General features: G+C 54.4%; 46 protein-coding genes (1 of these 46 running past the window's edge). 35 read left to right on the top strand and 11 right to left on the bottom strand.

The genetic code is table 11. From position 1 onward, the window contains the following. Nucleotides 1–264 precede the first annotated feature (264 nt). The 4 genes from metA to aceK all read left to right on the top strand — a co-directional run bounded on the left by metA (nucleotide 265) and on the right by aceK (nucleotide 6196). Entirely contained in the window at nucleotides 265–1194 is a 930-nt protein-coding gene (gene metA / locus RT120_RS09410; RefSeq protein ID WP_312982078.1) for a homoserine O-succinyltransferase, read from the top strand. A 249-nt stretch (nucleotides 1195–1443) separates the two neighbouring features. After that, nucleotides 1444–3042 (top strand): malate synthase A, encoded by a 1599-nt coding sequence (gene aceB / locus RT120_RS09415; RefSeq protein WP_312982080.1) that lies wholly within the window; start codon nucleotides 1444–1446, stop codon nucleotides 3040–3042. Between the two features lie 24 nt (nucleotides 3043–3066). Further along, nucleotides 3067–4389, top strand: coding sequence for an isocitrate lyase (gene aceA, locus RT120_RS09420; protein WP_312982081.1), 1323 nt, complete (start codon nucleotides 3067–3069; stop codon nucleotides 4387–4389). Between the two features lie 55 nt (nucleotides 4390–4444). After that, nucleotides 4445–6196: a bifunctional isocitrate dehydrogenase kinase/phosphatase gene (gene aceK, locus RT120_RS09425; RefSeq protein ID WP_312982083.1), complete on the top strand. Its 1752-nt coding sequence runs from the start codon at nucleotides 4445–4447 to the stop codon at nucleotides 6194–6196. Nucleotides 6197–6215: 19 nt separating this feature from the next. Here aceK and iclR read toward each other — a convergent pair whose 3' ends face one another. Beyond that, on the bottom strand, nucleotides 6216–7052 hold the full coding sequence (gene iclR / locus RT120_RS09430; protein WP_312982085.1) for a glyoxylate bypass operon transcriptional repressor IclR: 837 nt from the start codon (nucleotides 7050–7052) through the stop codon (nucleotides 6216–6218). A gap of 242 nt (nucleotides 7053–7294) precedes the next feature. Here iclR and metH point away from each other — a divergent pair, with 242 nt between their 5' ends. The 5 genes from metH to rluF all read left to right on the top strand — a co-directional run bounded on the left by metH (nucleotide 7295) and on the right by rluF (nucleotide 14676). Further along, complete coding sequence (metH, locus tag RT120_RS09435; RefSeq protein WP_312982086.1) at nucleotides 7295–10978, top strand: methionine synthase; 3684 nt, start codon at nucleotides 7295–7297, stop codon at nucleotides 10976–10978. A 335-nt stretch (nucleotides 10979–11313) separates the two neighbouring features. After that, nucleotides 11314–12942 carry a Na/Pi cotransporter family protein gene (locus RT120_RS09440; RefSeq protein WP_312982087.1) on the top strand — a complete coding sequence of 543 codons (1629 nt, stop codon included), beginning with the start codon at nucleotides 11314–11316 and terminating at the stop codon, nucleotides 12940–12942. 181 nt (nucleotides 12943–13123) lie between these two features. Next, the gene (locus tag RT120_RS09445) at nucleotides 13124–13384 is read left to right on the top strand and encodes a type II toxin-antitoxin system CcdA family antitoxin (protein WP_312982089.1); all 261 of its coding nucleotides are present in this window, start codon (nucleotides 13124–13126) and stop codon (nucleotides 13382–13384) included. After that, nucleotides 13384–13701 carry a CcdB family protein gene (locus RT120_RS09450; RefSeq protein ID WP_312982090.1) on the top strand — a complete coding sequence of 106 codons (318 nt, stop codon included), beginning with the start codon at nucleotides 13384–13386 and terminating at the stop codon, nucleotides 13699–13701. The genes RT120_RS09445 and RT120_RS09450 overlap by 1 nt, the downstream gene beginning before the upstream one ends. 99 nt (nucleotides 13702–13800) lie before the next feature. Continuing rightward, a complete protein-coding gene (gene rluF / locus RT120_RS09455) occupies nucleotides 13801–14676 on the top strand; it encodes a 23S rRNA pseudouridine(2604) synthase RluF (protein WP_312982092.1) in 876 nt (291 codons plus the stop codon). Nucleotide 14677: 1 nt separating this feature from the next. Here rluF and RT120_RS09460 read toward each other — a convergent pair whose 3' ends face one another. The 3 genes from RT120_RS09460 to lysC all read right to left on the bottom strand — a co-directional run bounded on the left by RT120_RS09460 (nucleotide 14678) and on the right by lysC (nucleotide 17553). Then, nucleotides 14678–14950 (bottom strand): DUF3811 domain-containing protein, encoded by a 273-nt coding sequence (locus tag RT120_RS09460; RefSeq protein ID WP_125294774.1) that lies wholly within the window; start codon nucleotides 14948–14950, stop codon nucleotides 14678–14680. Between the two features lie 104 nt (nucleotides 14951–15054). Next, nucleotides 15055–16002, bottom strand: coding sequence for a ketopantoate/pantoate/pantothenate transporter PanS (gene panS / locus RT120_RS09465; protein ID WP_312982094.1), 948 nt, complete (start codon nucleotides 16000–16002; stop codon nucleotides 15055–15057). A 189-nt stretch (nucleotides 16003–16191) separates the two neighbouring features. Beyond that, nucleotides 16192–17553 (bottom strand): lysine-sensitive aspartokinase 3, encoded by a 1362-nt coding sequence (gene lysC / locus RT120_RS09470; RefSeq protein ID WP_312982096.1) that lies wholly within the window; start codon nucleotides 17551–17553, stop codon nucleotides 16192–16194. Between the two features lie 338 nt (nucleotides 17554–17891). Between lysC and pgi the strand changes: the two genes are divergently transcribed. The 6 genes from pgi to psiE all read left to right on the top strand — a co-directional run bounded on the left by pgi (nucleotide 17892) and on the right by psiE (nucleotide 24234). Then, entirely contained in the window at nucleotides 17892–19541 is a 1650-nt protein-coding gene (pgi, locus tag RT120_RS09475) for a glucose-6-phosphate isomerase (protein ID WP_312982097.1), read from the top strand. 362 nt (nucleotides 19542–19903) lie between these two features. After that, nucleotides 19904–20149, top strand: coding sequence for an exopolysaccharide production protein YjbE (yjbE, locus tag RT120_RS09480; RefSeq protein ID WP_144131041.1), 246 nt, complete (start codon nucleotides 19904–19906; stop codon nucleotides 20147–20149). 62 nt (nucleotides 20150–20211) lie between these two features. Continuing rightward, nucleotides 20212–20850 carry a YjbF family lipoprotein gene (locus RT120_RS09485; RefSeq protein WP_312982098.1) on the top strand — a complete coding sequence of 213 codons (639 nt, stop codon included), beginning with the start codon at nucleotides 20212–20214 and terminating at the stop codon, nucleotides 20848–20850. Beyond that, nucleotides 20847–21584 (top strand): capsule biosynthesis GfcC family protein, encoded by a 738-nt coding sequence (locus RT120_RS09490; RefSeq protein WP_312982099.1) that lies wholly within the window; start codon nucleotides 20847–20849, stop codon nucleotides 21582–21584. The genes RT120_RS09485 and RT120_RS09490 overlap by 4 nt, the downstream gene beginning before the upstream one ends. Next, nucleotides 21584–23680 carry a YjbH domain-containing protein gene (locus RT120_RS09495; RefSeq protein WP_312982303.1) on the top strand — a complete coding sequence of 699 codons (2097 nt, stop codon included), beginning with the start codon at nucleotides 21584–21586 and terminating at the stop codon, nucleotides 23678–23680. Before RT120_RS09490 ends, RT120_RS09495 begins: the two co-directional genes overlap by 1 nt. Nucleotides 23681–23814: 134 nt before the next feature. Next, the gene (gene psiE / locus RT120_RS09500) at nucleotides 23815–24234 is read left to right on the top strand and encodes a phosphate-starvation-inducible protein PsiE (RefSeq protein WP_183169921.1); all 420 of its coding nucleotides are present in this window, start codon (nucleotides 23815–23817) and stop codon (nucleotides 24232–24234) included. A gap of 93 nt (nucleotides 24235–24327) precedes the next feature. Here the strand turns inward: psiE and malG are convergent, their stop codons facing one another. The 3 genes from malG to malE all read right to left on the bottom strand — a co-directional run bounded on the left by malG (nucleotide 24328) and on the right by malE (nucleotide 28036). Further along, the gene (gene malG / locus RT120_RS09505; protein ID WP_312982100.1) at nucleotides 24328–25218 is read right to left on the bottom strand and encodes a maltose ABC transporter permease MalG; all 891 of its coding nucleotides are present in this window, start codon (nucleotides 25216–25218) and stop codon (nucleotides 24328–24330) included. An 11-nt stretch (nucleotides 25219–25229) separates the two neighbouring features. Further along, complete coding sequence (gene malF, locus RT120_RS09510; protein WP_312982101.1) at nucleotides 25230–26774, bottom strand: maltose ABC transporter permease MalF; 1545 nt, start codon at nucleotides 26772–26774, stop codon at nucleotides 25230–25232. A gap of 71 nt (nucleotides 26775–26845) precedes the next feature. Then, complete coding sequence (gene malE / locus RT120_RS09515) at nucleotides 26846–28036, bottom strand: maltose/maltodextrin ABC transporter substrate-binding protein MalE (protein ID WP_312982103.1); 1191 nt, start codon at nucleotides 28034–28036, stop codon at nucleotides 26846–26848. A gap of 369 nt (nucleotides 28037–28405) precedes the next feature. Between malE and malK the strand changes: the two genes are divergently transcribed. From malK to ubiA, 5 genes are all read left to right on the top strand, one after another. Beyond that, nucleotides 28406–29515, top strand: coding sequence for a maltose/maltodextrin ABC transporter ATP-binding protein MalK (gene malK / locus RT120_RS09520; RefSeq protein WP_312982104.1), 1110 nt, complete (start codon nucleotides 28406–28408; stop codon nucleotides 29513–29515). A 71-nt stretch (nucleotides 29516–29586) separates the two neighbouring features. Continuing rightward, nucleotides 29587–30897 (top strand): maltoporin, encoded by a 1311-nt coding sequence (locus RT120_RS09525; RefSeq protein WP_312982305.1) that lies wholly within the window; start codon nucleotides 29587–29589, stop codon nucleotides 30895–30897. A gap of 119 nt (nucleotides 30898–31016) precedes the next feature. Continuing rightward, the gene (malM, locus tag RT120_RS09530; RefSeq protein WP_312982105.1) at nucleotides 31017–31988 is read left to right on the top strand and encodes a maltose operon protein MalM; all 972 of its coding nucleotides are present in this window, start codon (nucleotides 31017–31019) and stop codon (nucleotides 31986–31988) included. 176 nt (nucleotides 31989–32164) lie between these two features. Then, nucleotides 32165–32674: a chorismate lyase gene (gene ubiC / locus RT120_RS09535; protein ID WP_312982106.1), complete on the top strand. Its 510-nt coding sequence runs from the start codon at nucleotides 32165–32167 to the stop codon at nucleotides 32672–32674. Next, nucleotides 32674–33546, top strand: a complete 873-nt coding sequence (gene ubiA / locus RT120_RS09540; protein ID WP_312982108.1) for a 4-hydroxybenzoate octaprenyltransferase — start codon at nucleotides 32674–32676, stop codon at nucleotides 33544–33546. The genes ubiC and ubiA overlap by 1 nt, the downstream gene beginning before the upstream one ends. Nucleotides 33547–33580: 34 nt before the next feature. Here the strand turns inward: ubiA and plsB are convergent, their stop codons facing one another. Continuing rightward, nucleotides 33581–36010 carry a glycerol-3-phosphate 1-O-acyltransferase PlsB gene (gene plsB, locus RT120_RS09545; protein WP_312982110.1) on the bottom strand — a complete coding sequence of 810 codons (2430 nt, stop codon included), beginning with the start codon at nucleotides 36008–36010 and terminating at the stop codon, nucleotides 33581–33583. 132 nt (nucleotides 36011–36142) lie between these two features. Here plsB and RT120_RS09550 point away from each other — a divergent pair, with 132 nt between their 5' ends. From RT120_RS09550 to RT120_RS09565, 4 genes are all read left to right on the top strand, one after another. Next, entirely contained in the window at nucleotides 36143–36511 is a 369-nt protein-coding gene (locus tag RT120_RS09550) for a diacylglycerol kinase (RefSeq protein ID WP_312982112.1), read from the top strand. A 108-nt stretch (nucleotides 36512–36619) separates the two neighbouring features. Continuing rightward, complete coding sequence (gene lexA / locus RT120_RS09555) at nucleotides 36620–37228, top strand: transcriptional repressor LexA (RefSeq protein WP_125294750.1); 609 nt, start codon at nucleotides 36620–36622, stop codon at nucleotides 37226–37228. A 73-nt stretch (nucleotides 37229–37301) separates the two neighbouring features. Continuing rightward, nucleotides 37302–38636 carry an MATE family efflux transporter DinF gene (dinF, locus tag RT120_RS09560; protein WP_312982114.1) on the top strand — a complete coding sequence of 445 codons (1335 nt, stop codon included), beginning with the start codon at nucleotides 37302–37304 and terminating at the stop codon, nucleotides 38634–38636. A 223-nt stretch (nucleotides 38637–38859) separates the two neighbouring features. Then, nucleotides 38860–39069: a CsbD family protein gene (locus tag RT120_RS09565; RefSeq protein WP_002438376.1), complete on the top strand. Its 210-nt coding sequence runs from the start codon at nucleotides 38860–38862 to the stop codon at nucleotides 39067–39069. A 72-nt stretch (nucleotides 39070–39141) separates the two neighbouring features. Here RT120_RS09565 and zur read toward each other — a convergent pair whose 3' ends face one another. Beyond that, nucleotides 39142–39657, bottom strand: coding sequence for a zinc uptake transcriptional repressor Zur (gene zur / locus RT120_RS09570; protein WP_312982115.1), 516 nt, complete (start codon nucleotides 39655–39657; stop codon nucleotides 39142–39144). 281 nt (nucleotides 39658–39938) lie between these two features. Between zur and RT120_RS09575 the strand changes: the two genes are divergently transcribed. From RT120_RS09575 to pspG, 3 genes are all read left to right on the top strand, one after another. Beyond that, nucleotides 39939–41231 (top strand): conjugal transfer protein TraF, encoded by a 1293-nt coding sequence (locus tag RT120_RS09575; protein ID WP_312982116.1) that lies wholly within the window; start codon nucleotides 39939–39941, stop codon nucleotides 41229–41231. 92 nt (nucleotides 41232–41323) lie between these two features. Further along, entirely contained in the window at nucleotides 41324–42322 is a 999-nt protein-coding gene (dusA, locus tag RT120_RS09580; RefSeq protein WP_312982117.1) for a tRNA dihydrouridine(20/20a) synthase DusA, read from the top strand. Nucleotides 42323–42461: 139 nt separating this feature from the next. After that, nucleotides 42462–42704: an envelope stress response protein PspG gene (gene pspG, locus RT120_RS09585; RefSeq protein ID WP_312982307.1), complete on the top strand. Its 243-nt coding sequence runs from the start codon at nucleotides 42462–42464 to the stop codon at nucleotides 42702–42704. 177 nt (nucleotides 42705–42881) lie between these two features. Here pspG and RT120_RS09590 read toward each other — a convergent pair whose 3' ends face one another. Further along, complete coding sequence (locus RT120_RS09590) at nucleotides 42882–43865, bottom strand: quinone oxidoreductase (RefSeq protein WP_312982118.1); 984 nt, start codon at nucleotides 43863–43865, stop codon at nucleotides 42882–42884. A gap of 139 nt (nucleotides 43866–44004) precedes the next feature. Between RT120_RS09590 and dnaB the strand changes: the two genes are divergently transcribed. The 8 genes from dnaB (at nucleotide 44005) to RT120_RS09630 (ending at nucleotide 56525) form a co-directional block, all read left to right on the top strand. After that, nucleotides 44005–45411 (top strand): replicative DNA helicase, encoded by a 1407-nt coding sequence (dnaB, locus tag RT120_RS09595; RefSeq protein WP_125294743.1) that lies wholly within the window; start codon nucleotides 44005–44007, stop codon nucleotides 45409–45411. Between the two features lie 159 nt (nucleotides 45412–45570). Then, nucleotides 45571–46650 carry an alanine racemase gene (gene alr, locus RT120_RS09600; protein ID WP_312982120.1) on the top strand — a complete coding sequence of 360 codons (1080 nt, stop codon included), beginning with the start codon at nucleotides 45571–45573 and terminating at the stop codon, nucleotides 46648–46650. Between the two features lie 113 nt (nucleotides 46651–46763). Beyond that, nucleotides 46764–47957 carry an aromatic amino acid transaminase gene (gene tyrB, locus RT120_RS09605; RefSeq protein WP_312982122.1) on the top strand — a complete coding sequence of 398 codons (1194 nt, stop codon included), beginning with the start codon at nucleotides 46764–46766 and terminating at the stop codon, nucleotides 47955–47957. A gap of 455 nt (nucleotides 47958–48412) precedes the next feature. Continuing rightward, a complete protein-coding gene (locus RT120_RS09610) occupies nucleotides 48413–51148 on the top strand; it encodes a filamentous hemagglutinin N-terminal domain-containing protein (RefSeq protein ID WP_312982123.1) in 2736 nt (911 codons plus the stop codon). A 152-nt stretch (nucleotides 51149–51300) separates the two neighbouring features. Further along, nucleotides 51301–52989: a ShlB/FhaC/HecB family hemolysin secretion/activation protein gene (locus RT120_RS09615; RefSeq protein ID WP_409515037.1), complete on the top strand. Its 1689-nt coding sequence runs from the start codon at nucleotides 51301–51303 to the stop codon at nucleotides 52987–52989. Nucleotides 52990–53116: 127 nt separating this feature from the next. Then, nucleotides 53117–53533: a secondary thiamine-phosphate synthase enzyme YjbQ gene (locus RT120_RS09620; RefSeq protein WP_312982126.1), complete on the top strand. Its 417-nt coding sequence runs from the start codon at nucleotides 53117–53119 to the stop codon at nucleotides 53531–53533. Between the two features lie 2 nt (nucleotides 53534–53535). Next, nucleotides 53536–53889 (top strand): MmcQ/YjbR family DNA-binding protein, encoded by a 354-nt coding sequence (locus tag RT120_RS09625; RefSeq protein WP_312982309.1) that lies wholly within the window; start codon nucleotides 53536–53538, stop codon nucleotides 53887–53889. A gap of 446 nt (nucleotides 53890–54335) precedes the next feature. Then, nucleotides 54336–56525, top strand: a complete 2190-nt coding sequence (locus RT120_RS09630; RefSeq protein WP_312982128.1) for a filamentous hemagglutinin N-terminal domain-containing protein — start codon at nucleotides 54336–54338, stop codon at nucleotides 56523–56525. A gap of 44 nt (nucleotides 56526–56569) precedes the next feature. On the opposite strand, the gene uvrA is transcribed toward RT120_RS09630, so the two are convergent. Then, on the bottom strand, nucleotides 56570–57671 hold the 3' end of the coding sequence (gene uvrA / locus RT120_RS09635; protein WP_312982130.1) for an excinuclease ABC subunit UvrA. The gene runs 1724 nt beyond the window's last position; 1102 of the gene's 2826 nt are visible here — the last part of the coding sequence; its start codon lies beyond the right edge, outside the window — the gene reads right to left on this strand; its stop codon occupies nucleotides 56570–56572.

The following is a 57671-nucleotide window of genomic DNA, read 5'->3' on the forward strand; positions in this document are numbered from 1 at the left end:
TGTGGGGTCTCCCCATGCGAGAGTAGGGAACTGCCAGGCATCAAACAAGCAGAAGGCCCAGTCGAAAGACTGGGCCTTTTGTCGTTTGATATTTATGCCCCTCTATATCTCCTGCTGCGTCTTATTGCGTTTTTGTTCTAAGCTTTCCCGTTCGTGAAACTTTTTCACCTTTCACATGCAGGCTCGACATTTTGCTTAATCCTGGTTATTGTCAGGCATCTGGATGTCTAAACGTTTAAACGTATGCAGTGAGGATATAAGGTTATGCCAATTCGGGTACCTGATGAGTTGCCAGCAGTGAATTTTTTGCGCGCGGAGAACGTCTTCGTGATGACCACGTCGCGCGCCAGTGTTCAGGAGATTCGTCCACTTAAGGTATTGATTCTCAACTTAATGCCGAAAAAGATTGAGACCGAAAATCAGTTCTTAAGATTGCTGTCGAATTCCCCGCTGCAACTCGATATCCAGCTATTACGCATTGATTCACGTGAGTCACGCAACACGCCGGCAGAGCATCTCAATAATTTCTACTGTAATTTCGAAGATATCTGTCATGAGAACTTTGATGGATTGATCGTGACGGGCGCGCCATTGGGTCTGGTGGAATTTAACGATGTCGCCTACTGGCCGCAGATCAAACAGGTTCTGGAGTGGGCGAAAGAGCACGTCACGTCTACGCTATTTGTCTGTTGGGCGGTACAGGCTGCTTTAAATATCCTGTACGGTATCCCCAAGCAAACGCGTCAGGAGAAGCTTTCTGGCGTCTATGAGCATTACATCACGCAACCCCATGCGTTGCTCACCAAAGGTTTTGACGATACTTTCCTCGCGCCACATTCCCGCTATGCCGATTTCCCGGCAGCGTTGATTCGCGACTACACCGATTTAGAGATCCTGGCGGAAACGGAGGGCGGGGATGCCTACCTGTTTGGCAGTAAAGATAAACGTATCGCGTTTGTCACTGGCCATCCTGAATATGATGCCGGAACGTTGGCGGGTGAGTACTTCCGTGATGTTGAGGCCGGGCTGACGCCTGAGGTGCCTTACAACTACTTCCCGAGCAACGATCCGCAGAACAAACCACGCGCAACCTGGCGCAGCCACGGCAATTTACTGTTCACCAACTGGCTCAACTATTACGTCTACCAGATCACGCCATACGATCTTCGCCATATGAATCCCACGCTCGATTAAGCGTTTCAGCACCTTACAGCAGGCACCTTCGGGTGCCTTTTTTGTTTCTGAAAACAGCTTCTTTGTATTATTTAACTTTTTTTAATTATAAAACATATACTTAAGATATTTATTTATTGAAAATGGAAATTGTTTTTGATTTTGGAAAATGTTTGAGTAGTCTTAATTGTGCTGAACGAAAAATACCCATGTGGGATCGCGTTCGCAATGCGCAGTTTCTGGACTGGATCAACATTGAGGATCAAGAGCATGACACAACAGGCAACGATGACCGAACTGACCTTCGAACAGCCTTTTGGCGAGCAGGAGCGGGAAATTCTGACACCAGACGCGGTGGAGTTTCTTTCTGAACTGGTAAGCCGCTTTACTGCCAAACGCAACCAACTGCTGGCTGAACGCGTAAAAGTACAGGCAGAAATCGATGGCGGTAAGTTGCCAGATTTTATTTCGGAAACAGCTTCCATTCGAAATTCGGATTGGACGATCCGTGGTATTCCTGATGATTTGCAGGATCGTCGCGTTGAAATCACCGGCCCGGTTGAACGCAAGATGGTTATCAACGCCCTGAATGCTAACGTCAAAGTGTTCATGGCCGATTTCGAAGATTCGCTGGCCCCGAGCTGGAGCAAAGTGATCGACGGTCAAATCAACCTGCGCGACGCTATTCGCGGCACCATCTCCTGGACCAATGAAGCCGGCAAAATTTACCAGCTCAAGCCCGATCCGGCGGTGCTGATTTGCCGTGTACGCGGTTTGCACCTGCCTGAAAAACACGTTACCTGGCAGGGTGAAGCCATCCCCGGCAGCCTGTTTGATTTCGCACTCTACTTCTTTCACAACGTGGATGCCCTGCTGGCCAAAGGCAGTGGCCCTTACTTTTATCTGCCGAAGACTCAGTCATGGCAGGAAGCCGCCTGGTGGAGCGACGTATTTAGCTTTGCGGAAGATCGTTTTGAACTGCCGCGCGGCACCATCAAAGCCACGTTGCTGATTGAAACCCTGCCTGCGGTGTTCCAGATGGACGAAATTCTTCACGCCCTGCGTGACCATATTGTTGGGCTGAACTGTGGCCGTTGGGACTATATCTTCAGCTACATCAAGACGTTGAAAAACCATCCTGACCGCGTATTACCGGATCGCCAGAGCGTAACGATGGAAAAACCCTTCCTCAACGCCTATTCGCGCCTGCTGATCAGAACCTGCCATCGCCGTGGCGCTTTCGCCATGGGCGGCATGGCGGCATTTATCCCCAGCAAAGACGCGGAGCGTAATAACTGGGTGCTGAATAAAGTCAAAGCTGACAAAGAGCTGGAAGCCCGCAACGGCCACGATGGCACCTGGATTGCCCATCCGGGCCTGGGTGATACCGTCATGGAGGTGTTCAATAAGGCGCTCGGCAGCCATAAAAACCAGCTCGACGTCACCCGTGAAGAAGATGCCCCGATTACCGCCGCTGATCTGCTGGAGCCTTGCCCCGGCGAACGCACCGAAGAAGGCATGCGCGCCAATATTCGCGTCGCGGTGCAGTACATCGAAGCCTGGATCTCCGGCAACGGTTGCGTACCCATTTACGGCCTGATGGAAGACGCCGCGACCGCTGAAATTTCCCGTACCTCTATCTGGCAATGGATCCACCACCAGAAAACGCTCAGCAACGGCAAACCCGTCACCAAAGCGCTGTTCCGCCAGATGCTGGCCGAAGAGATGCAGGTGATTCAGGAAGAGCTCGGCGAACATCGCTTCAGCCAGGGGCGCTTTGACGACGCGGCGCGCCTGATGGAGCAGATCACTATCTCTGACGAACTGGTCGATTTCCTGACCCTGCCGGGCTACCGCTTGCTGGCGTAATCAACCCTTAATAGCAACTACCCTATGGAGCATCTGCACATGACGACAACTCGTACCCAACAAATTGAAAAATTAGAACAAGAGTGGAAACAGGCGCGTTGGGAAGGGATCACGCGCCCGTACAGCGCGGAAGAGGTGGTGAAGCTGCGCGGTTCGGTTAACCCGGAATGCACCCTGGCGCAGCTGGGCGCGGCCAAAATGTGGCGTCTGCTGCATGGCGAATCGAAAAAAGGCTACGTGAACAGCCTCGGCGCGCTGACTGGCGGCCAGGCGCTGCAACAGGCGAAGGCGGGCATCGAGGCGGTTTATCTCTCCGGCTGGCAGGTGGCCGCAGACGCCAACCTGGCCTCCAGCATGTACCCGGATCAATCGCTGTATCCGGCTAACTCGGTCCCGGCAGTGGTGGAGCGGATCAACAACACGTTCCGCCGCGCGGATCAGATCCAGTGGGCATCCAATATCGAGCCGGGCGATCCGCGCTATGTGGATTACTTCCTGCCGATCGTCGCGGATGCCGAAGCCGGCTTTGGCGGCGTGCTAAACGCGTTTGAGCTGATGAAATCGATGATTGAAGCCGGTGCAGCGGCTGTTCACTTCGAAGATCAGCTCGCGTCGGTGAAGAAATGCGGACACATGGGCGGTAAAGTGCTGGTGCCCACTCAGGAAGCCATCCAGAAATTGGTTGCCGCACGTCTGGCTGCCGACGTGATGGGCGTACCGACATTGTTGATTGCGCGTACCGATGCCGATGCCGCTGACTTGATCACTTCCGACTGTGACGAGTACGACCGCGAATTTATCTCTGGCGAGCGCACCTCGGAAGGCTTCTTCCGCACCCATGCGGGCATTGAGCAGGCGATTAGCCGTGGCCTGGCCTATGCGCCGTATGCCGATCTGGTGTGGTGTGAAACCTCAAAGCCGGACCTGGAGCAGGCACGCCGCTTTGCGGACGCCATCCATGCCAAATTCCCCGGCAAACTGCTGGCCTACAACTGTTCGCCGTCGTTTAACTGGAAGAAAAACCTCGATGACAACACCATCGCCAGCTTCCAACAAGAACTGTCGGACATGGGCTACAAGTACCAGTTCATCACCCTCGCGGGCATCCACAGCATGTGGTTCAACATGTTCAACCTGGCGCATGCCTATGCGCAGGGCGAAGGCATGAAGCACTATGTTGAACGCGTTCAGGAGCCGGAATTCGCCGCCGCGAAAGAGGGCTACACCTTCGTTTCCCATCAGCAGGAAGTGGGCACCGGCTATTTCGATAAAGTCACCACCATCATTCAGGGCGGAGCCTCATCCGTCACGGCGTTGACCGGTTCGACGGAAGAGTCGCAATTCTGATAAGCCTGACGCCCTCTTCCTGACGGGAGAGGGCATCCACCTGATGGAGAATGCTATGCCGCGTGGGTTGGAATTGTTGATCGCGCAAACCATCCTGCAAGGGTTTGACGCGCAGTATGGCCGTTTTCTGGAAGTGACCTCCGGAGCGCAGCAGCGCTTCGAGCAGGCGGACTGGCAGGCTGTTCAGCAGGCCATGAAAAAGCGTATCCATCTGTATGACCATCACGTCGGCCTGGTGGTCGAGCAGTTGCGCTGTATCACCAATGGCAAAAGCACCGACGCCGACTTTTTATTGCAGGTCAAAAAGCACTATACCGAGCTGCTGCCCGACTATCCCCGTTTTGAAATTGCCGAGAGCTTCTTTAACTCCGTTTACTGCCGGCTGTTCGATCACCAGTCCCTGACGCCAGAGCGGCTGTTTATTTTCAGCTCGCAGCCGGAACGGCGGTTTCGCACCATTCCCCGTCCGCTGGCGAAAGACTTTTACCCAAAACAGGGCTGGCCCGCGCTGCTCACCCGGTTATTAAAAGATTTGCCGCTGCGTCTGCCCTGGCAGGATCTGGCCCGCGATGTGGGGTACATCATCAATCACCTCACCGAAACGCTGGGCGAGGAGATGCTGGATAAAGTGCATTTACAGGTCGCCAACGAGCTGTTTTACCGCAACAAAGCGGCCTGGCTGGTGGCAAAGCTAGTGTTGCCGTCCGGCACGCTGCCGTTCCTGTTACCCATCCACCGCAGCAATGAAGGCGAGCTGTTTATCGATACCTGCTTAACCCGCTCGGCGGAAGCCAGCATCGTGTTTGGCTTTGCGCGCTCTTATTTTATGGTGTACGCACCGCTGCCCGCTGCGCTGGTGGAGTGGCTGCGCGAGATCTTGCCCGGCAAAACTACCGCCGAACTGTATATGGCGATTGGCTGCCAGAAGCACGGCAAAACCGAAAGCTATCGCGAATACCTGAACTACCTGGCCCAGAGCAACGAGCGGTTTATCGAAGCGCCGGGTATTCGCGGCATGGTGATGCTGGTGTTCACGCTGCCTGGCTTCGACCGGGTGTTCAAAGTCATCAAAGATAAATTCGCCCCGCAAAAAGAGATGGACGAAGCCCACGTGCGCGCCTGCTACCAGCTGGTGAAGGAGCACGACCGCGTTGGGCGCATGGCGGATACCCAGGAGTTTGAAAATTTCGTGCTGGAAAAGCGCCAGATCGACCCGGCGCTGATGGCGCTGCTGTTGCAGGAAGCGCCACAGAAAATTACTGACCTGGGCGATAAGATAGCCATTCGCCATCTGTATATCGAACGGCGTATGGTGCCGCTGAATATCTGGCTGGAACAGGTGCAGGGCCAACAGCTGCGCGACGCCATCGAAGAGTACGGCAACGCCATTCGCCAACTGGCTGCCGCTAATATTTTCCCCGGCGATATGCTGTTTAAAAACTTCGGCGTTACCCGTCATGGCCGGGTGGTGTTTTATGATTACGACGAAATTTGCTACATGACCGAGGTGAATTTCCGCGATATTCCGCCGCCGCGTTACCCGGAAGATGAAATGGCGTCGGAGCCGTGGTACAGCGTCGCGCCGGGGGATGTCTTTCCGGAGGAGTTCCGGCACTGGCTTTGCGCCGATCCGCGCATCAAACCGCTGTTCGAGGAGATGCACGCCGAGCTGTTCCAGGCGGAGTACTGGCGCGCCTTACAGGAACGTATTCGTCACGGTCACGTGGAGGATGTGTATGCCTATCGACGGCGGCAGCGCTTTTGCCAGCGCTATGCGCGCCAGTCTGCCGATATTGCCGCCTCCTGAACAGGAGGCGGTATCGCTTTTAACGCACGCCGCCGTAAGCCAGCGTCACGTCTTTCGCCGCTTTGATCGCCATAGCGCCCAGCTCGGTTACCCGGTCATCGGTGATACGGGAAACCGGGCCGGAAATGGAGATCGCCGCAAACGGCTGGTGGTGCTCGTCATAAATGCACGACGCCACGCAGCGTAAACCCAGCGCATGCTCTTCATCATCGAACGAATAACCGCGCTTGCGGGTCTGCGCCAGGTCCTCTTTCAGATGGGCCGGGGAAACCAGCGTAGCGTGGGTGTAGGCGTGCAGCCCTTTGCGGTGCAGCAGCGCGGTAACGTCATCTTCAGGAAGCTGGGCCAGAAACGCTTTGCCCGCGCCGGACGCGTGCATCGGCAGCTTACCGCCAATAGGGGCGGACATACGCATCAACTGGGTGCACTGCACCTGGTCGATAATAATCGCCTGATGATCGCTCTGGTCCAGCACCGCCAGGTTAACGGTTTCGCCGGAGGCTTCCATCAGTTTACGCAGCATCGGGTGCACGATCGCCAGCAAGTTGCGGCTTTGCAAGAAGCTGCTGCCGACAATAAACGCATGGGCGCCAATTGACCAGTGGCCTAAATCGCCGACCTGACGAACAAACCCAAGCTGTTGCATGGTGGTAAGCAGGCGGTGGGTCGTAGAGTTTGGCAGCCCGGCCTGCTGAGCAAGCTCGGTCAGCGCCACGCTGCCGTGAGATTCGGAAATCCATTCAAGGAGCTTAAGCCCGCGCGTCAGCGATTGCACCTGGCCGGTAGCCTGGGGCGCAGGCGCCGCAGCGGCGGTGCGAGGTTTTTTTCCACGTTTAACGGGAACGGCGGCAACCATGGGTATCTCCTTTTTCTGTATCGTGGAAATAGTTTTCGTTTTATTTGAGTATAATGCAACCCTGGAGGAACTGATCGGATGAGTGCTGCGGCTGAACGGCAATTTTCATGAAATCCGCGCATGTGGCGCGTTTTATGAATGAACATCTCTCATGTTGCCGTCCTGTGACTTTTCGCCTGGGGCCGAGTGTGCCAGTATGAGCGCATGGCCTGACAGGGCTGAATATTGATCCGGGAGTAAGCGTGACTAACAACAGAGAAAAACTGCTTCAGCAGTTGAATGAACGTATTCTGGTGCTGGATGGCGGTATGGGGACCATGATCCAGAGCTATCGTCTGGAAGAAGCGGACTATCGCGGCGAGCGCTTCGCCGACTGGCCGTCCGATTTAAAAGGCAACAACGACCTGCTGGTCCTCACGAAACCGGAAACCATCGCCGCCATCCACTACGCCTATTTCGACGCTGGCGCAGATATTGTTGAAACCAACACCTTCAACGCCACCACTATCGCCATGGCCGATTACCAGATGGAATCGCTGTCGGCGGAAATAAACTACGAGGCCGCGAAGCTGGCGCGCGCCTGCGCCGATGAGTGGACGGCACGCACGCCGGAAAAACCGCGCTATGTCGCCGGGGTACTTGGCCCAACCAACCGTACCGCGTCGATTTCCCCGGACGTTAATGATCCGGCGTACCGCAACGTCAGCTTTAACCAACTGGTGGAAGCCTATCGCGAATCGACCCGGGCGCTGGTAGAAGGCGGCTCGGACCTGATCCTGATTGAAACCGTGTTCGACACCCTTAATGCCAAAGCCGCGATTTTTGCGGTCAAAACCGAATTCGAAGCGCTGGGCGTCGATTTGCCGATCATGATTTCCGGCACCATCACCGACGCGTCAGGCCGAACCCTTTCCGGGCAAACCACCGAAGCGTTCTATAACTCCCTGCGTCATGCCGATGCGCTGTCGTTTGGCCTGAACTGCGCGCTGGGTCCGGATGAGCTGCGCCAGTACGTGGCGGAACTGTCGCGCGTGGCTGAATGCTACGTCACCGCGCACCCCAACGCTGGTCTGCCGAATGCCTTCGGCGAATACGATTTAGATGCCGACGTGATGGCGGCGCAAATCGGCGAATGGGCGCAGGCGGGCTTCTTAAACATCGTCGGCGGCTGTTGCGGCACTACGCCAGCGCACATTGCCGCCATGAGCAAAGCCGTGGAAGGCGTCGCGCCGCGTAAACTGCCGGACATCCCGGTGGCCTGCCGTCTTGCCGGCCTGGAGCCGCTCAACATCGGTGCCGACAGCCTGTTCGTCAACGTGGGCGAACGCACCAACGTCACCGGCTCCGCCAAATTCAAACGCCTGATCAAAGAAGAAAAATACAGCGAAGCGCTGGAAGTGGCGTTGCAGCAGGTGGAAAGCGGCGCGCAAATCATCGATATCAACATGGATGAAGGGATGCTCGACGCTGAAGCGGCGATGGTGCGTTTCCTGAATCTGATTGCCGGTGAGCCGGATATCGCCCGCGTGCCGATCATGATCGACTCCTCAAAATGGGATGTCATTGAAAAGGGCCTGCAATGCATTCAGGGTAAAGGCATCGTTAACTCTATCTCTATGAAAGAGGGGGTTGAGACTTTTATTCATCATGCGAAGTTGGTACGCCGTTATGGCGCAGCCATGGTGGTGATGGCATTTGACGAAGTCGGCCAGGCCGACACCCGCGAGCGCAAAATCGAGATCTGCCGCCGGGCCTACAAGATCCTCACTGAAGAAGTAGGCTTCCCGCCGGAAGACATTATTTTCGACCCCAATATCTTCGCTGTGGCGACGGGGATTGACGAGCACAATAATTACGCCCAGGACTTTATCGGCGCGTGTGAAGACATCAAGCGCGAACTGCCGCATGCCATGATTTCCGGCGGCGTGTCGAACGTGTCGTTCTCCTTCCGCGGTAATGACCCGGTGCGCGAAGCCATTCACGCCGTGTTCCTTTACTACGCCATTCGCAACGGCATGGACATGGGGATCGTCAACGCCGGGCAACTGGCGATTTATGACGATCTGCCAGCGGAACTGCGCGACGCGGTGGAAGATGTGATCCTCAACCGCCGCGAAGACGGCACCGAGCGTTTGCTGGAGCTGGCGGAAAAATTCCGTGGCAGCAAAGGTGACGATGCTGCTAATGCCCAGCAGGCCGAGTGGCGCAGTTGGGATGTGGCGAAACGCCTCGAATACTCGCTGGTGAAAGGCATCACCGAATTTATCGAAGACGATACCGAGCAGGCGCGCCAGCAGGCAGCGCGCCCAATTGAGGTGATTGAAGGGCCGCTGATGGCGGGTATGAACGTGGTGGGCGATCTGTTCGGCGAAGGGAAAATGTTCCTGCCGCAGGTGGTAAAATCCGCGCGCGTAATGAAGCAGGCGGTGGCCTACCTCGAGCCCTTTATCAACGCCAGCAAAGAGCAGGGCAGAAGCAATGGAAAAATCGTACTGGCGACGGTGAAAGGCGACGTTCACGACATCGGTAAAAACATCGTCGGGGTGGTATTGCAGTGTAATAACTACGAAATCATCGATCTTGGCGTGATGGTGCCGACGGAAAAAATCCTCAAAACCGCGCGCGAAGTGAATGCCGATATTATCGGCCTCTCCGGGCTTATTACCCCGTCGCTGGATGAAATGGTCAACGTTGCTAAAGAGATGGAGCGCCAGGGCTTTACGCTGCCGCTGCTGATCGGCGGCGCGACCACGTCTAAAGCGCATACCGCGGTGAAGATTGAACAGAACTACAGCGGCCCGACGGTTTACGTGCAGAACGCCTCCCGTACCGTGGGCGTGGTATCGTCGCTGCTGTCCGATACGCTGCGCGATGATTTTGTGGCGCGGACGCGTAAAGAGTACGACACCGTGCGAATTCAGCATGGCCGTAAAAAACCCCGCACGCCGCCGGTTAGCTTGCAGGTGGCGCGCGATAATGATCTGGCATTCGACTGGGAGAGCTACACCCCGCCGGTGGCCCATCGACTGGGCGTGCAGGAAGTCACGGCGAGCATCGAAACTCTGCGTAACTATATCGACTGGACCCCGTTCTTTATGACCTGGTCGCTGGCCGGTAAATACCCGCGCATTATGGAAGATGACGTCGTCGGCGAAGAGGCCAAGCGCCTGTTTAAAGACGCTAACGATTTACTCGACCAGCTCAGCGCCGAAAAAACGCTGAATCCGCGCGGCGTGGTGGGGCTGTTCCCGGCTAACCGCGTGGGCGACGATGTTGAGGTGTATCGTGACGAAACGCGCACGCATGTGCTGGCGGTCAGCCGCCATCTGCGCCAGCAAACTGAAAAAGTCGGCTTCGCCAACTACTGCCTGGCGGATTTCGTCGCCCCCAAACTGAGCGGCAAAGCGGATTACCTGGGTGCCTTTGCGGTGACCGGGGGGCTGGAGGAAGACGCGCTCGCCGAGGCGTTCGAAGCGCAGCACGATGATTACAACAAAATCATGGTCAAAGCGGTGGCCGACCGTCTGGCTGAAGCGTTTGCTGAATATCTGCACGAGCGGGTGCGTAAAGTCTACTGGGGCTACGCCGCTAATGAAAACCTCAGCAACGAGGAGCTGATCCGCGAGAACTACCAGGGCATCCGTCCTGCGCCAGGCTATCCGGCCTGCCCGGAGCATACCGAAAAGGCCACCATCTGGCAGTTACTGGATGTGGAAACCCGCATCGGCATGAAGCTCACCGAATCATACGCCATGTGGCCAGGGGCGTCGGTTTCCGGCTGGTACTTCAGTCATCCTGACAGTAAGTACTTCGCGGTGGCCCAGTTGCAAAAGGATCAGATTGAGGATTATGCGCAGCGTAAAGGGATGAGCGTGAGTGAGGTAGAACGGTGGTTGGCGCCGAACCTCGGCTACGACGCCGACTGACATGGCTGGCCTGGCTTACTTGCCATTTTGAACCTGGGCAGTGCTCGTGACAGTCACGTACTGCGTGTACGCTCCTGTCACTGCGCGCTGTCCGTGTTCAAACTGGCTGCGCCGCCGACGGCCAGCCACTCGGCTGGTTGAAATAAAATCTCTCGCTGTCATCAAAATGTCATTTTTATTTACAACATACAGGGCGCCATCACGGCGCCTTGTCTCTTTCTTACGTTTATCCCCTTATACTGAGTTAGGGGTTAGCCCTTTTGTGATGCCCATTCGCAGGCAGTACGGCAGGCAAATGGGTTGGCCCCAGGGAACCATAACGAGAAGGAGAAACTGTGTTAACTCTTTTGCACCTGCTTTCGGCAGTGGCGCTGCTGGTGTGGGGCACGCATATCGTGCGCACCGGCGTAATGCGCGTGTACGGTGCGCGGCTTCGTAGCGTACTCAGCCGGAGTGTCGAGAAAAAACCGCTCGCCTTCTGTGCGGGCATTGGCGTAACCGCGCTGGTTCAGAGCAGTAATGCCACCACCATGCTGGTGACCTCGTTCGTCGCCCAGGATCTGGTGGCATTAGCGCCCGCGCTGGTGATTGTGCTGGGGGCCGATGTGGGGACCGCCATCATGGCGCGTGTCCTGACCTTCGACCTGTCATGGGTTTCGCCGCTGCTGATTTTTCTCGGGGTGGTGTTCTTCTTAAGCCGCAAACAGAGCCGCGTCGGGCAACTGGGGCGGGTCTCTATCGGGCTTGGCCTGATTCTGCTGGCGCTGGAACTGATCGTCCAGGCCATGACGCCGATTACCGAAGCGTCCGGCGTTAAAGTTATCTTCGCCTCGCTGACCGGCGACATCCTGCTGGATGCCCTGATTGGCGCGATGTTTGCGGTAGTGAGTTACTCCAGCCTTGCTGCCGTCCTGCTCACCGCGACGTTCGCCGCTACTGGTGTGATCTCCTTCGATGTGGCGCTGTGCCTGGTCATCGGTGCCAACCTCGGCTCCGGCATCCTGGCGATGCTCAACAACGGCACCGCGACGCCCAATGCTCGCCGCGTGGCGCTGGGGAGCCTGCTGTTCAAGTTGGTAGGCAGTCTGCTGGTGCTGCCGTTCGTCCACGTACTGGCGGACGCGATGCAAAAACTGCCGCTGCCCGATTCGGAACTGGTGATCTATTTCCACGTCTTCTACAACCTGATTCGCTGCATTGTGATGGTGCCCTTTACCGGGCCGATGGCGCGCTTCTGCCGACGGGTTATCGCCGACGCGCCGGAACTGGATATGCGCCTGAAGCCGAAACACCTTGATCGCACCGCGCTGGATACCCCGGCGCTGGGCCTGGCCAATGCCGCGCGCGAAACGCTGCGTATGGGCGATGCCCTTGAGCAGATGCTGGAGCTGTGGAGCAAGGTGATGCACGGCGAGCCGCGTCAGGAAAAAGAGCTGCGCAAACTGGCGGACGATGTAGAAGTGCTGCATATCGCCATCAAGCTTTATCTGGCGCAGATGCCGAAAGAGGATCTGGCTGAGGAAGAGTCGAAGCGCTGGGCGGAAATCATTGAAATGTCGCTTAACCTCCAGCAAGCCGCCGAGATCCTTGAGCGTATGGGCAGTGAAGTGGCGGATAAATCCCTGGCGGCACGACGGGCCTTTTCCCCTGCGGGCCTGGAGGAACTGGACCACCTGCTGGGGCAACTGAGTAACAATCTGAAACTGGCGCTGTCGGTATTTTTCTCGGGCGACGTCGCCAGCGCTCGGCGTCTACGCCGCAACAAACACCGCTTCCGGATCATGAACCGTCGCTACGCCCATGCGCACGTTAATCGTCTGCATCAGCAGAACGTGCAAAGCATCGAAACCAGTTCGTTGCACCTCGGTCTGCTGGGGGATATGAAGCGTCTGAACTCGCTGTTTTGCTCGGTGGCTTATAGCGTACTGGAACAGCCAGATGACGACGACGAACGCGACGAGTAGCGTTTGCGAGACAGATTCAACTACCCCGCGTAATACGGGGTGGTTGTTTAAATACTTTGGAATACAGCGCGTAAGAATAAAATCCTCTGGATGAAATACCCGTCTATCCACGTTACCGTCTGGCGAAACACAACGACGAGGCTAGAACATGACCGGTTATTCTCATACAATGAGGCTCTTCATGCGCATTCCAATGGGGGTAATCATGCGCACCTCTGTGACCACGAAAAAATCAGTGAACGTTTCATTGGCACCCGAACTGCTTGAAGAAGCCAGAAAGCAAAACATTAATCTTTCCGCCTTGCTGACGGAGGCGTTGGTCGAGACGTTCCGAGAAAATCAACGTAGCGAATGGTTAAAAGAGAATCAAAACGCCATCGCCGCGCTTAATCAGATGGTGGAAGAAAACGGTTCATTCAGTGACTTTCAACGGACATTCTGATGCAGCAATACGTCGCTTATGAAAACCAGGGAACAGGGAAAGCGGTTTATCCCTTCCTCATTGCTATGCAGCACCCCGTAGCCAATGTGCTGAAGCATGTGCTGGTTATACCTGCTATAGAACTTGCCCGGTTCAACGGATCTTCGCCGCCTGCTAAGATTTGCCCGGTCGTTACGATCGCGGGTCAACAATATATTGCGATGACGCACATGATGGCGGGGCTACCGGCGAAAGAGCTGGGTGAAGCGGTTGCCGATCTTAGCCTTTATCGACCTGTACTTCGTGATGCCGTCGAATTTCTGCTAAACGGCTATTAAGCCAGCCTCGCCGGGTGAAAACAACGAATCCTGAGATGTGATTCTCGCTGTACGAAACCAGCGTCAGGTAAGGTATAGTCCGCTTTTTACGGAGGAACCATGCTGCCAAACTCATCAACACGTCTTAATAAATACATCAGCGAGAGCGGTATTTGCTCCCGTCGTGAAGCCGATCGCTATATCGAACAAGGGAACGTTTTTATCAACGGTAAGCGCGCCGGGATTGGCGATCAGGTGGTTGCCGGAGACGTGGTGAAAGTGAACGGCCAGCTGATCGAACCCCGTAATGAAGAAGATTTGGTGTTTATCGCGCTCAACAAACCGGTCGGCGTGGTCAGCACTACCGAGGACGGCGAGAAAGACAATATCGTCGATTTCGTTAACCACAGCACCCGTATTTTTCCGATTGGCCGCCTGGATAAAGATTCCCAGGGGCTGATTTTCCTGACTAACCATGGCGACCTGGTGAATAAGATCCTGCGCGCCGGCAACGACCACGAAAAAGAGTATCTGGTGACGGTGAATAAACCGGTGACCGATGAGTTTATTCGCGGTATGGGCGCGGGCGTACCGATGCTGGGCACAGTAACCAAAAAGTGCAAAGTGAAGCGCGAAGCGCCGTTTGTGTTTCGCATCACCCTGATTCAGGGACTCAACCGCCAAATCCGCCGGATGTGCGAGCACTTTGGGTTTGAAGTCACGAAGCTTGAGCGCGTACGCATCATGAACGTGAGCCTGAAAGGGCTACCGCTGGGGGAATGGCGTGATTTAACCGATGACGAGTTAATCGAGCTGTTTAAGCTGATTGAAAACTCTTCCTCTGAAGCCAAACCCGCGAAGAAAGCAAAACCGAAATCCGCGCCTGTTAAAAGCCCGGCTGCAAAACCCGCCAATAAAAGCGGCGCAAAAACCCCGGCAGAGCTTGGGCAGCGCAAGCGCTTTACGCAGCCCGGTCGCAAGAAGAAAGGCCGCTAGTTTAGCGTTTACCGCGGGTATGGGTGCTGGCGCTCCAGGAAAAGGTGCTGGTGGTATCGGGTTTTAGCGCCTGCTTTTTCTTAACGGCGCGTGCCTGTTTAGCCGCTTTTTCGCGTTCGGCCATCAGTTTGTCGATGTACTCCTTTTTGACGTGGTTGGCTTCTGAGTTGGTCAGCGGTCTGCCGTGGGCGATTCTGGCGCGGTCGAGCAGGGTTTTGAGTTCGCGCTGCTCGCTTTCGGTCATCTCTTTTTGGGTCAGTCGGGGCGTTGCCATGGTAAACCTCTCAAGTCGGGGGCTGTCTGTAGACTACTGCCCTGGCGTGTTTACCACAATCGCATTACCGATAAAAAAACAGCCCGGCGAGCGGGCTGAGTTTTCTAGGCTTTGCGCTTTTTCAGGCGCTTAGCGGGTGAGCCATCGACCGGTTTGCCTGACCAGTAGCCTGCAAGCAGCGAACCCGACAGGTTGTGCCATACCGAGAACAGCGCGCCAGGCAGCGCCGCAAGCGGGGAGAAGTAGATTTTACCCAGCGCGGCGGCAAGGCCGGAGTTCTGCATCCCCACTTCAATCGCCAGGGTGCGGCAGGTGGATTCGTCGAAGCCAAACAGCCGTCCGCCCCAGTAACCACCCAGCAAACCGATAGTGTTATGCAGGATCACCGCCACAATCACCACCAGGCCTACCGAGGCGATATGCGCGGCGGAACCCGCCACCACGGCGCTGATAATCGCCAGAATACACACCATCGAAAATGCGGGCAGGTAAGGCTCCACGGCTTTTACCAGCCGGGGAAACAGATGGTGGACAATCAGGCCCATGCCGATTGGGATCACCACAATTTGTAAAATGCTCAACAGCATACCCATTACGTCGACCTGAATATGCGCATCCACATACAGACGGGTCAGCAGCGGCGTCGCCACCACACCCACCAGGGTGGAGACGGAAGAGATGGTCACGGATAGCGCCACATCGCCTTTCGCCAGATAAATCATCACGTTTGACGCGGTGCCGCTGGCCACGCTGCCTACCAGCACCATCCCGGCGGAAAGATCGGGCGGCATCTTAAACAGCATTGCCAGCAGCCACGCCGCGAGCGGCATCACCAGATAATGCAGGAAAATCCCGGCGGCCACCGGCGCGGGGCGCGACAGCACCCGTTTAAAATCATCGAGCTTCAGGTGCACGCCCATGCCGAACATAATCAGCATCAGCAAGGTGGCGACCCAGGGACCGATTGGCGTGAAGGTGGACGGCGTGTAATACGCGATAACCGAGAGCAGCAGTGCCCAGAGCGGGAACAGCCGCGTCAGTAATGCCAGCATGTTGTTTTCCTTTAAGTGTGTTGGTGTGTTCCCCTGCCGCTGTGATCGCGGCGGTGCGTTATCGCTGTAGGGGAAAAGGCCCGAACGAGAGCCATAAGTATTGTGTATCGTGTGGGGAAGTTTTATTCAATTGAATTATGGTCATCTACCCCTTCTGAGGCCGCAACGCCCCAGAAGGGAAATCCTGACTCACTCGAATAAGTTGTGATGCAGTTTCTGAACCACTTGTTCCGCGTCGCTGCCCGGCACAAGGAAGCACAGGTTATAGCTGGATGCGCCGTAGCAAATCATACGGATGTTGAACGGCTCCAGTACGCCGAAGACCTCTTTGCCCACGCCGCAGGCTTTCGACAGGTTGTTGCCAATCAGCGCCACCAGCGCCAGGTCCTGCTCGACTTCCACGCGGCACAGGGAAGAAAGCTCGGTCAACAGCGCCTGGGTCAGCAGGGTATCGCCGGTTGACGTAGAGCCCGTGGTATCGAGGGTCAACGCCACGCTTACTTCAGAGGTGGTGATCAGGTCGACCGAGATATTATGGCGCGCCAGGATGCTGAACACTTCGGCAAGGAAGCCGCGCGAGTGCAGCATATTCAGGCTGTGCAGCGTCAGCAGCGTTTGCTTGCGGCGCAGCGCCAGCGCACGGAACAGCGGAGGATTATGGGTTTGATTGCACACCAGCGTGCCGCCCGCTTTCGGGTCTTTGCTGGAACCGACGAACACGGGAATATCGCTGCGCACCGCAGGCAGCAGGGTCGCCGGGTGCAGCACTTTCGCACCAAAGGTCGCCATTTCGGCGGCTTCTTCAAAAGCGATTTCATCAATGCGTTTTGCCGACGGTACCACGCGCGGGTCAGTGGTGTAGATGCCCGGTACGTCGGTCCAGATATCCACGCGGCTGGCTTTTAACGCTTCGCCCAGCAGCGCGGCGGTGTAGTCGCTGCCGCCACGGCCCAGCGTGGTGGTGCGGCCTTTGGACTCGCTGCCGATAAAACCCTGGGTGATCACCAGCCCTTCCGCCAGGCGCGGAGCCAGTTGCAGGTTGCTCAGTTCAGCAAGGGCGCTGACGTCCGGTTCAGCGCGGCCAAAGCGGTCGCTGGTGCGCATCACTTTACGCACGTCAAACCATTGGGCGACCACGCCGCGCTCGCGCAGGATCTCAACAAACAGCAATGTAGACATCAGCTCGCCGTGGCTGACCAGTTCGTCGGTCAGGGCATTCGAGGTCGCCAGCGATGCGGCTTCCGCCAGGGTAGTAATGTTTTCCAGCAGGCGGTCGATCTCTTCGCGGATCACCTGCGGATTCGCCAGATGACCTAAAATGTCATGCTGGATTTTGCGGATGGCGTCCAGCTTCACAAAGCGTTCCGTGGCTTCAAGGCCTTCGGCCAGCGCAACCAGCAGATTGGTCACGCCCGCAGAGGCGGATAGCACCACAAGGCGTACGTTGGTATCGGAAAGCACCACGTCGGCGCTGCGGTTCATGGCGTCGAAGCTGGCGACGCTGGTGCCGCCGAATTTCGCGACGACGATAGGGGATGTTGTGTGCGACATAACTACCTCGTGTGATTCCCTTCGCCTTTCACGTTGTAGTTGCGTTGGGTCGTTTGCTTTGGGAATGCTAATTAATCATTTTTTTTAACGCTCGCTTTTATAAATAAAGTTTCCACCGGGCCCTTGTCAACGCTGGGGTTATGTGGATTTTTCATGTTCCAGGATAGTCCAGGAAAATAACTTATAACCGCTATACTTTGCCGGGACGCTCGATTCAGCAATCTGGCGGCGGCGTATTCGTCGAGTGGTACGGGCAGGGCACAAAAGTCATCGCAATTGCCCGGAGTAGCGCTACAATCGACGGCAGTCACATTTTTCAAATCCACATGAGTATTGCTATGAAAAACATCAATCCAACGCAGACTTCTGCCTGGCAGGCACTACAAAACCATTACGCTGAAATGAAAGATGTCACCATCGCGTCGCTGTTCGCCGACGATGCTGACCGTTTCGCTAAGTTTTCCGCAACCTTCAACGATCAGATGCTGGTGGACTACTCCAAAAACCGCATCACGCAGGAGACGCTGGATAAACTGTTAGCGCTGGCGAAAGAGACCGATTTGCAGGGCGCGATTAAATCGATGTTCTCCGGCGAGAAAATCAACCGTACCGAAGACCGTGCGGTGCTGCATGTGGCGCTGCGTAACCGCAGCAACACCCCGATTCTGGTGGATGGCAAAGACGTCATGCCGGAAGTCAACGCGGTGCTGGAGAAGATGAAGTCTTTCTCCGAAGCGATTATCTCCGGTAACTGGAAAGGCTACACCGGCAAAGCCATTACCGACGTGGTGAACATCGGTATCGGCGGCTCTGACCTCGGTCCGTTTATGGTGACCGAAGCGCTGCGCCCGTATAAAAATCATCTCAATATGCATTTCGTCTCTAACGTTGACGGAACGCACATCGCTGAAGTGCTGAAGAAAGTGAACCCGGAAACCACCCTGTTCCTGGTGGCGTCCAAAACCTTCACCACGCAGGAAACCATGACCAACGCCCACAGCGCGCGCGACTGGTTCCTGAAAGCGGCTGGCGATGAAAAATACGTAGCAAAACACTTCGCTGCCTTGTCTACCAACGGTAAAGCAGTCGGCGAATTCGGTATTGATACCGCCAACATGTTTGAATTCTGGGACTGGGTCGGTGGCCGTTACTCCCTGTGGTCGGCGATTGGTTTGTCGATCATCCTGTCCGTGGGTTACGACAACTTCGTTGAACTGCTGTCCGGCGCGCACGCCATGGACCAGCACTTCTCCACCACCGAACTGGACAAAAACCTGCCGGTACTGCTGGCGCTGATTGGCATCTGGTACAACAACTTCTTTGGCGCGGAAACCGAAGCGATCCTGCCGTACGATCAATACATGCACCGTTTCGCGGCTTACTTCCAGCAGGGCAACATGGAATCCAACGGGAAGTTCGTTGACCGTAACGGTAATGCCGTGGATTACCAGACCGGCCCAATCATCTGGGGCGAACCGGGCACCAACGGCCAGCACGCGTTTTATCAGTTGATCCACCAGGGCACCAAGCTGGTGCCGTGCGACTTTATCGCCCCGGCGATCACCCACAACCCACTGTCCGATCACCATCCGAAGCTGCTGTCTAACTTCTTCGCGCAGACCGAAGCGCTGGCGTTCGGAAAATCCCGCGATGTGGTTGAACAGGAGTTCGCCGATCAGGGTAAAGATCCGAAAACCCTCGATCACGTAGTACCGTTCAAAGTGTTCGAAGGCAACCGCCCGACCAACTCCATTCTGCTGCGTGAAATCACGCCGTTCAGCCTGGGCGCGCTGATTGCGCTGTATGAGCATAAAATCTTCACCCAGGGCGCAATCCTGAACATCTTCACCTTTGATCAGTGGGGTGTGGAATTGGGTAAACAGCTGGCCAACCGTATTCTGCCGGAGCTGAACGATAACAGCGATATTAGCAGCCACGACAGTTCTACCAATGGCTTAATTAACCGCTATAAATCCTGGCGCGGATAATTAGCGATAACGTTAAAAAATCCGGCGTAATGCCGGTTTTTTTTATCGGATTTATCCCGTTGCCGCAGGTTTATTTAAACAATAGCCGCTGAGGTTTATCTGAAAATAAATTCAGCCACGTATGAAGGAAGAAGGTAATTTAGGATTAACCGGAGGCTTTGTTTTGACTTGTTATTTTTAACTACTTGCTTTTAAAGTTTATTTATTAATTTTCCCGGTGCTTTTCTCCCGCGTTGTTTAATTGTCCGAAAGCCGTCCGGCTATTTCCCCATCACGTCAAATCCCCGTGTCAGGTTATGTATACTCGGTAGCGCCTGGATAATTCAGGTATATCTCCATTCATTCAATGAAAGGAACCTGGTATGAAGAAAATAACCTACGGCGTATTTGCCGTGTCTCTGCTTGCCGCATCGTCTGCTTTCGCCGCTTCGGTGGAAGTGGGTGAAGCGGCGGGTAGTGCCGCGACATCGGTCTCAGCAGGCACCTCTACTGCGACCAGCGCCAGTACGGTTGGTTCGGTAGTCGGTGTGGCGCTTGCCGCAACGGGCGGAGGCGACGGTTCAAACACCGGAACCACGACAACCACCACAACCAGTACCACCCAGTAACGTAACGGGTGTTTTAACCATAACCACACTGCGGTGTGGTTATTTTGACCCTGGGGAAACGCGTGAAGCGAGTCGCGATCATTACAGTTTGCCTGCTGCTGCAGGCGTGTTCTGCCAATCTCACCGGCATGGGTAAGTCACTCTGGCACAGCGTGACGGGGCAAGACGGCGTCACGCTCACCGATGACGAAATCCACAATATGCCTTATGCCAGCCAGTACATGACGCTTAACAACGGCCCGCAGCTGTTTGTGGTGCTCGCCTTCTCGGAAGACGGGCAGCAGAAATGGGTGACGCAGGATCAGGCCATGTTGATTACCCAACACGGACGGCTGGTTAAAACCACCGGATTGAGTGACAACCTGCTCCAGGTGAGCAATCTGGACGCCGACCCGTTGAAGGCACCGGGGCAAATCCGCGACGGCGCAGGCTGGACGCGGGTGATGGGCTGGACCGAGCATCAGCAGGCGCGTTACGCCACCGCGCGCTCGCAGTTTCGCTGGCAGGGCAGCGACAGCCTGAAAACCGGCAGCGATATCACCCCCGTTCGGGTACTGGAAGAGACGGTGACGACCGATCGCACAAGCTGGCGCAACCGCTACTGGATCGACAGCGACGGGCAGATCCGCCGCTCTGAACAGTGGCTCGGAGCCGACTATTACCCGGTTACTACGCAACTCATCAAGGCGGCGAAATCATGAGAATGCTTCCTTTCACCGCCCTCATTCTGAGCCTGTTAAGCCAGAGTCTCCACGCGGCGGGTACGGTGACAGTACATCGCACCGACAGCGGCGAGACGTTGAAAATTGAGGATGCCCAACGCTTATCGGATGTGGTCACCCAACCCGCGCTGGCGCACAGCTGGTGGCCCGGTGCCGTGATTGGCGTCACCGGGAAAACCCGTGATCAACAGGCACGCCATCAGCAGTTACTGTCTCGCCTGGCCTCTCTTGCCGCCCAGGAATCGGGCGAAGACGCTGCGGCTATCCGCCAGGTTCAACAGCAAATGGCGGCAATCAAGGTTACCGATCGCCAGTTTGTCGATCTCGATCCCGACACTCTGAGAGTAAAGACCGCTGCCAATAAGCCGCTGGCAGGAGAATACACCCTGTGGGCCGGGAAGATGCCCGACCATATCACGCTGTACGGCCTGGTCAGCGGCGCGGGGAAAAAACCGTTCACGCCGGGCAAAAGCGTGGCGGAGTACCTCGACGAAACCGCGTTGCTCAGCGGTGCGGAGCGCAGTGTGGTTTGGGTGATTTACCCGAACGGACGGGTGCAAAAAGCGCCGGTGGCGTACTGGAACCAACGCCACGTCGAGCCTGCGCCGGGCAGCGCTATTTTAGTCGGCTTTTCGGAGCGGCTGTTTTCATCGGCGTATGACAACCTCAACGCGCAACTTGTTGATTCCCTGACGCATCGGATACCGCAATGATAAAAAAACGCTACCTGTATAGCCTCGTGGCGCTGGCCGTGGCGTCGACGTGCCAGGCAGAAACCTGGCCTGCGCCGGTTGGCCCGTCGCAATCGGATTTCGGCGGCGTGGGCCTGATGCAAACGCCCACGGCGCGGATGGCGCGCGAAGGCGAACTGAGCCTCAACTATCGCGATAACGATCAGTACCGCTATTACTCCGCCTCGGTGCAACTGTTCCCGTGGCTGGAAACCACGTTGCGCTATACCGATGCCCGCACCCGGCGCTACAGCGGCGTCGAGGCGTTCTCCGGCGATCAGACATACAAAGATAAAGCTTTCGATCTCAAACTGCGGCTGTGGGAAGAGAGTTACTGGATGCCGCAGGTTGCCGTCGGCGCGCGGGATATCGGCGGGACCGGGCTGTTCGATGCTGAATACATCGTGGCGAATAAAGCCTGGGGGCCGTTTGATTTCTCGCTGGGATTAGGCTGGGGCTATCTGGGCACCAGCGGCAACGTCAAAAACCCGTTCTGTTCGTACAGCGATAAATACTGCGTGCGCGACAACAGCTATAACAAAGCCGGTTCGGTAGATGCAGGCCAGATGTTCCACGGCCCGGCGTCGCTGTTTGGCGGGGTGGAGTATCAAACGCCGTGGCAGCCGCTGCGCCTGAAGCTGGAATATGAAGGCAATAACTACACCCAGGACTTCGCCGGTAAGCTTGAACAGAAGAGCAAGTTTAACGTCGGCGCTATTTATCGCGCCACCGATTGGGCCGACGTTAACCTGAGCTATGAGCGCGGCAACACCTTTATGTTCGGCGTCACGCTGCGTACCAATTTCAACGACCTGCGACCACGCTATAACGATAACCGCCGCCCGGAATACCAGCCGGAGCCGCAGGAAGCGATTATCCAGCACAGCGTGGCGGCCAACCAGTTGACCCTGTTGAAATACAACGCCGGGTTGAACGACCCGCAGATCCAGACCCAGGGCGATACGCTGTACGTCACTGGCGAGCAGGTGAAATACCGCGACTCGCAGGAGGGCATTGCGCGCGCCAACCGGATCGTGATGAACGATCTGCCCGACGGCATCCGTACCATCCGCGTCACCGAGACGCGCGCCAAAATGCCGCAGGTCACCACTGAAACCGACGTCGCCAGCCTGCAACGTCACCTTGAAGGCGAGCCGTTAGGCCAGGAAACCGCGCTGGCGCAAAAACGTATTGAACCGGTAACGTTGGAGAACCCGGAGCAGGGCTGGTATATCGAGCCATCGCGCTTTAGTTTCCACCTCGACCCGGTGTTGAATCAGTCCATCGGCGGGCCAGAGAGTTTTTATATGTACCAGGTGGGCGTGATGGGCACCGCCGACTGGTGGGTCACCGACCATCTGCTGACCACCGGTAGCCTGTTCGCCAACATCGCCAACAACTACGACAAATTTAACTACACCAATCCACCGAAGGATTCGTCCCTGCCGCGCGTGCGTACCCACGTGCGCGAGTACGTAGAAAACGATGTCTACGTGAACAACCTGCAAGCCAACTATTTCCAGTATTTCGGCAACGGTTTTTACGGCCAGGTTTACGGCGGCTATCTGGAAACCATGTACGGCGGCGCAGGGGCGGAAGTGCTGTATCGCCCGGTGGACAGCAACTGGGCCTTCGGCCTGGACGCCAACTACGTCAAACAGCGTGACTGGCGCAGCGCGCAGGACATGATGAAATTCACCGACTACAGCGTGAAAACCGGTCACCTGTCTGCGTACTGGACGCCGCCGTTTGCCCAGGACGTGTTAATCAAAGCCAGCGTCGGGCAGTATCTGGCCGGGGATAAGGGCGGTACGCTGGAAGTGTCCAAACGCTTCGACAGCGGCGTGGTGGTGGGCGGCTATGCTACCCTCACTAACGTTTCACCGGATGAATACGGGGAAGGGGACTTCACCAAAGGCGTGTACGTGTCCGTGCCGCTCGATCTGTTCTCGTCTGGCCCGACGCGCAGCCGCGCAGCTATCGGCTGGACACCGCTCACCCGCGACGGCGGGCAGATGCTGGGCCGTAAGTTCGATCTCTACAGCATGACCAGCGATCGCAGCGTCAACTTCCGCTGATTATTGCCGCCGCGCGCCCTGGGTTTCATACGCAGGCGCGCTGGCTGCTGGTTAAAACATAAGCAAATAAAACTAGATCTGGATCACATTTCTGACGTATAACGATTCCTCACTCCTGAGATGAGGACGCTGTTATGTCCACGCTATCCGCTTCGTCACGCGCGCGCGGGGAATGGGTCTCTTCCATCCTGCAAACGGTGCTGAATCTTGGCTTACTCAGCCTGGGCCTGATCCTGGTTATCTTTCTCGGAAAAGAGACCCTGCATCTGGCCGATGTGCTCTTCTCGCCCATTCAGGCCAGCAAATACGAGCTGGTGGAAGGGCTGGTGGTTTACTTCCTCTATTTCGAATTCATCGCCCTGATCGTGAAGTATTTTCAGTCTGGCTACCACTTCCCGCTGCGCTATTTCATCTACATCGGCATCACCGCCATTGTGCGGTTGATCATCGTCGATCATAAATCGCCGATGGATGTGCTGATCTATTCCGGCGCGATCCTGCTGTTAGTGATCACGTTGTGGCTGTGCAACTCAAAACGGCTGAAACGCGAATAAAAATGGCGGCCCGAAGGCCGCCGAAGGGAGTCACAGATAAGGAAAATCACAACGGCAATTGAGGATAACAACAGTGGCATATAACGATGAAACTTAGCCTTTCACGCCCCCCGCCGTCAGCCCACTGACCAGCCAGCGCTGGGCCAGCAGGAACACCAGGGTAATCGGGATAGCGGAAAGTACCGCAGCCGCAGCAAAGTCGCCCCACAGGTAGTTTTGCGGGTTGAGGTATTGCTGCATGCCCACGGCCAGGGTGTAGCTATTTACATCACGTAACAGCAGCGACGCCACCGGCACTTCGGTAATGGCGGCGATAAACGACAGAATAAACACCACCGCCAGAATCGGCACCGACAGCGGCAACAACACTAAGCGGAACGCCTGCCACGGCGTTGCGCCATCCAGCGCGGCGGCTTCTTCCAGCGAACCGTCGATGGTTTCGAAATAGCCTTTGATCGTCCAGACGTGCAGCGCAATGCCGCCGAGATAAGCGAAAATCACCCCGCCGTGGGTATTCAGGCCGATAAACGGAATGTACTGGCCGAGGCGATCGAACAACGCATACAGCGCCACCAGCGACAGTACCGCCGGGAACATCTGGAAAATCAGCATACCTTTCAGCAGGGTAGCCTTGCCGGGAAAACGCATACGGGCAAAAGCGTAGGCGCAAGTGGTGGAAAGCGCCACTATGCCGATTGCAGTAATGCCGGCGATTTTCACCGAGTTCCACAGCCACAGCAGGACCGGGAACGGCGGCGGCGTGACGCTGCCGTTGGCATGAACCACGTCAAAGCCCAGCGCCAGCTTCCAGTGTTCCCAGGAAATTTGCTCCGGGATCAGGCTGCCGGTGGCGAAGTTGCCCGAGCGCAGCGAGATCGCCACCACCATCAACAGCGGGAACATAATGGCGGCGATAAACATCAGCAGTAACAAGTGCGTGATAAACAGACGCAGCTTTTGAGATTTCGGTTGAACCATAGCCATGTGTCGTCTCCTTAATCAAACTTGATGCGCGTGGCTTTGAGGTTAACAATCGCGAGCGCGCCCACCAGCAGGAAGATCAGCGTGGCGATAGCGGCTGCGAGGCCGAAATCCTGACCGCCGCCGCCTTCAAAGGCGATGCGGTAGGTGTAACTCACTAACAGATCGGTATAGCCTGCCGGTGTGGTGGTGCCGAGACGGTCCGGTCCGCCGTTGGTTAGCAGCAGGATCAGCACGAAGTTATTAAAGTTGAACGCAAAGCTGGCGATCATTAACGGCGTTAGCGGCTTGAGCAGCAGCGGGAACGTGATTTTAAAGAAATTCTGGAACGGCGTCGCGCCATCCATCGCCGACGCTTCATAGAGATCGTCGGGAATCGCCTTCAGCAGACCCATGCACAGGATCATCATGTACGGATAACCCAGCCAAGTGTTCACGATGATAATCATGGCGCGGGCGGTGGTAGGGTCGGTAAACCAGGCGGGGCGGATGCCGAATACCGCACTGAGCATCATGTTGATTTCACCGAAGCTCTGATTGAACAACCCTTTGAAAATCAGAATCGAGATAAACGACGGCACCGCATAAGGCAGGATCAGCAGTACCCGATAAATCGCTTTGCCTTTCAGCGCTTCCCACTGCACTACGCAGGCCAACACCATACCGACCGCTACGGTCAGCACCACCGTCAACACCGAGAACACCACCGTCCACACAAAGATAGCAAAGAACGGTTTCTGAATGCCTTCGTCGGTAAAGACGCGCATAAAGTTATCCCAGCCGGTAGTCACCGTGTAGCCAGGACTGAGTTTTTCGCTGCCCCAACTGCCATCGGCGTTCAACGCCTGATAGAAGCCCACATCGGCATTCGGTGCGTATACCGCGCCGCTTTGGTTGTTGGTCAGCTTGCCGTCTTTCGCCAGCGTGTACAGCGGGCGCGTGCCCGAGAACTGGCGTAATGAACTCATCACCAGTTGGCTTTCATCTGGCAGTTCGGCGGTGATCTGGGTCAGCGCCTGACGGTTTTGGGTAATGATGCGCAGCGTGGCACGTTCACCGCTCGGCAGCGCGTCGGTTTCATTCAGTTTCAGGGTCTGCTCGCCGCCAAAGGTAAAGGCGTCGGAGACGTAGTTTTTGCCGCTTTCGCCATCGGTGAGCGCGAGCCGCCATTTTTCGTTATCCGGGTAAAGGCCGAAGCTGAAGGTTTTCCCCGCCTGGTACTGGCGGTCCATTAACACCTGCTGCGCGCGCTCGAACGTGAGCTGGTTGGTGCTGCTGTAGTTGGTAAACGCGATAGCGATGGTGCAGATCAGCGGGAACAGTACAAACAGCCCCATGCCGGCGAGGCCAGGGTAGACGTAGCGCCATGCGTAAGCGCGGCGGTTAGCGAAGATGTACAGGCCAACGGAGCTTAAGATCAGCGTCACGATGGCGAACAGATATTCCCCCTGGGCATACATCAATACCACAAGATAACCCACCATCAGGCCGAGCAGGGCGACGGCTGTCCACTTCAGCTTATCGCTTTGCCACCAGGGTCTCTTTTTAACTACATCCATGGGGTTTCCTTTTACAACGTATTTAATCGGCAAATCAACGCGGGCGGCGCAGGGCCACCCGCGATTGCTTCTTACTTGGCGATACGGCCCTGTGCGTCTTTCATCGCTTCATCCACAGTCTGACGGCCGCTAACGGCGTTGATGACCGCAGTACGAACGGCATACCAGAAGGCGGACATCTGTGGAATGTTCGGCATGATTTCGCCTGTCTCAGCGTTCGCCATGGTGGCGGCGATGCGCGGATCTTTCGCCAACTGCTCCTGGTAGGATTTCAGCGCCACGGCGCCCAGCGGTTTATCCTTATTCACTGCCGCCAGACCTTCGTCAGTCAGCAAGTAGTTTTCCAGGAACTCTTTCGCCAGTTCTTTGTTCGGGCTGGCGGCGTTGATACCGGCGCTCAGCACCCCAACGAACGGTTTCGACGGCTTGCCTTTGAAGGTCGGCAGCTGTGCGACGCCGTAGTTGATTTTGCTCTTATCGATGTTGGTCCACGCCCACGGACCGTTGATGGTCATGGCGGTTTCGCCTTTGTTAAAGGCGGCTTCTGCGATGGAGTAATCGGTATCGGCGTTCATCTGTTTGTTTTTGATCATATCGACCAGGAAAGTCAGGCCCGCTTTCGCGCCTGCGCTGTCCACGCCGACATCTTTCACATCATATTTACCGTTAGCGAATTTAAACGCGTACCCGCCGTCTGCCGCGATCAGCGGCCAGGTGAAATACGGTTCTTGCAGGTTGAACATCAGGGCGCTCTTACCTTTGGCCTTGAGTTCTTTATCTAATGCCGGGATCTCTTCCCAGGTTTTCGGCGGGTTAGGGACTAAATCTTTGTTGTAGATAAGCGACAGGGATTCAACCGCGACCGGATACGCGATCAGCTTGCCGTCATAACGCACCGCGTCCCAGGCGAAAGGAACCAGTTTGTCCTGGAAGGCTTTGTCCGGCGTGATCTCAGCCAGTAAGCCAGACTGCGCGTAACCCCCGAAACGGTCATGCGCCCAGAAAATGATATCCGGGCCGTCACCGGTGGCTGCAACCTGCGGATATTTCTCTTCCAGTTTATCCGGATGCTCAACGGTCACTTTAATGCCAGTGTCTTTTTCGAACTTCTTACCCACTTCGGCAAGGCCGTTATAGCCTTTATCACCGTTGATCCAGATTACCAGTTTGCCTTCTTCTATCTTGGCGAGAGCAGAGGCGGAGAACATCATCGTTGTCAGTGCAGACAACGCGAGGATGCGTGCGCCAGTGTTGAGTTTCATATGTCCCATCCTTTTTGGTGATGTGCACGTGGATACACGTAGTGGCTTTACCCTGCTTAGTCTGCGCATCTGGCAAGCGCTTCTCATCCTCCTTTACGCTACGCCCCTGGGCTGACTTGTGTGATCTGCGTTGCATAAGCGCGGGTTATGTGGGCTGGCGCACACAAAAAACCCCGCTTTTTTGACGCCACGATCACGATTTTCCCCGGCGAGCCGCGCCTGCGGTGGCAGACCTGCTTCTCTCATCCTCCCGTCTCCTCCCCCATCAAAAAGCGCGGGGGTGGAGGATTCATCCACACAGCTAATGACGGATAGTCGGGCAATACAGACGTTCTGCGGTATTGCAAAAAGTTGTTGAGGGAGAAAGGGATGGCAAGCGTTCAGCTGCGTAATGTAACGAAAGCCTGGGGCGACGTGGTGGTATCAAAGGATATCAACCTTGATATCACTGAAGGTGAGTTCGTGGTGTTCGTCGGACCATCGGGCTGCGGTAAATCGACATTGCTGCGAATGATTGCCGGGCTGGAAACAGTAACCAGCGGCGATTTATTGATTGGCGATAAACGCGTTAACGATGTGCCGCCCGCCGAGCGCGGCGTGGGCATGGTGTTTCAGTCCTATGCGCTTTATCCGCATCTGTCGGTGGCTGAAAACATGTCTTTCGGCCTGAAGCTGGCCGGGGCGAAGAAAGAGGTCATTAACCAGCGGGTGAACCAGGTTGCGGAGACGTTGCAACTGGCGCACCTGTTGGATCGCCGTCCGAAAGCGTTGTCCGGCGGCCAGCGCCAGCGCGTGGCGATTGGCCGTACCCTGGTGGCGGAACCACGCGTGTTTCTGCTTGATGAGCCGCTCTCCAACCTTGATGCCGCGCTGCGCGTGCAGATGCGTATCGAAATCTCCCGTCTGCATAAGCGCCTGAAGCGCACCATGATTTACGTCACCCACGACCAGGTCGAGGCCATGACCCTCGCCGACAAAATCGTGGTACTGGACGCCGGGCGCGTCGCCCAGGTGGGTAAGCCGCTTGAGCTGTATCACTACCCGGCAGACCGCTTCGTTGCGGGGTTTATCGGCTCGCCGAAGATGAATTTCTTACCGGTGAAAGTCACCGCCACCGCCATCGACCAGGTGCAGGTGGAGTTACCGAACCGCCAGCAAATCTGGCTGCCGGTAGACAGCGCAGGCGTGCAGGTGGGGACCAATATGTCGCTGGGCATTCGCCCGGAACATTTGCTGCCCAGTGAAATTGCCGACGTCACGCTGGAAGGCGAGGTCCAGGTGGTCGAGCAGCTCGGACACGAAACGCAAATTCATATCCAAATTCCGGCCATTCGTCAGAACCTGGTCTACCGCCAGTCTGACGTGGTGTTGGTAGAAGAGGGTGCCACATTCGCCATCGGCTTGCCGCCAGAGCGTTGCCATTTGTTCCGAGAGGATGGTACGGCCTGTCGTCGTCTGCACCACGAGCCCGGCGTTTAAGCATTCCAAAAACAACGCGAAGTCCACGAGACGACGCGTAAAAAAGAAAAGCAATGATCTCAGGAGATAGAATAATGATTACTCTGCGCAAAGTCCCACTGGCGGTCGCCGTTATGGCAGGCATTTTGTCTGCCCAGGCAGGCGCCGTTGATTTTAAAGGCTACGCCCGTTCCGGTATCGGCTGGACTGGCAGCGGCGGTGAGCAGGAGTGTTTCCAGGCTACCGGCGCTCAAAGTAAATATCGTCTGGGCAACGAATGCGAAACCTACGCAGAACTCAAACTGGGTCAGGAAGTGTGGAAAGAAGGCGATAAGAGCTTCTATTTCGACACTAACGTGGCGTACTCCGTATCACAACGTAATGACTGGGAATCCACCAGCCCGGCTTTCCGTGAAGCTAACGTCCAGGGTAAAAACCTGATCGACGCGCTGCCGGGCTCCACCATTTGGGCAGGTAAGCGCTTCTACCAGCGTCATGACGTTCACATGATCGACTTCTACTACTGGGATATCTCCGGCCCGGGCGCGGGTCTGGAAAATATCGACCTCGGCTTCGGTAAACTCTCATTCGCTGCAACTCGTTCTTCAGAATCCGGCGGCTCCTCCGCATTCTCTGATTTCGATGCCGACGGTAACCGTATTTATGACAACGTGGTACCGAACGACGTGTTTGACGTGCGTTTAGCCGGTCTGGAACTCAACCCAGGCGGTACGCTTGAGCTGGGCGTTGACTACGGTCACACCAACATTCCTGACGACTACTACCTGCAGCCGGGTGCATCCAAAGACGGTTGGTTGTTCACTGCCGAGCACACCCAAAGCATGATGAAAGGCTTTAACAAATTCGTGGTTCAGTACGGCCTGGATTCCATGACCTCTAACGGTAAGGGCATCCCGCAGGGTGCCAGCCTGAATAACGACGGCCACCTGCTGCGCTTTATCGACCACGGTGCCATCTCCCTGGGCGACCGTTGGGACCTGATGTACGTCGGTATGTACCAGGACATCGATCTGGACAACAACAACGGCACCCGCTGGTGGACCGTGGGCGTGCGTCCAATGTTCAAATGGACCCCGATCATGAGCACCCTGCTTGAAGTGGGCTATGACAACGTGAAGTCCCAGCGCACCGATTCCACCAACGACCAGATTAAAGTGACCCTGGCGCAACAGTGGCAGGCTGGCGACAGCATCTGGTCCCGTCCGGCCATCCGCGTGTTCGCGACCTATGCCAAATGGGATGAGTCCTTCGGTTACGCCAACAACGATTCCGGCGCGGGCTACACCGCAGGTTACGCTTATCAGGATACTTCCGCGCGCACCTTCAGCCGTGGCGATAACGATGAGTGGACCTTCGGTGCCCAGATGGAAATCTGGTGGTAATACAGCACGTGAGTTCATAAAACAAAGAGGGGCGAAAGCCCCTCTGTCTGACCATGCCTGTCCTGGGTGAGCGCGCTATTGCCTGGCTCCCGCTTACCCGCACGTTTGAGGTTATAACAATGAAAATGAATAAAAGTTTAATCGCGTTGTGTCTCTCTGCGGGTTTACTGGCAAGCCTCCCGGCCACCACCCTCGCAGCAGTGAATCTGGTTCCACAGGACGTTTCTGCTGCGCCAGCTATTCCGGCTCAGTCATTGCAACAGTTGCAATGGACGCCAGTCGACCAGTCTAAAACCCAAACCACCACCCTGGCGACCGGCGGCCAACCGCTGAACGCGCCGGGCATTGCCGGGCCGGTTGCCGCGTACAGCGTACCGGCGAATATCGGCGAACTGACAATCACCCTGACCAGCGAAGTGGATAAGCAAACCTCGGTGTTTGCGCCGAACGTGCTGGTTTTAGATCAGAATTTAACCCCGGCGGCATTTTTTCCCAGCAGCTTCTTTACCTACCAGGAACCGGGCGTGATGTCCGCCGATCGCCTTGAGGGTGTGATCAAGCTGACCCCGGCGCTGGGGCAACAGAAACTCTATTTACTGGTGTTCACTACCGATAAAGACCTACAACAAACCACCCAATTACTCGATCCGGCGAAGTCTTATGCCAAAGGCACCGGCAATGCGGTACCGGATATCCCTGACCCGATCGCCCGTCACACCACGGACGGTACGCTAAAACTGAAAGTCAAAACGTCTTCGGGCTCCAGCATTCTGGTGGGACCGCTGTTCGGTTCCTCGGGCCCTGGCCCGGTCACCGTGGGTAATACCGCCGCACCGGCAACCGCCTATGCCGCGCCAGCGCCGGCACCTGTGGTTGCGCCTGCCACGGCTCATGCCGCGCCGGCACCTGCGCCTGCCGCGAAGAGCGAGCCGGTATTAAACGACACGGAAAACTATTTCAATCAGGCCATTAAGCAGGCCGTTAACAGCGGGGATATCGACAAAGCCCTGAAACTGCTGAATGAAGCCGAGCGTCTGGGTTCTACCTCCGCCCGTTCAACGTTTATCAGCAGTGTAAAAGGCAAGGGGTGATTCACCCCGCATTGTTGATGCTTGTAAGGTTGGTGCGCTTCGGCGCACCTTTTTTTATTTGCCGCCGCGTTTGTTGCACATTTGTTGCGCTAAATCGTTATTGGTGACGTTTCCTCCGCCAACTTCCTGCCTTTCTGCGCTACAATGCCGGAAGACCTGGTTCCGGAGAGCAACACATGTCCCATCCTGCGCTCACGTCACTGCGTGCGCTGACCTTTTTCGATACCCTTCCCGAGCTGGATAGCGAATTGCGCGACTGGCTGCTGCTTGAAGACTCGATGACCAAACGTTTCGAGCAATTTTGCCGTAAAGTGCATGTCGATATTATCTTTGAAGGCTTTATCGGGCCGGAATTGCCCGATGACGAACGCGCTTGTCTGCCGCAGGAGCCGCGCTACTGGCTGCGCGAAATCGTACTGTGCGGCGATGGCGAACCCTGGCTGATTGGCCGCACCGTGGTGCCGGAATCGACGCTGTGCGGGCCGGAACTGGCATTGCAGCAGTTGGGCGAAACCCCGCTGGGCCGCTATCTTTTTACCCAGTCAACGTTGACGCGCGACTATATTGAGGTGGGGCGCAGCGAAAATTTATGGGGGCGCCGTTCCCGTCTGCGTTTATCCGGTAAACCGTTACTGTTGACTGAATTATTTCTGGCTGCATCGCCGTTGTACCAGGAGGAGAAATAATGGAGTGGAGCCTCAAGCAAAATAAGCTGCTGGCTTATCACCGCCTGATGCGCACAGATAAACCTATCGGCGCGCTGTTACTGCTTTGGCCGACGCTATGGGCGTTATGGGTTGCCACCCCAGGCCTGCCGCCGCTGTGGATCCTGGCGGTGTTTGTCGCAGGCGTATGGCTGATGCGCGCGGCGGGCTGCGTGGTGAATGATTATGCCGATCGCAAATTCGACGGGCATGTAAAACGTACCGCCAACCGTCCGCTGCCCAGCGGTGCGGTAACCGAAAAAGAAGCGCGTAATTTGTTTGTCGGGCTGGTGCTACTGTCGTTCCTGCTGGTGCTAACGCTCAACACCATGACCATTTTGCTGTCGGTAGCGGCGCTGGCGCTGGCGTGGGTGTATCCGTTTATGAAGCGCTATACCCATCTGCCGCAGGTAGTGCTGGGCGCGGCGTTCGGCTGGTCTATCCCAATGGCCTTTGCCGCCGTGAGTGAAAGCGTGCCGCTCAGCTGTTGGCTGCTGTTTATCGCTAACATCTGCTGGGCCGTGGCTTACGATACGCAATACGCTATGGTCGACCGTGATGACGACGTTAAAATCGGCATCAAATCCACGGCCATTCTGTTCGGTCGTCACGACAAGCTGATTATCGGTATTTTGCAGGTGGTGGTGATGGGCCTGATGGCGCTGGTGGGCTGGCTGAACGGGCTGGGCGCGGTGTTTTACGCGGCGATCCTGATTGCGGGCGCGCTGTTCGCGTATCAGCAAAAACTGATTGCGCATCGCGAGCGTGAAGCCTGTTTCCAGGCGTTTATGAACAACAACTATGTGGGCTTAGTGTTGTTTATCGGGCTGGTGTTCAGTTACCAACATCTCTAAATAAAACAGGCGGGATTTCCCGCCTGTTTTGTCTTTATGCGTCGCTCGCCTGAGCCGCCGCGCTTTCGATAGTCAACCGGATATCCGAGGTAATCAGGTCTGCCAGAAGCTGGTAAACCTTCATGGTCTCGGCCGGTTCGGCATCGCCGGTATCGCTGATAAAGCCTTCGTCGCGCAGTGTCGACACCAGGGTGCTGAATACCGCTTTGTCGAAGAATTCCGGCGCGTTAATCCCGTGCAACACCGACAGACGCTGCGCCACCGTACGGCTCTCTTTTTCCAGAGTGCCGCGGTTGATCGACGGGTTGGCGCTTAGTAGCCAGAAGGTGATGGCGTAGCGCTGCAGCGTTTCGCGCACCCCGGCCGCCAGCAACTGGAGCGTGCGTGAACGGGCCGGGTTAAGCTGCAATTTCTCGCCGTTTTCCACGATTAACTGCTGCTGCAACAACTCATCCACCAGCGCATCAAGCACTGCGCCCAGTTCGCTTTTCTCCCAGCGCAGGAACAACTCCGCTTTCAGCATCGGGTAGAGCACTTCAACCTGGCGCAGCAACTCTTCACGGGTAATGTGACGATGCTGGGCGATCATGGCCGCCAGCAGCGATGGCAGCACCAGCATATGATGAATGTTGTTGCGGTAGTAGGTCATCAACACGGCCTGCTCGCGCGGCAGAATGATAATGTCGCCGATGGTGTCTTTTTCGACTTCAAACTTGTTCATTTGCAGCGCGTGCTCAATCAGCTCGTTGGCGGATTGGGCTGGTGTCGTTGCATCCGGCGCATAAGGCACGTTACGCAGCAGGCTTAAGTAACAGCCGAGCTGTTCGGTCAACTGCTCGCGGGTAAGCGAACGTTGACGCGACGCCAGCAGCGCCGTACAGCATAAGTTCATGGCGTTAGCCGCGCCCGCGTTGTTGATGCGCACCATCAGGTCGGCCGCGATGGCATTCACCGTCGGCGTCAGCCAGGCAGGGCGGATCGCTTCAATCGGGTCGATGGAGTCACGCCATTCGGGCACGTGCTGGTTCAGGTACGTCATCAACGGCATCGGTTCGCCGAAGTTTACGTAGCCCTGGCCCAGGTTGCGCAGCTTGCTCAGCCCGCTAACCATCTTCGCGAAGTTCTCTTTCTCTTTGGTCGCGCCACGCAGCTCTTTGGCGTAAGTACCCACTTCCATCACGTGTTCATAGCCGATGTAGATAGGAACCAGCGTGATAGGGCGGGTGCCGCCGCGCAGCATCGCCTGGATGGTCATCGACAGGGTGCCGGTTTTCGGGTCCAGCAGGCGACCGGTACGGGAACGGCCCCCTTCAACAAAATACTCCACCGAATAGCCGCGGCTGAACAGTTCGCCCAGATACTCGCGGAACACCGTGGAGTAAAGTTTGTTGCCCTTGAACGTACGACGAATAAAGAACGCGCCCAGGCGGCGGAACATCGGGCCTGCTGGCCAGAAGTTCAGGTTGATACCCGCAGCGATGTGCGGCGGCACAAGGCCCTGGTGATACAGCACATAGGACAGCAGCATATAGTCCATATGGCTGCGGTGGCAGGGAACGTACACCAGTTCGTGACCGTCATGCGCCAGTTGGCGCACCCGCTCGGCGTTGTGCACATTAATGCCCTGATAGAGGCGGTTCCAGGTAAAGCCCAGAATGCGGTCCATCAGACGAATGGTTTCGTAAGAGAAGTTCGCCGCAATCTCTTCCATCAACGCCACGGCATTTTGCTGGGCTTTTTCATGGGAGATTTTTTTGCTGCGCGCTTCGTCTTCTACCGCGCGGGCAATGGCTTTAGAGGCCAGCAGCTTATTAAACAGGTCCTGACGCGCCGGTAAACGCGGCCCGACGGCGGCCAGGCGCTGGCGGGCGAAGTGCATACGCGCCACTCGCGCCAGCTTCTGGGCAATGGTTTTATCGGTGCCGTGTTCATCCGCCATGCGGCGCAGTGACAGCGAGGGCGAAAAGCGTACAAAGCTGTCGCGCCCTAACCAGGAAACGGCAAAAAATTTCTGCAAGCCGTTCAGCATCCGCAGCGGCGGGTTTACTTCGCCTTTTTCACGGCCCGGCGCGCGCCCGAACATCACCGATACCGGCACCATCTGCACATCAAGTTGCGGATTGCTGCGATGCAGATCGAGATAGTCGTGGAACAGCTTAATCGACTCCTCTTTCGGCGTGTAATAGGTGAATACCCGCGGCCCGCCGTGAATAAACACATGGCGCGGCAGCAGAGTGCCGTCAATTTCGAGAGGCTCCAGCGGGTCGGGCAAATCGTGTGCCAGACATTGTTGGCGCAGCGTCAGCAAGTCCGCCTTCGAGTTGTACGGAAGAACGTACATAATCGGGCGCGAGGTATCGAGCCCCAGTTCGGCGCACGGATCCGCCGGAATGGATTTGCTTTTTACCAGTACGCGTAATGGTAAATTAAGTAATTTGTAGTAAATTCGTGGCCAGCCGGACATAAACGATGTAAAGCCTCTGGTTAATAATGCAATTGCACCGCAAGAATATCAGAAACAAGCGGGAATTTCTGTGGTGCTTACGTTTCGTTGCTTAATGCTATTGATGCGCGTTTTTTAAAAAGGTTTCCTTTCATGGCGAATAACACCACCGGGTTGATACGAATAATTAAAGCAGCAGGTTACTCCTGGAAAGGCATTTGCGCCGCCTGGAAGAACGAAGCGGCGTTTCGCCAGGAGGGCGTCGCGGCGATTGTCGCCATTGCTATCGCCTGCTGGCTGGATGTCGATCCGATTACCCGGGTGTTGCTGATTGGCTCCGTCATTCTGGTGATGATTGTTGAGATCCTTAATAGCGCCCTCGAAGCGGTGGTCGATCGCATCGGCCCGGAATTTCATGAACTTTCCGGGCGCGCCAAAGATATGGGCTCGGCGGCGGTACTGTTTGCTATTTTACTGGCGCTGATGACCTGGGGCATATTGCTCTGGTCAAATTTGCGATAACTCTTCCAGATGTCGCTAACATGCGGATATTTGCTCATTTTGTGGTTTCAAAATCACCGTTAGCTGTATATACTCACAGCATTACTGTATATGCACCCAGGGGGCGGAATGAAAAGTTTAACGGCCAGACAGCAAGAGGTGTTTGATCTCATTCGGGATCACATCAGCCAAACCGGCATGCCTCCCACTCGTGCGGAGATTGCACAGCGTCTGGGCTTTCGTTCTCCTAACGCTGCAGAAGAACATTTAAAAGCCCTGGCGCGTAAAGGGGTAATTGAAATCGTTTCTGGCGCGTCGCGCGGTCTGCGTTTACTGGTGGAAGAGGAAGAGGGGCTGCCGCTGGTTGGGCGCGTTGCCGCGGGCGAACCGCTGTTAGCTCAGCAGCATATCGAAGGCCATTACCAGGTCGATCCCGGCTTGTTTAAGCCCAGCGCGGATTTCCTGCTGCGCGTTAGCGGTATGTCGATGAAAGATATCGGGATTATGGACGGCGATTTGCTCGCGGTGCATAAAACTCAGGATGTGCGTAACGGGCAGGTGGTGGTCGCGCGCATTGATGACGAAGTGACCGTTAAGCGTCTGAATAAACAGGGCAACACGGTGCAGTTACTGCCGGAAAACAGCGAATTCTCCCCAATCGTTGTTGACCTGCGTCAGCAGGCCTTTTCTATTGAAGGGCTTGCCGTCGGCGTGATCCGCAACGGCGAGTGGCTGTAAGCTCTGCTGCCTGATTTGAAGCCGTAGCGCGCCGCGTTACGGTATAGAATCCCCTACCGCTACGGATTGCGTCATGCCATTTTTCACGTCTGCTGATAAAGCATTGTGGCGCCTGGCGCTACCCATGATCTTCTCCAATATTACCGTGCCGCTGCTCGGCCTGGTGGATACCGCCGTTATCGGCCATCTCGATAGCCCGGTTTATTTAGCCGGTGTCGCCATTGGCGCAACCGCCACCAGCTTTCTGTTTATGCTGCTGCTGTTTCTGAGAATGAGCACTACAGGCTTAACCGCCCAGGCATTTGGTGCAAAAAACCCGCAGGCGATGGCGCGAGCCCTGGTGCAACCGCTACTGCTGGCGGTGCTGGCCGGGGTGGCGATTATGCTGTTACAGACCCCGCTGATTAACCTGGCGTTGCATATCGTAGGCGGCAGCGAAGAAGTATTACATCAGGCGCGGCGCTTTCTGGAAATCCGCTGGCTAAGCGCGCCTGCGACGCTGGCGAACCTGGTGCTGTTAGGCTGGTTATTGGGGGTGCAGTACGCGCGAGCGCCAGTGATCCTGCTGGTTGTTGGCAATGTGCTGAATATCGCACTCGACCTGTGGCTGGTGGTGGGGCTGGATATGAACGTGCAGGGCGCTGCGCTGGCAACGGTGGCGGCGGAATACATCACGCTGATCGTCGGATTGCTGATGGCCTGGCATGTCATGACACTGCGGGGCATCAATCCGGCAATGCTGCTCTCTGCCTGGCGCGGCGATATCTGGCGTTTACTGGCGCTCAATCGCGACATCATGCTGCGTTCGCTGCTGCTGCAAATCTGTTTCGCCAGCGTCACAATTTTAGGTGCGCGGATGGGGAGCGATGTGGTGGCGGTGAATGCCGTCCTGATGACGCTGCTGACGTTCACCGCCTACGCACTGGATGGTTTCGCCTATGCGGTGGAAGCCCATTCCGGGCAGGCTTACGGCGCAGGTAACAGCAACCAACTGATCAAAGTCTGGCATGCCGCCTGCCGCCAGGCGGGCCTGGTGGCGCTGATGTTCGCTACGGTTTATGCGCTGTGGGGCGAGCATATTGTTGCGATGCTGACCTCGCTGCCGGTTTTACAACAACAAGCGGATCGTTACCTCGGCTGGCAGGTGGTGCTGCCGCTGGTTGGCGTGTGGTGTTATCTGCTGGACGGCATGTTTATCGGCGCTACCCGTGGCGCGGAAATGCGTAACAGTATGACCGTGGCGGCTGCGGGTTTCGGCGTGACATTAATCGCTTTGCCCTGGCTGGGTAATCACGGGCTATGGCTGGCGGTAGCGGTATTTCTGGCATTGCGCGGGCTGTCGTTATGGCTCATCTGGCGGCGCCACTGGCAGCGCAATAGCTGGTTCAACGAGACGGGTCATGGTTAGTTACATCTGCTGACTCTCATTTAATTTCTGGCTATCTGCTTGATATATAAAATTTTTGTATCATTAATGCCGATTTTTATCTTTCGCGCTTGGTTAAAGATTCTGAATGTTTCAAACGAGTCGGAATGGTCGACTAAACTCATTATCACGTCCAGCAGATAATAACTGTTAAACACGGACGATAAACATTTAGCGTTTATAACCGAACGATGAGGACTACATCATGAATAAAGACGAAGTCGGCGGTAACTGGAAACAGTTCAAAGGTAAAATGAAAGAGCAGTGGGGTAAACTCACTGACGACGATATGACCGTTATCGAAGGTAAACGCGATCAACTCGTAGGGAAAATCCAGGAACGTTATGGATACGAGAAAGATCAGGCAGAGAACGAAGTAAAAGACTGGGAAACCCGTAACGATTACCGCTGGTAATCCCCGTCGTTTTTCTGCTTAGCCACCCTCATGGCTACCCTGCCCAGGTACAAGGATGTACCATTAACGCCTTCACTTACCGCGTTTTTTTACCTGAACTGAATGGTCGTGACCACAGTGTTCCGGGTGACGGCACGATTCTACCTCTTTGCAGCCTGAGCAAAGCCCGTGCGCTTCAATGACATTATGCCGCAGCGTAAAGCCCATATCGGCGGCTAATGCATCCATGATCTTCTCTACACCCTGCGCGCTCTGCTCTTTGACGACGCCGCAGCGGTCGCAAATAAACATCGCTGAGGTATGCGTCGGTTGATCGAACAGATGGCACAGAACATAGCTGTTGGTTGATTCAACCTTGTGAACAAACCCTTGCTCCAGCAGGAAATCCAGCGCCCGATAGACCGTCGGCGGCTTGGCCTGCGGCTCGGATTCGCGCAGCAAATCCAGGAGATCGTAAGCGCTAATCGCGCCTTTTTGTAACGTCATTAAACGCAACACTTCGAGGCGCTGCGGGGTCAGGCGTACGTTTCGTTGCTGGCAAAGATCTTCTGCCAGGGCAAGCATATGTTGTGACGTCGTCGTATCCATCAGCATCCCCATGGGTCACGTAAAACGCTTATTTTACCATGATCCGTCCAAAACGCCGACAGTGCGCAAGATCGTTCTTCCGCTTCGTTTTTCGCAAGCTCATCCATACGTATCAGTTCGATTGAAAAAAACCACATCTATAAATATTAAAGACTTACAAATAATTAACATGAGCCGCCTGAAGGCGGCGCGCTTTCAGGGCTCTGACGCCTGTCTTTCATAGGGACATTTACAGCCAATATTTTCCGCTGTGGAGGGACACAGCACCTGTTACGCAATCTATGACGAGACAGACTCCCGTGAAAAAAATAAAACTTTCTATAACGGCATTAGCAGTTTTTTTGGTGGTAACGAGTGAGGCCAGGGCGGCCAATACCTGGACGGAAGCGCGTGGCGATGCAATGGGAGGAACCGGCGTCGCGTCTGCGCATTATGGCAGCGGGGTACTGATTAACCCGGCGTTACTGGCAAAAGCGCAGCCAGAAGATACTGTCACCGTTATTTTCCCCACCGTGGGCGCGCAAATCAGCGATAAAGACAATTTACAGGACGAAATCGATAATATTAGCGATCGTATTGATTACTACAAAGAGGTGATTAACGATTTTGGTCCGGAAGACTTATTGAACCTCGGCGAATCAGTCCAACAGTTTCAGAATGCCGCAGGCGAACTGGCGAATCAGCTCGAGTCGCTGGAGGGCAAAATCGCCACCGCGCGAGCGGGGGCCGGGCTGGCCGTCAGTATTCCCAGCGATATGCTCTCGGTCGCTTTTGTGGCGAAAGGCTATGCCCATGCCCGGGTCAGTTCATGGATCGATCAGGAGGATATTACGTACCTGAGAGGGATCCAGGGAAGCGAGGCCATTGCCATTGACGTTGCGCGCGATGCCATCCTGAACGGTAGTGATGAGATCACCGATAACCTTCACTCTACCGGTTTTGGTCGCGTGGCGATTGTTTCCGACTATGGCGTCGCCTTTGCAAAGCAATTCGATATGGGCAGCGTACCGGTTTTTTTCGGCGTGACGCCGAAGCTGCAAAAAACCTGGCTGTATAATTACAGTGTGCCGATTTATGCCTACGACAGTAGCGACTGGAACAGCAGCCGTTACCGTACTGACAATACCGGTTTCAACGTTGACGCCGGTTTAGCCGCCGATCTCAGTGAAAACTGGACCGTTGGCCTGAGCGGGCAGAACCTGATTTCTCGCGATATTAATGCCAAAGAGGTCAACGGTTTTCGCGATAGCTATGAAATTACGCCACTGGTCACGGCGGGTATTGCCTGGCATAGCGGTATGTTGACCCTGGCGGCTGATGGCGATCTCACCGAAACCAAAGGATTCAAAAGCGAAGATAACAGCCAGTACGCCGGTGTGGGTGCGGAAGTGCGCCCACTCCCCTGGCTGTCGGTGCGCGCCGGTTATCGTACCGATATGAAAGGCAATGATAATGACGTGTTTACCGCCGGGCTGGGCTTCGCGCCGTTTAACCGAGTGCATATCGATTTAACCGGTATTGTCGGTGAGAAAGAAACCTGGGGGGCAGGAGCGCAACTTAAAGTCACCTTCTAAAATCACTGGACGGAATGGCGACATTCCGCCCATTTTTACAGAGTGTGGTATAGTATCGCCCCTTTTTTAACCTGATACGCCATCGTTTGATTATGCTGCCAGAATCTCAACCCACCGCTTTTGCCGCCCATCGCTTTTCTATCGCGCCGATGCTCGACTGGACTGACAGACATTGCCGTTATTTCCTGCGCCTGCTGTCACGCCATACGCTGCTGTATACCGAAATGGTGACCACCGGGGCGATTATCCACGGTAAAGGCGACTATCTGGCATTCAATGAAGAAGAGCATCCGGTAGCATTGCAGCTTGGCGGTAGCGATCCGGCAGCGCTGGCGCAGTGCGCGAAACTGGCTGAAGCGCGCGGCTACGATGAGATCAACCTTAACGTCGGCTGCCCGTCCGACCGCGTACAGAACGGTATGTTCGGTGCCTGCCTGATGGGCAATGCGCAACTTGTAGCGGACTGCATCAAGGCGATGCGCGACATGGTGTCCATTCCGGTCACTGTAAAAACCCGTATCGGCATTGACGACCAGGACAGCTACGAATTCCTGTGTGATTTTATCAACACCGTGTCCGGCAAGGGCGAATGCGAGATGTTTATCATCCATGCCCGTAAAGCCTGGCTTTCCGGCCTGAGCCCGAAGGAAAACCGCGAAATCCCGCCGCTGGACTATCCGCGCGTGTATCAACTGAAGCGTGATTTTCCACATTTGACTCTGTCGATTAATGGCGGCATCACGTCTCTTGAGCAGGCGAAGGCCCATCTGGCGCATATGGATGGGGTGATGGTCGGGCGCGAGGCGTATCAAAACCCAGGGATTCTGGCGGCGGTCGATAAAGAAATCTTCGGCGTGGAGAGCAACCGGGCCGATCCGGTGGCGGTGGTACGCGCCATGTACCCCTACATTGAGCGCGAGCTGAGCCAGGGGGCGTATCTTGGCCATATCACCCGTCATATGCTCGGGCTGTTTCAGGGCGTACCCGGTGCGCGCCAGTGGCGTCGCTATTTAAGCGAAAACGCCCATAAAGCGGGCGCGGATGTGGATGTGCTGGAACGCGCGCTGCAAAAAGTCGCTAATCCGCAATAAAATTTTCACTAAAAAGTAGTGAAATTCGCTACGCCTCGTCCATCGTGACGGGGCGTAGTTTTTTAAAATCAATCAGTTAAATTTGGCATGTTTCTTGTAATAGCACTCTCAGGAACGTATTATTTTGGGAGAGAAAGCCATGCTGGAAATTCTGTTCGTGTTAGGTTTTTTTGTGATGCTGCTGGTGACCGGCGTGTCGCTGCTCGGCATTCTGGTAGCGCTGGCAGTAGCGACGGCATTAATGTTTGTCGGCGGATTATTCGCCATCATTTTTAAAGTTTTACCCTGGTTATTACTGGCGGTCGCCATCGTTTGGGTGGTACGGACAATAAAACAGCCGAAGCTTCCGCTTTATCAGCGCAACAACCGTTGGCGTTACTAAGGATTGCGGCATGGGTCACAACCTGATGATCCGGTAAGGATTTATTCAGGGTGCTGCGTAGGAATTGCAGGGTTAATCTGTCAGTATGCACGGGTTAACGAATTCATCGCAGCTGTACCCTACATACGGCGCGAACTATAAAAAGAAAGGGCTTCCTGCGGGAAGCCCTAATTCTTTCTACGGTATCAACAAACTGGAGCCCTGGGTTGCTCGGCTTTCCAGCGTTTCATGGGCTTTTTGCGCATCCTTTAACGCAAAACGTTGCTCTGGCGATACATCCACTTTGATTACTCCACTGGCGATCAGCGAGAACAGTTCGTTGCTGGCTTCTTCCAGTTCTGCGCGGTTAGTGACGTAGCCGTTCAGCGAGGGACGCGTGACAAACAATGAGCCTTTTTGGTTGAGAATGCCGAGATTGACGCCAGTCACCGGCCCCGAGGCGTTACCGAAGCTGACCATCAGGCCGCGGCGTTGCAAACAGTCCAGTGACGCTTCCCAGGTCTCTTTACCCACCGAGTCGTAAACCACCCGCACTTTTTTGCCGCCGGTAATTTCGCGTACCCGTTCAGCGATGCTTTCTTCTTTATAGTTGATAACCTGCCACGCACCGGCCTGTTTGGCGCGTTCCGCTTTTTGCGCAGAGCCGACGGTGCCGATCAGTTTTGAACCCAGCGCTTTGGCCCACTGGCAGGCGATAAGCCCCACGCCGCCCGCCGCCGCGTGGAACAGGAACGGTTCGTCGGGTTTAATCTCATAGGTTTTGCGCAGCAGATAGAACACCGTCAGCCCTTTCAGGAATGACGCGGCGGCCTGTTCATAAGAGATGGCGTCGGGCAGCAAGGCGACTTTATCGGCAGGGACGTTGTGTACTTCGCTGTAGGCACCGAGGGACGATTGGGCATACACCACGCGATCCCCCGCTTTGATATGGGTAACGCCTTTGCCGACTTTGCTTACCACGCCAGCGGCTTCGGTTCCCAGGCCGCTGGGCAGCGCTGGTGGCGGATATAGCCCGCTGCGGATATAGGTATCGATGTAGTTAATACCGATGGCTTTATTCTCGACCTGGACTTCATTTTCCGCCGGGTCGCCAGGGGTGAACTCAACCGCTTTGAGCACGTCGGGGCCGCCATGCTTTTGAAACTCAATGCGTATTGCCATGTATCCTCCGCTGTCATATCGTTTGGGCGCGGGTACCTCGTGAAATCACGCGGCATTGCGGGTTTGTGCGCGATGCAACTTGTTTCCCCAGGGTATATAATGCCCGTCCCCCTAATCTAACTCGGTAACTCCATTCACTATGGCAGGAAATAAACCCTTCAACAAACCCACTGAGCCTCGCGATCCGCAAGTCGCCGGGTTGAAAATCCCCCCGCATTCGATTGAAGCGGAACAGTCGGTGTTGGGTGGTTTAATGCTGGATAACGAACGCTGGGACGATGTGGCTGAACGCGTCGTCGCGGAAGATTTCTATACCCGCCCGCATCGCCATATCTTTACCGAAATGCACCGTTTACAGGAGATGGGCAAACCCATCGACCTGATTACGCTGTCTGAATCGTTAGAGCAACAGGGGCAGCTTGATAGCGTCGGTGGTTTCGCCTATCTGGCGGAGTTATCGAAAAACACGCCGAGCGCCGCGAACATCAGTGCGTATGCCGACATCGTGCGCGAACGTGCAGTGGTCCGCGACATGATTTCTGTCGCCAACGAAATCGCCGATGCCGGTTTCGACCCGCAGGGGCGCAGTAGCGAAGACCTGCTGGATCTGGCGGAGTCGCGGGTGTTTCAGATTGCTGAAAACCGCGCCAATAAAGACGAAGGCCCAAAGAGTATCGATCAGATCCTCGAAGCGACGGTGGCGCGTATCGAAACGCTCTACCAGCAGCCTCATGACGGTGTAACCGGGGTCGATACCGGCTACCAGGATCTGAACAAAAAAACCGCCGGGTTGCAGCGTTCCGACCTGATTATCGTGGCGGCACGTCCTTCAATGGGTAAAACCACCTTCGCCATGAACCTGTGCGAAAACGCCGCCATGTTGCAGGATAAACCGGTGCTGATTTTCAGCCTGGAGATGCCCGGCGAGCAGATTATGATGCGTATGCTGGCGTCGCTGTCGCGCGTGGACCAAACGCGTATCCGTACCGGCCAGTTGGATGACGAAGACTGGGCGCGGATCTCCGGCACCATGGGCATCCTGCTTGAGAAGCGCAATATGTATATTGATGACTCCTCCGGCCTGACGCCCACCGAAGTGCGCTCCCGCGCGCGGCGTATTTTCCGCGAGCACGGCGGGTTAAGCATGATCATGATCGACTACCTGCAATTGATGCGCGTGCCGTCGCTTTCCGATAACCGTACTCTGGAAATTGCTGAAATCTCCCGCTCGCTGAAAGCGCTGGCGAAAGAGTTGCAGGTGCCGGTGGTGGCGCTCTCCCAGCTTAACCGCTCGCTGGAACAGCGTGCCGATAAACGCCCGGTTAACTCCGACCTGCGTGAATCCGGCTCCATCGAACAGGACGCCGACTTAATTATGTTTATCTATCGTGATGAGGTGTATCACGAGAACAGCGACCTGAAAGGGATCGCGGAAATCATTATTGGTAAACAGCGTAACGGGCCGATCGGTACGGTGCGGCTGACGTTTAACGGGCAGTGGTCGCGGTTTGATAATTACGCAGGCCCCCAATACGACGACGAATAAATCCCCGTCATCATTCTCGCCGCAGGTGCGTTGACTTCGCGCGCTCACCCCAGTCACTTACTTAAGTAAGCTCCTGGGGATTCACGCACTCGCCGCCTTGCTGCAACGCGAATGATTTAGGGGATTCCCCATGAAATCCACACAAATGCAAGGAATGACATGCAAGCGGCAACCGTAGTGATTAACCGCCGCGCTCTGCGACACAACCTGCAACGCCTGCGCGAACTGGCTCCGGACAGTCGCATGGTGGCGGTTGTGAAAGCAAACGCCTATGGTCACGGTCTACTGGAGACCGCGCGTACCTTAACTGACGCCGATGCCTTCGGCGTTGCCCGCCTGGAAGAAGCGCTGCGTTTGCGGGAAGGGGGCATCAAACAGCCTGTCCTGCTGCTCGAAGGTTTCTTCAATGCCGACGATCTGCCAGCTATCTCCCGCGAAGGTTTCCACACGGTAGTGCATAATGAGGCGCAACTGGCGGCGCTGGAACAGACAACGCTGGATGAACCCGTCACCGTCTGGATGAAACTGGATACCGGCATGCACCGTCTGGGCGTACTGCCGGAACACGCCGAAGCGTTCTATGCCCGGCTTAGCGCCTGTAAAAACGTGCGTCAGCCGGTGAATATCGTCAGCCATTTTGCCCGCGCCGATGAACCGGAGTGCGGCGCAACCGAAAAACAGCTCGCCATCTTTAATCAATTCACCGAAGGGAAGCCGGGCCAGCGCTCTATTGGCGCGTCGGGCGGCATCCTGCTGTGGCCACAATCCCATCTTGAGTGGGTGCGCCCCGGCATTATTCTTTACGGCGTCTCTCCACTGGATAACAAACCCTGGGGCGAAGACGTCGGGTTTAAACCGGTGATGACGCTGACCTCCAGCCTGATCGCCGTGCGCGAGCACAAAGCGGGCGAACCGGTGGGCTACGGCGGTACCTGGGTCAGCGAGCGTGATACCCGGCTGGGCGTGATTGCGCTGGGTTATGGCGATGGCTACCCGCGCAGCGCGCCGTCCGGTACGCCGGTACGGGTTAACGGCCGCGAAGTGCCCATCGTTGGGCGCGTGGCGATGGATATGATTTGCGTCGACCTCGGCCCGGATGCGCAGGATCGGGTGGGTGACGGTGTAGTGATGTGGGGGGAAGGTTTGCCCGTTGAACGTATCGCTGCCATGACAAAAGTGAGCGCTTACGAACTTATCACCCGGTTAACGCCGCGCATGGCGACGCGCTACCTCGATTAACGCCACAGGCCGTTTCTCCTCGCAGAAACGGCATTGCAAACTTCCTCTCGATCTCCTGTGGTCTCCGGTTTATTGTGTGACGTTACTACACCGTAAACCAGGAGTACCTCAGCGTGTTTCAAAAAGTTGACGCCTATGCGGGCGACCCCATTCTGTCTTTGATGGAGCGTTTCAAAGAAGATCCTCGCGCCGATAAAGTGAACCTGAGCATCGGACTGTATTACAACGAAGACGGTATTATTCCGCAGCTTCAGGCCGTCGCCAGGGCTGAGGAGCGCCTGAACGCGCAGCCGCATGGCGCATCGCTGTATCTGCCGATGGAAGGGTTAAATAGCTACCGTCACACCATTGTGCCGCTGCTTTTTGGTGCCGATCATCCTGTACTCCAGCAACAGCGCGTGGCGACTATTCAGACGCTGGGCGGTTCAGGGGCGCTAAAAGTCGGCGCGGATTTCCTGAAACGCTACTTTCCTGATGCCGGCGTGTGGGTCAGTGACCCGACGTGGGAAAACCACGTTGCCATATTTGAAGGGGCTGGATTCGAAGTAAGTACTTACCCCTGGTTTGATAACGACGCCAAAGGCGTACGTTTTGAGGCGTTGCTGGAGAAACTCGATACCCTGCCTGCGCGCAGCATTGTGCTGCTGCATCCGTGCTGCCACAACCCGACTGGTTCCGATCTCAATAACGCCCAGTGGGATGCAGTGATTGAGGTACTGAAAGCGCGTGAGCTGATCCCATTCCTGGATATCGCTTATCAGGGCTTTGGCGCAGGCATGGAGCAAGACGCTTACGCGATCCGCGCTATCGCCAGCGCGGGTTTGCCGGCACTGGTCAGCAATTCATTTTCTAAAATCTTCTCGCTATATGGCGAGCGCGTCGGGGGCCTGTCGATTGTCTGCGAAGATACGGAAACGGCCAGTCGCGTGCTGGGCCAGCTTAAAGCTACTGTGCGTCGCAACTACTCCAGCCCGCCGAATTTTGGTGCGCAGGTGGTGGCGCTGGTTCTGGGTGATGATGAACTGAGAACCAACTGGCTGGCGGAAGTGGAAGCGATGCGCATCCGTATCCTGGCGATGCGTCAGGCGCTGGTAGATGTGCTCAAAGAAGCGGTACCTGGCCGCAACTTCGATTACCTGCTTCAACAACGCGGTATGTTCAGCTATACCGGATTGAGTACGGCGCAGGTGGATCGGTTGCGTGATGAGTTCGGTGTCTACCTGATCGCCAGCGGCCGCATGTGCGTCGCCGGGCTTAACAGCCGTAATGTACATCGTGTAGCCCAGGCGTTTGCTGCCGTGATGTAATACACGGCATCCGTTGGTTTATAAGAAAGCATTGCAAAGTTTGGCGATGCTTTCTTTCAGGCATTTCATTGATAAGTTATGAGATCAATATTTTCATTTGTAAATGCCGGGAAATATATAATCACAGTAAATCATATGGTTTACTGTGATTATATGAACAAAAATCTCTCAGCATCAAAGAAATTAAAGCGAGAATTTTAAATACATTCTTAAAATCTCATTGCATCGATAAATATATCACATCGCTGAATTATACACTTATGATTAAAAGTGATCGCTTTTCCTTAATTTATTCTTCATGAGCAATATATTTTTTTACAATGCCAATTAGCCTCTAAGTCCCAACAATAATATAAAGACGCAGTTTTCGCTTTCTGCAAGCAATATCTGCTTCAGCATAAAGCAAAAATAAAAAGGGTTGTATAAAAACAGCATTGTTTTACAAGGATAAGTTTATGAGTATTACTATTGTGCGTCGTTCTAATAATAAACAGGTTTTACACGCAAAAATGGCGCCGGCATGTTTCGCCACTATGCTGGCGCTGGGTATGGTTATGCCGGTACAGGCAGCGATTATTGCTGATAATTCATCTTCTCAGCAGCCATCTATTCACACCAATGCCAATGGCGCGACAATTGTCGACATCAACAAAGCCAGTGCAGAAGGTGTTTCCCATAACGTTTATTCACAATTCAATGTGGATCAGAATGGCGTTATTCTGAACAACAGCGGAGCTTCCACTAACACGCAACTGGCTGGCCAGATTGACGGCAACGCGAATATGGCGAATGGCAGCGCGAAAGTTATTCTGAACGAAGTGCGCTCTTCTGACCCGAGCCAGTTAAATGGCATGGTGGAAGTGGCGGGTCAATCTGCCCGCGTGATTATCGCTAACCCGTCAGGCATTACCTGCGATGGTTGCGGCTTTATCAATACCAATCACGCTACGCTCTCTACGGGCACCGCGACCTTTGATGCCAAAGGTAATGTGAATGGTTTTGACGTGAAGAGAGGCCAGGTGGTGATTACGGGTAAAGGGATGGATACGTCTTCTACCCAGTACACCGATATCATCGCGCGTTCCGTGAAAGTGAATGCTCAGCTTAAAGCGAACGAGCTGAATATCACCACCGGCAGCAACCATTTTGATAAAAATGGCCGGGTAACGGCGATTGAAGGCGAAGGCAATGCGCCGCAGCTGGCACTGGATGTTTCCAGCCTGGGCTCCATGTATGCCAACAAAATCTACATGAAAGGCACTGAAGCGGGCGTGGGTGTGCGTATCGATCATGCCGATCTGACTGCCAATGACTCGCTGTCTATTGATACCAACGGCGTGCTGGAAAACAATGGCGGTCGTATTAGTGGTGCTAATAACGTCGAGTTGCATGCCAACGACGTGCTAAACCGTAACGGACAGATCGTTTCCAACGACATGGTTTCGGTAAACGCGAATGGTACTGTTGATAACACCCAGGGAAAAATTACCGGCCAGTATGTCAATGTTAATGGCAAAAACACGCTGAATAATAAAGGCAACATTCAGGGTAGCCGCAGCGTTAATGTAACCGCTGATTCACTGGATAACTTTAACGGTAATATCAGCAGCGGCGGCGATTTGTCGTTGAATCGTTCAACGACAAATAATTACTATAACGGCAACCCAGGCGATGGCCTGAACAACCGTAACGGTAACATCACCGCTAAAGGCAATATCAATATTGATATTGCGAATGTTGATAACTCAGCCGGTCATCTGACCAGCGAGGGCGCGCTTAATGTTAATACCGACATGCTTATTAACGATCATGGCGTGATTTCTTCAGGCAACGTGAACAAAACGTCCTGGAGCTCCATCAACGCGAGTATGTTGAATAATAATGACGGCACTATTATCGCGAATGGCGCTGACGATATGTTGAATATCAATGCTGATTACAACATTTCAAACCGCGGTGGTGATATTCATAGTAACGGTTCCCTGATGGTCAGCGGAATGAATGCCTTGTTAGATAACGCATCCGGCTCTCTGTCTGCTGACAAAGATCTAAGCATTTATACCAACGCCTATTCTTCTGACGCAAACAGCGTCATGAAAGCAGGCCAACGTGCTGATATCTCTGTCTCTAATTCTTTCCAGAATGCCGGTCTGATCAAAGCAGGACAGGATATTTCCCTGAATCTGGATTCCCAGGGTTGGTATAATTACAGTTCTCCGGCGCAGAACAGCGGCATCATTGATGCAGCGGGGAATTTGATTGTTCAAATGAGCAGCAGTGATTTTGTTAATAGCGGTAGCATCACCGCTAATCAAATGAACTGGCAGATGAGTTCACTGACCAACAGCGGCACGATCAATAGCCGCAATAATATCGCCATGTACGCTAATAATCTGAACAACAATGGTCAGATTCATGCTGATGGTTCATCAGATATCAACGCATCCTGGCTGATCAACGATCTGAATGGCGAAATTTCAGCAAATCGCGATGCTAACGTGATGGCAAATAATTATTTCAGCAACTCAGGTAGCATTCTGGCGGGTAATAATGTCAATGTAACCGCCATGTCTTACGATTATTCCCCTGTGACTGCTGATAACTTCGGTAAGATCTCTGCAGGCAATTCGCTTAATCTGCATATGGACGGCGCAAACTTCTATAACAGAGGGTCGCTGGATGCGGGCAACATTATGAGCGTAGATGCGCGTTATATTAATAACGAGGGTGTGATTACCAGTGAAGGTGATGTTCATCTGAACGCCGACGGAGGTATTAACAATAACGTATCAGGGGAAATTACCGGTAATAAAGTTATTACAACGGGTTACGTTAACAATATGGGTACGATTACTCAGACCGGTAATAACCAGGACGACAACGGCAATACTGACAACGGTAATACCGATAACGGCAACACCGACAACGGCAACACCGACAACGGTAATACCGATAACGGCAACACCGACAACGGCAACACCGACAACGGTAATACCGATAACGGCAACACCGATAACGGCAACACCGATAACGGAACGAATACTGCCGATACACAGGCGAACGGTACGCCTGCAGGGAACGGCGTATGGGAAGATGGCGTAGTCTACGCTCCGGGCGATATGTATAACGGTCACCTGGTTCAGGATATTATTTTCTATCCGGGCGGCTACATTATCGCCACGGCTTGGTAAATTAATCAGATAATATTCAAGCCCCATACGATATGGGGCTTTTTAAATTGATTTACTATAAATCGCTGTAATCTTCGCGCTACGCGAAGAGGTTGTCATCATTTCTGCGCGGCATTTTGAAGAGCGCGGCTACCAGGATAAGAATCAAAGGATTGAATGTGGTAACTCGTCGCTGCAGGATCAATATCGCCATTTTATGCGTGCTTACCGGGATCAATGTTCCCGCTTATGCAGAAGCCACGGTCAATCAACAGGCGTTAAGCCAGCAACAACAGGATGAGGCCAGGCGCAACCAGCTTACGCCAGAGTCAAAATCGCTGCTGACTTCAGATGCAGAACGCGTTAGCGATGAACTTATCCTGCCGGAAGAAAAAAACTGCTATCCCATACAACACGTGACGCTGGAAGAAAGAGATGCGCTTCCACACTGGATGGTTTTCCGTGATTTGACCCATCAGGTTGAAGGGAAATGCATCGGCATCAATGGGATTAAAGCTCTGCATAAAGCGGTGCAAAACCGCTTGATCTCCCACGGTTTTATTACCACCCGCGTTCTGGTGCCTAATCAGGATCTCGGCAACGGTACGCTGGCGTTACGGTTTCTGCCCGGAAAAATAAGTGAAATCGAATTCAAAGACGGTTCGGGAAGTTATATACACGCACTGAATAACTTCCCCGAAAAGAAAGGCGATTTGTTGGATCTACGCGGCCTTGAGCAGGGGATTGAAAATTTACAGCGTATCCCAGGCAGCACGGCGCAAATCAACCTCGTGCCTGGTGAAAATGCCGGTGAAACGAAAGTGGAAGTGAACCGTAAACAGCTTAAATCCTGGCGTCTTGGCGCCTGGGCTGATGATTCAGGCAGCAAATATACCGGGCGCTATCAGGGCGGCCTGGCATTCTATCTGGATAACCCCTCCTCGCTGAACGACATGTTTTATGCTGCCTATGGCGGAGGAATGAAAAATGAAGATGGTCGCCGCAGCGATAACGTTTCCGCATATTATTCTATTCCCTGGGGCTACTGGCTAATGGAGCTGTATGGCAGTAAATACCGCTACACCCAGACCATTCGCAGCGGTGATTTTAGCTATCTTTATAGCGGCATTGAAAAACTGATCACCGCCCAACTCAGCCGGGTGATTTATCGCAGCGCCAGCCAAAAAACGACGCTCAGCCTGAAAGCGATAAAGCGCGATTCCAGTTACTTTCTGAATGATGTGGAAGTGGAAGTCCAGAAGCGTGATACCAGTGCCTGGAAACTCAACCTTGAACATTTGGCTTATTTCTCCTTTGGGCAGCTTAAAGCCAACATGGGCTATCAGCATGCTGCTCCCTGGTTCGGCCAGAAGCCAGATGCTGAAGAAATGGCTGGCAGCGCAGACAGGCTGGCGCGGATATTTACCCTGGGCGCGGATGGCACCTTCCCCTTTAAAATCGGCGGGCTGTCGATGAGCTATGAACCGCACTTTATGAAGCAAACCACGCCCGATCGCCTGACTCAGCCGGATAAATTCACGCTGGGCAACCGTTGGAACGTACGGGGGTTCGACGGTGAAAACACCCTTTATGCCGACAAAGGCTGGTATTTGCGTAACGACATTAACCTGAATCTACCGGAATGGGGGATGCAGCCTTATATTGGCGTGGATTATGGCGAAGTGAGCGGGTCGAAAAACGATTACTGGAGCGGCAAGCACATCGCGGGCGCGGCGGCAGGCGTTCGAGGCGTTAAAGGTAAATTTGGCTATGATCTTTTTGTCGGCGTCCCGTTGTTAAAACCTGATGAATTGCATACCAGCCCGGTCAGCGTCGGCTTTGCCGTACAATGGCAATATTGAGCCAGGGCGACAGGCAAATACGCTCGATTATCTCAGCCTGTTCGCCGATAAATCACCTTCCTTATTTTACCTTTCGACCATTAGGCTACACACTTAACAGAACTGATTTCTATTAAGGGAGTAGCTTATGTGGTTGCAACAGACTCTGGCGCTAAAAGCGAGGCCGAGGGGCTTTTACCTCATCACGGAAGAAATCCTCAGCCAGATAGACGCGCTTTCAGACATCAAAGTCGGGCTACTGCATCTGCTGCTTCAGCACACCTCTGCTTCTATCACGCTTAATGAAAATTGCGATCCTTCGGTTCGCCGCGATATGGAGCGCTATTTTCTTCAGGCGGTGCCGGATAACGCCTCCTGGGAACATGACGATGAAGGGCCTGACGATATGCCCTCACACATTAAGTCGTCAACCCTGGGTGTTTCGCTGTTGCTGCCCGTCAAAAATGGTCGGGTGCAGCTTGGCACATGGCAGGGGATTTGGTTAGGGGAACATCGCATCGACGGCGGTTCACGCCGTATTGTCGCCACATTACAAGGGGAATAATGATGACCAACTCGGAGCTACTGCAATATTGCATGAGTAAACCAGGCGCTGAACAAAGTGTACATAGCGACTGGAAAGCAACTCAGATTAAAGTGGCGGATGTGCTGTACGCGATGGTGCATGATGTTAATGACCGCCAGGCGGTGTCATTGAAAACCAGCCCTGGTCTTGCCGATCTGCTACGGCAGAAACATGAAGATGTTTTTCCGAGCGCGCATCTCAACAAGGCGCACTGGAGCACGCTGTATTTAGATGGCAGCCTGCCAGATTCACAAATTTATTATCTGGTCGATGCGTCTTATCAACAGGCGCTGGGGCTATTACCCGAGCAAACCCGGCAACAGCTTTCTGTCTAGCGGGATGGCGTAGGGCTCTGGCCCTACGCTGATTTTATAAAAGTAGAAATAGATGAGAGTAACTGTCTTAATCAAAAAAATTATGCGATAGCGATTAGTAATGGATCTCTAATAAATAAAATATTCCCCTATGGTTATCAAAAAGTTTTATTTTGAACTAAACAACGGATGACTTCTTTAATTCATATTGCTTTACGAATGGTTTGACCAAATTAAGTCGCATTGCTTCATTTATTAGGATGAATTGATAGTTGGCGGTAATGTATTTTAAAATGTTTTTTTTAGTAAGTTATTTCGTTTTGTATTGGGATTTTTAATTATTCTCCTCATAATAAAAACGCGCCCGGTGAAATTCATTATTTATTATTGGTTTTGATGAAATATTTCAACTAATACATTTGGTGAATGACAAGGGGCTTTATAATATGGTGTCAAAGGAGAATAAAATGCAAAACAGGAAATTAAAAAACATGAAAAATAAATCAACGCTGCATGCTACGCTAGGCCCTGTATGCTTCGCTACATTACTGGCACTGGGCATGGTCCAACCCACTCATGCAGCTATCACTGCGGATACCAGCGCTGCTAATCAACCTGGCATCCATACAGGTGCTGGCGGCGCAACGATCGTAGATATTAATAAAGCCAGCGATCAGGGTGTATCCCACAATATTTATTCTGAATTCAATGTAGATAAAAATGGTGTGGTCCTGAATAACAGCACAACTAACACCAACACTCAGCTCGCAGGTAATATCAACGGCAACAGCAATCTGGCAGGGCAAAGCGCAACCATCATTCTTAATGAAGTGCGCTCTTCCGATCCGAGCCAGTTGAATGGCATGGTAGAAGTCGCGGGTAAATCTGCCCAGGTCATTATCGCTAACCCATCGGGTATTACCTGTGACGGCTGCGGCTTTATCAATACCAGCCGTGCTACGCTGACGACGGGTACGCCGACTGTTGACGAAAATGGCAAACTGACCGGTCTTGACGTGAAACGCGGCCAGGTTGAGATCACGGGTAACGGCATGAATACCAGTAATGCGGGTATGCCGATATATACCGATATTATTGCGCGTTCGGTGAAAATCAATGCGGGTTTGCAAGCGAAAACCCTCAACATTGTGACTGGCAAGAATCATCTTGATAAGGATGGCACTCTCACCCAGATTGAAGGGGAAGGCGATGCGCCGGCACTGGCACTTGATGTTTCAACGCTGGGTTCAATGTATGTCGGCAAGATCAATATGATTGGTACCGAATCAGGTGTTGGTGTGCGTCTGGATCACGCTGATTTAACGGCGACAGATGATATTGCTATTTCAGTTGATGGCAAACTGGATAATAACGGCGGTCGTATTCAGGCAGGCCACAATATCATTTTGGACAGCGCGTCGCTTAATAATGAAAATTCTGTTATTCAGGCTCATGATACGTTGAACATTTCTACTCAAGGAGAGTTCAACAATAAAAACGGTAGCGTGGCAGGTAATGCAGTGACAATCCGCTCCGATGCTCTGAATAACCAGGATGGCTATATCACTTCCCAGGGAAGAATGTCTCTCGTCGGCTCAGAACTCAATAACGTCCGTGGTAATATCCACAGCGGGGACGATATGTCGATGAGTTACAGCTACGATTACCATACCAAAACGACGATAAACACCATTGATAATAATCAGGGTAACATTGTTTCAAATGGCGATCTCTATGTACAAAGTTCGGTGATCAACAATGATGCCGGCCTGATTAAAACGGATGGGCAACTTTCGTTAAATGCCGGGACATTGAATAATAGCAACAGCGCTCAGTTTAAGGGTGACAATAATCAGAAAGGTGGGATTTATGCTGGCGGTGTGCTGAGGCCGACCAATGATACCCATTCACCTTATATAAATAACACTTCATATGTACATGCTGACACGCTTAATAATGATGATGGTATTATCCGCTCGTCAGGCGACGGTGTTGCGCTGGACGTATCAGGGTCAAATACCATGACCAATAAGGGTGGGGTTATCGGCTCGGCGAGTGATTTGTCGATTAATTATGGGAGTCAAGTCAACAACACTGCCGGTATTATTGAAAGTACAGGGAACATGGCGTTGACGGCGGGCAAATACATTGCGGATACCACCGGGGTGGTGAACGCGGGTCATAATCTGGACCTGATGATGAGTAGCGGGTTTGATAATGCTGGCCTTATTCAGGCTGCTAACGATTTGAATTTCGGTTTTATAAAATCGCATCAGCCGGTAAATGTCACCTTTACTAATAAAGGGAAAATGCGGGCGGATGGGCAGGTGACAATGAACCTCCAGGGCGTGAACTTTATTAACGAAGGCAACGTTTACGGTAATAAAGGCATTAACTGGTACGGTCAGGACGTCACCAATAAAGGCCAAATAAACAGTAATGGCGACATTTACTTCGGCGTAAATACGCTGACGAATGAAAAGTCTGCTGTTATTAAAGGCAACAGCGTCAAAATCAGTGCTGCAAGCGTGAAGAACGAGGGAACAATCACGCCTGACTATACGCCAGTACAACCGGATAATGGTGGCTCATCTGGCGGTGGATCACATACGCCTTCAAACGACGATGGTTCACATACACCGATTTCACATCACTAATCTTTACCGATAATAAAATGCCCCGCTGATGCGGGGCATTTCTTTTATTTTAACAAGGGCTTTAAGAAGCGCGCGGTATAGGACTCTTTGCATGCCGACACCGTTTCAGGCGTGCCGGAAACCAGAATTTCGCCGCCGCCGCTACCGCCTTCCGGGCCGAGATCCACAATCCAGTCTGCAGTTTTGATAACGTCCAGGTTGTGTTCAATCACCACAATGGTATTACCCTGATCGCGCAGCTGATGCAGCACGTCGAGCAATTGCTGGATATCGGCAAAATGCAGGCCGGTAGTGGGTTCATCCAGGATATACAGCGTCTGGCCGGTGCCGCGTTTTGACAGTTCGCGTGCCAGTTTCACACGCTGCGCCTCGCCGCCGGATAACGTGGTGGCAGACTGCCCGAGACGGATATAGGAGAGCCCCACGTCCATCAACGTTTGCAGCTTACGCGCCAGCGCAGGGACAGCATCGAAGAACTCACGCGCGTCTTCAATCGTCATGTCCAGTACTTCATGAATGCTCTTGCCCTTGTACTTAATTTCCAGGGTTTCGCGGTTATAGCGTTTGCCTTTGCACTGGTCGCACGGCACGTAGATGTCCGGCAGGAAGTGCATTTCAACTTTAATTACGCCATCGCCCTGGCAGGCCTCGCAGCGGCCACCGCGCACGTTAAAACTGAAACGTCCCGGCGTATAGCCGCGTGTGCGCGATTCCGGCACACCGGCAAACAGCTCACGCACCGGCGTAAACACGCCAGTATAGGTCGCGGGGTTAGAGCGCGGCGTACGGCCAATAGGGCTCTGATCGATATCGATAACCTTATCGAAATGCTCCATGCCATGAACTTCGCGATACGGCGCAGGCTCGGCGATAGTCGCGCCATTAAGCTGGCGCTGGGCAATCGGGAACAGCGTATCGTTGATCAGCGTTGATTTACCCGAACCGGATACGCCGGTGATACAGGTAAACAGACCCACCGGCAGCGTCAGCGTCACGTCTTTGAGGTTGTTGCCTTTTGCGCCCACCAGTTTGAGCACTTTCGCCGGGTCCGCCTGCACGCGTTGTTTCGGCACCGCAATTTCACGTTTGCCGCTCAGGTACTGACCGGTCAGCGATTCCTGAACCGCCATGATGTCTTTCATGGTG

The sequence above is a fragment of the Atlantibacter sp. genome, from assembly GCF_032062175.1.
Taxonomy (GTDB): Bacteria; Pseudomonadota; Gammaproteobacteria; order Enterobacterales; family Enterobacteriaceae; genus Atlantibacter.

Excerpts from the sequence above, each read along its gene's own strand:
- metA (WP_312982078.1), top strand. The coding sequence starts at position 265 with ATGCCAATTCGGGTACCTGATGAGTTGCCAGCAGTGAATTTTTTGCGC.
- aceB (WP_312982080.1), top strand. The coding sequence starts at position 1,444 with ATGACACAACAGGCAACGATGACCGAACTGACCTTCGAACAGCCTTTT.
- aceA (WP_312982081.1), top strand. The coding sequence starts at position 3,067 with ATGGAGCATCTGCACATGACGACAACTCGTACCCAACAAATTGAAAAA.
- aceK (WP_312982083.1), top strand. The coding sequence starts at position 4,445 with ATGCCGCGTGGGTTGGAATTGTTGATCGCGCAAACCATCCTGCAAGGG.
- iclR (WP_312982085.1), bottom strand. The coding sequence starts at position 7,052 with ATGGTTGCCGCCGTTCCCGTTAAACGTGGAAAAAAACCTCGCACCGCC.
- RT120_RS09445 (WP_312982089.1), top strand. The coding sequence starts at position 13,124 with ATGCGCATTCCAATGGGGGTAATCATGCGCACCTCTGTGACCACGAAA.
- RT120_RS09450 (WP_312982090.1), top strand. The coding sequence starts at position 13,384 with ATGCAGCAATACGTCGCTTATGAAAACCAGGGAACAGGGAAAGCGGTT.
- rluF (WP_312982092.1), top strand. The coding sequence starts at position 13,801 with ATGCTGCCAAACTCATCAACACGTCTTAATAAATACATCAGCGAGAGC.
- RT120_RS09460 (WP_125294774.1), bottom strand. The coding sequence starts at position 14,950 with ATGGCAACGCCCCGACTGACCCAAAAAGAGATGACCGAAAGCGAGCAG.
- panS (WP_312982094.1), bottom strand. The coding sequence starts at position 16,002 with ATGCTGGCATTACTGACGCGGCTGTTCCCGCTCTGGGCACTGCTGCTC.
- lysC (WP_312982096.1), bottom strand. The coding sequence starts at position 17,553 with ATGTCGCACACAACATCCCCTATCGTCGTCGCGAAATTCGGCGGCACC.
- pgi (WP_312982097.1), top strand. The coding sequence starts at position 17,892 with ATGAAAAACATCAATCCAACGCAGACTTCTGCCTGGCAGGCACTACAA.
- yjbE (WP_144131041.1), top strand. The coding sequence starts at position 19,904 with ATGAAGAAAATAACCTACGGCGTATTTGCCGTGTCTCTGCTTGCCGCA.
- RT120_RS09490 (WP_312982099.1), top strand. The coding sequence starts at position 20,847 with ATGAGAATGCTTCCTTTCACCGCCCTCATTCTGAGCCTGTTAAGCCAG.
- psiE (WP_183169921.1), top strand. The coding sequence starts at position 23,815 with ATGTCCACGCTATCCGCTTCGTCACGCGCGCGCGGGGAATGGGTCTCT.
- malG (WP_312982100.1), bottom strand. The coding sequence starts at position 25,218 with ATGGCTATGGTTCAACCGAAATCTCAAAAGCTGCGTCTGTTTATCACG.
- malF (WP_312982101.1), bottom strand. The coding sequence starts at position 26,774 with ATGGATGTAGTTAAAAAGAGACCCTGGTGGCAAAGCGATAAGCTGAAG.
- malE (WP_312982103.1), bottom strand. The coding sequence starts at position 28,036 with ATGAAACTCAACACTGGCGCACGCATCCTCGCGTTGTCTGCACTGACA.
- malK (WP_312982104.1), top strand. The coding sequence starts at position 28,406 with ATGGCAAGCGTTCAGCTGCGTAATGTAACGAAAGCCTGGGGCGACGTG.
- malM (WP_312982105.1), top strand. The coding sequence starts at position 31,017 with ATGAAAATGAATAAAAGTTTAATCGCGTTGTGTCTCTCTGCGGGTTTA.
- ubiC (WP_312982106.1), top strand. The coding sequence starts at position 32,165 with ATGTCCCATCCTGCGCTCACGTCACTGCGTGCGCTGACCTTTTTCGAT.
- ubiA (WP_312982108.1), top strand. The coding sequence starts at position 32,674 with ATGGAGTGGAGCCTCAAGCAAAATAAGCTGCTGGCTTATCACCGCCTG.
- plsB (WP_312982110.1), bottom strand. The coding sequence starts at position 36,010 with ATGTCCGGCTGGCCACGAATTTACTACAAATTACTTAATTTACCATTA.
- RT120_RS09550 (WP_312982112.1), top strand. The coding sequence starts at position 36,143 with ATGGCGAATAACACCACCGGGTTGATACGAATAATTAAAGCAGCAGGT.
- lexA (WP_125294750.1), top strand. The coding sequence starts at position 36,620 with ATGAAAAGTTTAACGGCCAGACAGCAAGAGGTGTTTGATCTCATTCGG.
- dinF (WP_312982114.1), top strand. The coding sequence starts at position 37,302 with ATGCCATTTTTCACGTCTGCTGATAAAGCATTGTGGCGCCTGGCGCTA.
- RT120_RS09565 (WP_002438376.1), top strand. The coding sequence starts at position 38,860 with ATGAATAAAGACGAAGTCGGCGGTAACTGGAAACAGTTCAAAGGTAAA.
- zur (WP_312982115.1), bottom strand. The coding sequence starts at position 39,657 with ATGGATACGACGACGTCACAACATATGCTTGCCCTGGCAGAAGATCTT.
- RT120_RS09575 (WP_312982116.1), top strand. The coding sequence starts at position 39,939 with ATGACGAGACAGACTCCCGTGAAAAAAATAAAACTTTCTATAACGGCA.
- dusA (WP_312982117.1), top strand. The coding sequence starts at position 41,324 with ATGCTGCCAGAATCTCAACCCACCGCTTTTGCCGCCCATCGCTTTTCT.
- pspG (WP_312982307.1), top strand. The coding sequence starts at position 42,462 with ATGCTGGAAATTCTGTTCGTGTTAGGTTTTTTTGTGATGCTGCTGGTG.
- RT120_RS09590 (WP_312982118.1), bottom strand. The coding sequence starts at position 43,865 with ATGGCAATACGCATTGAGTTTCAAAAGCATGGCGGCCCCGACGTGCTC.
- dnaB (WP_125294743.1), top strand. The coding sequence starts at position 44,005 with ATGGCAGGAAATAAACCCTTCAACAAACCCACTGAGCCTCGCGATCCG.
- alr (WP_312982120.1), top strand. The coding sequence starts at position 45,571 with ATGCAAGCGGCAACCGTAGTGATTAACCGCCGCGCTCTGCGACACAAC.
- RT120_RS09610 (WP_312982123.1), top strand. The coding sequence starts at position 48,413 with ATGAGTATTACTATTGTGCGTCGTTCTAATAATAAACAGGTTTTACAC.
- RT120_RS09620 (WP_312982126.1), top strand. The coding sequence starts at position 53,117 with ATGTGGTTGCAACAGACTCTGGCGCTAAAAGCGAGGCCGAGGGGCTTT.
- RT120_RS09625 (WP_312982309.1), top strand. The coding sequence starts at position 53,536 with ATGACCAACTCGGAGCTACTGCAATATTGCATGAGTAAACCAGGCGCT.
- RT120_RS09630 (WP_312982128.1), top strand. The coding sequence starts at position 54,336 with ATGCAAAACAGGAAATTAAAAAACATGAAAAATAAATCAACGCTGCAT.